The sequence below is a fragment of the Labilithrix sp. genome (genome assembly GCA_019637155.1).
GTDB lineage: Bacteria > Myxococcota_A > Polyangia > Polyangiales > Polyangiaceae > Labilithrix.
Map to the genome: position 1 here is coordinate 1 of JAHBWE010000035.1, position 53,541 is coordinate 53,541.

The 53,541-nt window shown below is 70.4% G+C and carries 48 protein-coding genes and 2 tRNA genes; 26 read left to right on the top strand and 24 right to left on the bottom strand.

Annotated features, from left to right (window positions below):
• Positions 1-920 precede the first annotated feature (920 nt).
• Genes KF837_43805 through KF837_43815 form a run of 3 tightly spaced genes read right to left on the bottom strand, consistent with a single transcriptional unit; the run spans position 921 to position 5,908 of the window.
• Positions 921-3,413, bottom strand: a complete 2,493-nt coding sequence (locus KF837_43805; GenBank protein ID MBX3234299.1) for a HEAT repeat domain-containing protein — start codon at positions 3,411-3,413, stop codon at positions 921-923.
• A 25-nt stretch (positions 3,414-3,438) separates the two neighbouring features.
• Positions 3,439-4,455 carry an alpha-E domain-containing protein gene (locus KF837_43810; GenBank protein ID MBX3234300.1) on the bottom strand — a complete coding sequence of 339 codons (1,017 nt, stop codon included), beginning with the start codon at positions 4,453-4,455 and terminating at the stop codon, positions 3,439-3,441.
• A gap of 1 nt (position 4,456) precedes the next feature.
• On the bottom strand, positions 4,457-5,908 hold the full coding sequence (locus KF837_43815) for a circularly permuted type 2 ATP-grasp protein (GenBank protein ID MBX3234301.1): 1,452 nt from the start codon (positions 5,906-5,908) through the stop codon (positions 4,457-4,459).
• A gap of 208 nt (positions 5,909-6,116) precedes the next feature.
• On the opposite strand from KF837_43815, the gene KF837_43820 reads away from it, so the two are divergent.
• Genes KF837_43820 through KF837_43830 form a run of 3 tightly spaced genes read left to right on the top strand, consistent with a single transcriptional unit; the run spans position 6,117 to position 10,427 of the window.
• Positions 6,117-7,796, top strand: coding sequence for a serine/threonine protein kinase (locus KF837_43820; GenBank protein MBX3234302.1), 1,680 nt, complete (start codon positions 6,117-6,119; stop codon positions 7,794-7,796).
• Positions 7,797-7,821: 25 nt separating this feature from the next.
• Positions 7,822-8,778 (top strand): hypothetical protein, encoded by a 957-nt coding sequence (locus KF837_43825; protein ID MBX3234303.1) that lies wholly within the window; start codon positions 7,822-7,824, stop codon positions 8,776-8,778.
• The gene (locus KF837_43830; GenBank protein ID MBX3234304.1) at positions 8,778-10,427 is read left to right on the top strand and encodes a hypothetical protein; all 1,650 of its coding nucleotides are present in this window, start codon (positions 8,778-8,780) and stop codon (positions 10,425-10,427) included. The genes KF837_43825 and KF837_43830 overlap by 1 nt, the downstream gene beginning before the upstream one ends.
• Before the next feature lie 7 nt (positions 10,428-10,434).
• Here KF837_43830 and KF837_43835 read toward each other — a convergent pair whose 3' ends face one another.
• Positions 10,435-12,690 carry a hypothetical protein gene (locus tag KF837_43835; protein MBX3234305.1) on the bottom strand — a complete coding sequence of 752 codons (2,256 nt, stop codon included), beginning with the start codon at positions 12,688-12,690 and terminating at the stop codon, positions 10,435-10,437.
• A gap of 12 nt (positions 12,691-12,702) precedes the next feature.
• Positions 12,703-13,497: a DUF4159 domain-containing protein gene (locus tag KF837_43840; protein ID MBX3234306.1), complete on the bottom strand. Its 795-nt coding sequence runs from the start codon at positions 13,495-13,497 to the stop codon at positions 12,703-12,705.
• A 116-nt stretch (positions 13,498-13,613) separates the two neighbouring features.
• On the opposite strand from KF837_43840, the gene KF837_43845 reads away from it, so the two are divergent.
• A complete protein-coding gene (locus KF837_43845) occupies positions 13,614-14,291 on the top strand; it encodes a hypothetical protein (GenBank protein ID MBX3234307.1) in 678 nt (225 codons plus the stop codon).
• Complete coding sequence (locus KF837_43850) at positions 14,288-15,466, top strand: hypothetical protein (GenBank protein ID MBX3234308.1); 1,179 nt, start codon at positions 14,288-14,290, stop codon at positions 15,464-15,466. Before KF837_43845 ends, KF837_43850 begins: the two co-directional genes overlap by 4 nt.
• Positions 15,467-15,483: 17 nt before the next feature.
• Here KF837_43850 and KF837_43855 read toward each other — a convergent pair whose 3' ends face one another.
• The 3 genes from KF837_43855 to KF837_43865 form a co-directional block, all read right to left on the bottom strand.
• On the bottom strand, positions 15,484-16,176 hold the full coding sequence (locus KF837_43855; protein MBX3234309.1) for a hypothetical protein: 693 nt from the start codon (positions 16,174-16,176) through the stop codon (positions 15,484-15,486).
• Between the two features lie 461 nt (positions 16,177-16,637).
• A complete protein-coding gene (locus tag KF837_43860) occupies positions 16,638-17,258 on the bottom strand; it encodes a hypothetical protein (protein MBX3234310.1) in 621 nt (206 codons plus the stop codon).
• Positions 17,259-17,277: 19 nt separating this feature from the next.
• Positions 17,278-18,918, bottom strand: coding sequence for a Ppx/GppA family phosphatase (locus KF837_43865; protein ID MBX3234311.1), 1,641 nt, complete (start codon positions 18,916-18,918; stop codon positions 17,278-17,280).
• Positions 18,919-18,981: 63 nt separating this feature from the next.
• On the opposite strand from KF837_43865, the gene KF837_43870 reads away from it, so the two are divergent.
• Complete coding sequence (locus tag KF837_43870; protein ID MBX3234312.1) at positions 18,982-19,278, top strand: hypothetical protein; 297 nt, start codon at positions 18,982-18,984, stop codon at positions 19,276-19,278.
• On the opposite strand, the gene KF837_43875 is transcribed toward KF837_43870, so the two are convergent.
• Both KF837_43875 and KF837_43880 read right to left on the bottom strand, forming a co-directional pair.
• Positions 19,234-20,106 (bottom strand): hypothetical protein, encoded by an 873-nt coding sequence (locus KF837_43875; protein ID MBX3234313.1) that lies wholly within the window; start codon positions 20,104-20,106, stop codon positions 19,234-19,236. The two genes, KF837_43870 and KF837_43875, sit on opposite strands and share 45 nt — an antisense overlap.
• Positions 20,107-20,148: 42 nt before the next feature.
• Entirely contained in the window at positions 20,149-20,961 is an 813-nt protein-coding gene (locus KF837_43880; GenBank protein MBX3234314.1) for a trypsin-like peptidase domain-containing protein, read from the bottom strand.
• Positions 20,962-21,217: 256 nt separating this feature from the next.
• Here KF837_43880 and KF837_43885 point away from each other — a divergent pair.
• Together KF837_43885 and KF837_43890 are read left to right on the top strand one after the other, a co-directional pair.
• Positions 21,218-21,298, top strand: a tRNA-Leu gene (locus KF837_43885).
• 23 nt (positions 21,299-21,321) lie between these two features.
• A complete protein-coding gene (locus KF837_43890; protein MBX3234315.1) occupies positions 21,322-21,672 on the top strand; it encodes a hypothetical protein in 351 nt (116 codons plus the stop codon).
• 658 nt (positions 21,673-22,330) lie between these two features.
• Here the strand turns inward: KF837_43890 and KF837_43895 are convergent.
• Positions 22,331-22,807 carry a hypothetical protein gene (locus KF837_43895; protein ID MBX3234316.1) on the bottom strand — a complete coding sequence of 159 codons (477 nt, stop codon included), beginning with the start codon at positions 22,805-22,807 and terminating at the stop codon, positions 22,331-22,333.
• A 137-nt stretch (positions 22,808-22,944) separates the two neighbouring features.
• Between KF837_43895 and KF837_43900 the strand changes: the two genes are divergently transcribed.
• Positions 22,945-23,526, top strand: coding sequence for a hypothetical protein (locus KF837_43900; GenBank protein MBX3234317.1), 582 nt, complete (start codon positions 22,945-22,947; stop codon positions 23,524-23,526).
• A 780-nt stretch (positions 23,527-24,306) separates the two neighbouring features.
• On the opposite strand, the gene KF837_43905 is transcribed toward KF837_43900, so the two are convergent.
• Positions 24,307-27,054 (bottom strand): protein kinase, encoded by a 2,748-nt coding sequence (locus KF837_43905; protein ID MBX3234318.1) that lies wholly within the window; start codon positions 27,052-27,054, stop codon positions 24,307-24,309.
• 104 nt (positions 27,055-27,158) lie between these two features.
• Here KF837_43905 and rpsU point away from each other — a divergent pair, with 104 nt between their 5' ends.
• Positions 27,159-27,392, top strand: a complete 234-nt coding sequence (gene rpsU / locus KF837_43910) for a 30S ribosomal protein S21 (protein MBX3234319.1) — start codon at positions 27,159-27,161, stop codon at positions 27,390-27,392.
• A 176-nt stretch (positions 27,393-27,568) separates the two neighbouring features.
• Here rpsU and KF837_43915 read toward each other — a convergent pair whose 3' ends face one another.
• Positions 27,569-27,850, bottom strand: a complete 282-nt coding sequence (locus KF837_43915; protein ID MBX3234320.1) for a hypothetical protein — start codon at positions 27,848-27,850, stop codon at positions 27,569-27,571.
• A 270-nt stretch (positions 27,851-28,120) separates the two neighbouring features.
• Complete coding sequence (locus KF837_43920) at positions 28,121-28,510, bottom strand: winged helix-turn-helix domain-containing protein (protein ID MBX3234321.1); 390 nt, start codon at positions 28,508-28,510, stop codon at positions 28,121-28,123.
• Between the two features lie 153 nt (positions 28,511-28,663).
• On the opposite strand from KF837_43920, the gene KF837_43925 reads away from it, so the two are divergent.
• The 5 genes from KF837_43925 to KF837_43945 all read left to right on the top strand — a co-directional run bounded on the left by KF837_43925 (position 28,664) and on the right by KF837_43945 (position 33,478).
• Entirely contained in the window at positions 28,664-29,194 is a 531-nt protein-coding gene (locus KF837_43925) for a thioredoxin family protein (GenBank protein MBX3234322.1), read from the top strand.
• A gap of 106 nt (positions 29,195-29,300) precedes the next feature.
• Positions 29,301-30,227 (top strand): deoxyribose-phosphate aldolase, encoded by a 927-nt coding sequence (gene deoC / locus KF837_43930; GenBank protein MBX3234323.1) that lies wholly within the window; start codon positions 29,301-29,303, stop codon positions 30,225-30,227.
• 50 nt (positions 30,228-30,277) lie between these two features.
• Positions 30,278-30,934 carry a hypothetical protein gene (locus KF837_43935; protein ID MBX3234324.1) on the top strand — a complete coding sequence of 219 codons (657 nt, stop codon included), beginning with the start codon at positions 30,278-30,280 and terminating at the stop codon, positions 30,932-30,934.
• 10 nt (positions 30,935-30,944) lie between these two features.
• The gene (locus KF837_43940) at positions 30,945-32,456 is read left to right on the top strand and encodes an aldehyde dehydrogenase family protein (protein ID MBX3234325.1); all 1,512 of its coding nucleotides are present in this window, start codon (positions 30,945-30,947) and stop codon (positions 32,454-32,456) included.
• A 125-nt stretch (positions 32,457-32,581) separates the two neighbouring features.
• Entirely contained in the window at positions 32,582-33,478 is an 897-nt protein-coding gene (locus tag KF837_43945; protein MBX3234326.1) for an aldehyde dehydrogenase family protein, read from the top strand.
• Here KF837_43945 and KF837_43950 read toward each other — a convergent pair whose 3' ends face one another.
• Entirely contained in the window at positions 33,479-34,846 is a 1,368-nt protein-coding gene (locus KF837_43950) for a hypothetical protein (GenBank protein ID MBX3234327.1), read from the bottom strand.
• 70 nt (positions 34,847-34,916) lie between these two features.
• Between KF837_43950 and KF837_43955 the strand changes: the two genes are divergently transcribed.
• A complete protein-coding gene (locus KF837_43955; GenBank protein ID MBX3234328.1) occupies positions 34,917-35,390 on the top strand; it encodes a glutathione peroxidase in 474 nt (157 codons plus the stop codon).
• Here KF837_43955 and KF837_43960 read toward each other — a convergent pair.
• Both KF837_43960 and hisH read right to left on the bottom strand, forming a co-directional pair.
• Complete coding sequence (locus tag KF837_43960) at positions 35,359-36,093, bottom strand: 1-(5-phosphoribosyl)-5-[(5-phosphoribosylamino)methylideneamino] imidazole-4-carboxamide isomerase (protein ID MBX3234329.1); 735 nt, start codon at positions 36,091-36,093, stop codon at positions 35,359-35,361. The genes KF837_43955 and KF837_43960 overlap by 32 nt on opposite strands.
• Positions 36,093-36,701, bottom strand: a complete 609-nt coding sequence (gene hisH, locus KF837_43965; GenBank protein MBX3234330.1) for an imidazole glycerol phosphate synthase subunit HisH — start codon at positions 36,699-36,701, stop codon at positions 36,093-36,095. Before hisH ends, KF837_43960 begins: the two co-directional genes overlap by 1 nt.
• 50 nt (positions 36,702-36,751) lie before the next feature.
• On the opposite strand from hisH, the gene KF837_43970 reads away from it, so the two are divergent.
• From KF837_43970 to KF837_43980, 3 genes are read left to right on the top strand one after another with little or no spacing between them, the layout of a single operon-like run.
• On the top strand, positions 36,752-38,008 hold the full coding sequence (locus KF837_43970) for a hypothetical protein (GenBank protein MBX3234331.1): 1,257 nt from the start codon (positions 36,752-36,754) through the stop codon (positions 38,006-38,008).
• 12 nt (positions 38,009-38,020) lie between these two features.
• Positions 38,021-38,995, top strand: coding sequence for a PD40 domain-containing protein (locus tag KF837_43975; protein ID MBX3234332.1), 975 nt, complete (start codon positions 38,021-38,023; stop codon positions 38,993-38,995).
• Between the two features lie 21 nt (positions 38,996-39,016).
• A complete protein-coding gene (locus KF837_43980) occupies positions 39,017-40,024 on the top strand; it encodes a PD40 domain-containing protein (protein ID MBX3234333.1) in 1,008 nt (335 codons plus the stop codon).
• Positions 40,025-40,036: 12 nt separating this feature from the next.
• Here KF837_43980 and argB read toward each other — a convergent pair whose 3' ends face one another.
• The 3 genes from argB to KF837_43995 form a co-directional block, all read right to left on the bottom strand.
• Complete coding sequence (gene argB, locus KF837_43985; GenBank protein MBX3234334.1) at positions 40,037-40,801, bottom strand: acetylglutamate kinase; 765 nt, start codon at positions 40,799-40,801, stop codon at positions 40,037-40,039.
• A gap of 62 nt (positions 40,802-40,863) precedes the next feature.
• A complete protein-coding gene (argC, locus tag KF837_43990; GenBank protein MBX3234335.1) occupies positions 40,864-41,901 on the bottom strand; it encodes an N-acetyl-gamma-glutamyl-phosphate reductase in 1,038 nt (345 codons plus the stop codon).
• 11 nt (positions 41,902-41,912) lie between these two features.
• On the bottom strand, positions 41,913-42,665 hold the full coding sequence (locus tag KF837_43995) for a sterol desaturase family protein (protein MBX3234336.1): 753 nt from the start codon (positions 42,663-42,665) through the stop codon (positions 41,913-41,915).
• Positions 42,666-42,761: 96 nt separating this feature from the next.
• Here KF837_43995 and KF837_44000 point away from each other — a divergent pair, with 96 nt between their 5' ends.
• Positions 42,762-43,922, top strand: coding sequence for a M20/M25/M40 family metallo-hydrolase (locus tag KF837_44000; GenBank protein MBX3234337.1), 1,161 nt, complete (start codon positions 42,762-42,764; stop codon positions 43,920-43,922).
• A 230-nt stretch (positions 43,923-44,152) separates the two neighbouring features.
• Here KF837_44000 and KF837_44005 read toward each other — a convergent pair whose 3' ends face one another.
• Positions 44,153-44,608, bottom strand: coding sequence for a response regulator (locus tag KF837_44005; protein MBX3234338.1), 456 nt, complete (start codon positions 44,606-44,608; stop codon positions 44,153-44,155).
• A 231-nt stretch (positions 44,609-44,839) separates the two neighbouring features.
• Here KF837_44005 and KF837_44010 point away from each other — a divergent pair, with 231 nt between their 5' ends.
• The gene (locus KF837_44010) at positions 44,840-45,043 is read left to right on the top strand and encodes a hypothetical protein (protein ID MBX3234339.1); all 204 of its coding nucleotides are present in this window, start codon (positions 44,840-44,842) and stop codon (positions 45,041-45,043) included.
• 7 nt (positions 45,044-45,050) lie between these two features.
• On the opposite strand, the gene KF837_44015 is transcribed toward KF837_44010, so the two are convergent.
• Together KF837_44015 and KF837_44020 are read right to left on the bottom strand one after the other, a co-directional pair.
• Complete coding sequence (locus KF837_44015; GenBank protein ID MBX3234340.1) at positions 45,051-46,883, bottom strand: outer membrane protein transport protein; 1,833 nt, start codon at positions 46,881-46,883, stop codon at positions 45,051-45,053.
• Positions 46,884-48,098 (bottom strand): hypothetical protein, encoded by a 1,215-nt coding sequence (locus KF837_44020; protein MBX3234341.1) that lies wholly within the window; start codon positions 48,096-48,098, stop codon positions 46,884-46,886.
• 283 nt (positions 48,099-48,381) lie between these two features.
• Between KF837_44020 and KF837_44025 the strand changes: the two genes are divergently transcribed.
• The 3 genes from KF837_44025 (at position 48,382) to KF837_44035 (ending at position 51,398) form a co-directional block, all read left to right on the top strand.
• A complete protein-coding gene (locus KF837_44025) occupies positions 48,382-49,053 on the top strand; it encodes a hypothetical protein (GenBank protein MBX3234342.1) in 672 nt (223 codons plus the stop codon).
• Entirely contained in the window at positions 49,046-49,429 is a 384-nt protein-coding gene (locus KF837_44030) for a hypothetical protein (GenBank protein MBX3234343.1), read from the top strand. The genes KF837_44025 and KF837_44030 overlap by 8 nt, the downstream gene beginning before the upstream one ends.
• Before the next feature lie 1,405 nt (positions 49,430-50,834).
• Positions 50,835-51,398, top strand: a complete 564-nt coding sequence (locus KF837_44035) for a GNAT family N-acetyltransferase (GenBank protein MBX3234344.1) — start codon at positions 50,835-50,837, stop codon at positions 51,396-51,398.
• A 390-nt stretch (positions 51,399-51,788) separates the two neighbouring features.
• Here the strand turns inward: KF837_44035 and KF837_44040 are convergent, their stop codons facing one another.
• Entirely contained in the window at positions 51,789-52,253 is a 465-nt protein-coding gene (locus KF837_44040) for a hypothetical protein (GenBank protein ID MBX3234345.1), read from the bottom strand.
• A gap of 94 nt (positions 52,254-52,347) precedes the next feature.
• On the opposite strand from KF837_44040, the gene KF837_44045 reads away from it, so the two are divergent.
• Positions 52,348-53,181, top strand: a complete 834-nt coding sequence (locus KF837_44045) for a hypothetical protein (protein ID MBX3234346.1) — start codon at positions 52,348-52,350, stop codon at positions 53,179-53,181.
• A 79-nt stretch (positions 53,182-53,260) separates the two neighbouring features.
• Positions 53,261-53,335: transfer RNA gene (locus KF837_44050), tRNA-Pro, on the top strand.
• The last annotated feature ends 206 nt before the right edge of the window (positions 53,336-53,541 follow it).

The window sequence follows — 53,541 nt, forward strand, 5'->3', positions numbered from 1 at the left end:
CATGCGCTCGCGCGCATGCCCCCGCGCGAGCTTGTTCCCGCCGCGCCCGCCCGCGGCCCCCATGCGCTCGCGCGCATGCTCCCGCGCGAGCTCGTCCCCGCCGCGCCTGCGCGTATGCTTCCGCGCCGGCGTCCCCGCCCGCGGCGCTCGCGCGCCCCAAGCACCACGTATGCTCACGCGCCGGCGTCCCGCCGCGCCCGCCCGCGCCCCAAAGCGCCGGCGCGTATGCTCGCGCGCCGGCGTTCCCGCGTGGTTCTTCGCGGCGCCTGCGCGCCGGAACCATGCGCGCGCGACTTCGCCGCGAAGGAGCGAGACGGGGCGTCAGAGCGCGCGGCGGAGGGTCAGGCGCGAGCTTGTTCCCGCCGCGCCCGCCCGTGCCCCAAGCGCCGGCGCGTATGCTCCCGCGCGAGCTTGTTCCCGCCGCGCGCCCGCCCGTGCCCCAAGCGCCGGCGCGTATGCTCCCGCGGCGGCGCTTTCGCCGCTCGCGCGTGTCCCAGCCGCGTACGCTCCCGCGCGGGGCGCGCGGTTCTTCGCGGCGCCTGCGCGCCGGAACCAAGCACGCGCGCGACTTCGCCGCGAAGGAGCGAGACGGGGCGTCAGAGCGCGAGCTTGTTCCCGCCGCGCCCGCCCGCGCCCCAAAGCGCCGGCGCGCATGCTCCCGCGCGAGCTTGTTCCCGCCGCGCCCGCCCGCGCCCCAAGCGCCGGCGCGCATGCTCCCGCGCGAGCTTGTTCCCGCCGCGCCCGCCCGCGCCCCAAAGCGCCGGCGCGTATGCTCGCGCGCCGGCGTTCTCGCCGCCCGCGCGTGTCCCAAGGCGCCGCGTATGCTCGCGCGCCCGCGTGGTTCTTCGCCGCGCTCGCGCGCGGCCCAAGCGCGCCGCGCGTGGCCCAAGCGCGCCAGCGCGCCCAGCGCCGCGAAGGAGTCAGAGCGCGCGGCGGAGGGTCAGGGTGCCCTCTGGGGCGGTGGGGTCGACTGTGGCGCCGCGGCGGTCGGCGGCGCCGGTGCGGAGCATGCCGTCCTCGTATTGCAGCACGTAGGGCGCGCGTGCGCGGATGCGGGATGCCTCTGCGTCGCGGCCCCGCTCCGCCTCGCCGACGACGAAGACCGTGACCGCGTGTGTCTTCGTCGACGCGGTCGCCGGCGTCGTGCGTGGGCGGCAGAGGCGCGCGACCTCGGCGCTGCGGTCGGCGACGGCGCAACGATCGACCACGGCGCGATCGTCCCCCACCGGCGCCGCGCCGAGCGCGCGCGCTGCGCCCGCGCGCACGAGCTCGTGTGGATCGTCCGCGAGGAGCTTCCGCTCCGCGCGGCCGTCGCCGCAGCGCCGCTTCAGCGCGGCGAGGCCCGAGAGCGCGTTCGCGCGCACCGCGGCGCGGCCGTCGGCGAGACCGTTGCAGAGTGCACGTGTCGCTTCGTCGGCGCCGGCGCGGCGGCCGACGCGGCCGATCGCGGCCGCGGCGTTGGCGGCGGTGTCGGCGTCGCCGGCGCGGAGCAGCGTGTCGAGGAAGCCGATCGTGCTCGCGTCTCCGATCGCGCCGAGCGCCCAGGCCGCGTTCGCGCGGACGCCGGGATCGGGATCGGACGCGAGCGCGCGCGCGGTCGCGATCGCGCCCGGGTGCGCGGCCAGCATCGTCGCGATCGCGCGGCGATCGTCGACGTCGGTCGTCTTCGCCGCCGTCGCGAGCGCGCCGGCCATGCTCGGCAGGCGCGCGCGGCCCGCGGCCTCGATCACCGCGTCGCGCTCCGGCCCCGCCGCGACCCCCAGCTCCCGGAGGACACGGCGCGCCGCGTTCTCCTCCGGCACACGCTCGAGCACGCCGCCGAGCGCGGTGAAGAGCGCGTAGCGATCGAGCTCCTCTCCGCCGTCGAGCTTCGCGAGGAGGAGCTTCCGCGCCTTCGCGCCGCCGCTCGCCGCGATCGCGACCGCGGCGTGGAGGCGGACCGCGGGCTCGGTGTCGGCGAGGAGCGGCACGAGCGCGTCGTCGGCCTGCTCCTGCACGCTCGCGGCGCCGCCGAGCGCGCCGAGCGCGTCGATCGCGGCGAGCCGCAGCGTCTCGTCCTTCGCGCTCACGAGGCCGACGAGCTCGGTCGCGGCGCGCGGCGCGCCCGTGCGGCCGAGCAACGTCGCGACCGCGGCGCGCTCGCGCGGCGACGTGCGCGGGTTGTTGAGCGTCGCCGCGAGCGGCTCGACCGCGCGCCCGTCCGGTTTCGCCGGATCGAGCAGCGCCGTCGCCGCCTTCAGCGCCTCTTCGCGCGCCTGCGGGCTCGGATCGGAGACGTACTCGAGCACGACCGGCACCTCGGCCGCGGACCCGCACCCCGTGAGCGCGCGGAGCGCGGCCGCCGGCGGCAAGGTGCCCTTGCGGAGCGCGGCGACGATCGCGGGCGCGCTCGCCGTCGAGCGGAGCTCGCCGAGGACCCAGGCCGCCGACGTCGCCACCGCGGGCGTGATCGGACGATCGAGGAGCGCGGTGAGCTCCACCGCCGCGGGCTGCCCCGCCGACACGAGCGCGTCGCGCACCGGCGTGCGCTCGAGCCCCGCCGTCGCGTCCTCCTGCGTGCCGAGCGCCTGGATCAGCGCCTTCACCGCGTTCGGCGTGCCGATGCGGCCGAGCGCGACGAGCGCGGACTGCCGGACGCCGAGGTTGCGATCGAGCGCGAGCGGCGCGATCGCGAGCGCCGCCTCCGGCGCCCGGAGGCGGCCGAGCGCCGCGAGCGCCTCGATCCGCACCTCCGCGACGTTGTCGCGCAGCGCGAGCAAGAGCGCCTGCGTCGCGCGCCCGTCGCCGAGATCGCCGAGCGCGCGCACCACCGCCTGCCGCACGTCCGGCACCGAGTCCTGCACCTTGCCGACGAGCGGCACCACCGCGCGCGCGTCGCCGAGCCGCGCGAGCGCGCGCGCGACCTGCACCCGCACGTTCGGCGTCGGATCGTCGAGCTTGGCCGCGAGCGGCGCGATCGCCTCCGCCGATCCCGACGAGCCGAGCGCGTCGGCGCAGGCGAAGCGCACCTGCTGATCGGAGTCGCCGAGCGCGCGCGCGACCGGCTGCACCGCGCGCGGGTTCGGCATCGCGTGCGCGACCTCGCACGCCGCGACGCGGAGGCGCGTCTCGCGCTCGCCGAGCCACGTGATCGCGATGTCGGTCGCGCCCTGGACGCGGAGGCGGATCGCCGACTGCGCCGCGGCGAGGCGCACGTCGACGTCGCCGTCGTTCATTGCCTTCAGCACGAGCGGCGTCGCGCGCGCGCCGCCGAGGCTCGCGAGATCGCGCGCCGCGATCCGGCGCGTCGCGGGATCCGGCGACGAGAGCCCGCGCTCGACCCGCTCCGGAACGTCGGGCCAGACGAGCGCCTCCGCCGAGGCCGGCGCGAGCGACAGCGCGAAGAGGAGACCGAGGCAGAGCCGCGAGCGCACGGCGTCAGCTTATCACGCGTGACCCTCAGGCGTCGCCGAGGCCGGTGCTGGAGAGCGGGGGCGGCGGGCGCGAGCGGGTCTCGTCGGGATCGACCTCCTTCATCGCGAAGAACGTCTCGAAGACCGACTGGCCGACGTAGTTCAGGCGCTGCTGGAGGTTGTCGATGTACTCGTGGAGGCCGCGCCCGAGGATCTCGCGCGTGTCGGCGTACGAGAGCTCCGAGTTGAGGCGGCCGAGCTCGCGCTCCGCGCCGTTCGTCCAGGTGCCCATCTGCGCGCCGGTGATCGCGTGGAGCGAGCGCTCCGCCTTGCTCAGGCAATAGAAGACGGAGCGCGGGAACTTGCGATCGAGGAGGAGGTACTCGACGACCTTGTTCGGCGTGATGGTGTGGAACTTCTTCCGGAACATCTCGAACGCCGACGCCGAGCGGAGGAGCGCGCTCCAGTGGAGCGCGTCGAGCGTCGTCCCCACGTCGGACGGCTGCGGCAGGAGCAGGAAGTACTTCACGTCGAGGATGCGCGACGTCTTGTCCGCGCGCTCGAGCAGCCGCCCGAGGCGCCCGAAGTGCCACGCCTCGGTGTGGCTCATCGTGAGGTAGGTCGTGCCGACGAACTGATGCGACGCCTGCTTCACCTCGGTGAAGAAGTCGTGCGGCGTGTCGAGCGCCGCCTTCGTGCGCGCCGCCTCCGTGACCATGAGGTAGGCGTGATTGACCTGCTCCCACATCTCCGAGGAGATGATCTCGCGCACCGAGCGCGCGTTCTCGCGCGCGAGCTGGAGGCAGGAGACGATCGAGTTCGGGCTCTCGCGATCGAACGTCAGGAAGTCGAGGACGTTGTCGCGCGTCGCGTGACCCTCGCCGTACTTCTTCCGAAAGAGCTCGTTGTCCCCCGTCGTCGCGACGAGCGGCTCCCACTGCTCCCCCGCCTCCGGGAAATCGAGCGCGAGGTGGAGGTTCACGTCGACGAAGCGCGCGACGTTCTCCGCCCGCTCGACGTAGCGGTTCATCCAGTAGATCGCGTCCGCGACACGGCTCAGCATCTCAAGACCCCTGCGACTGCGATTGGCCGTTCGTCGCGACCGGCCCCGGCGGCGGCGAGAGCGAGTCGCCCTCGGCGAGCACCCACGTGTCCTTGCTCCCGCCGCCCTGCGACGAGTTCACGACGCACGAGCCCTTGCGGAGCGCGACGCGGGTGAGGCCGCCCGGGAGGACGAAGATGTCGTCGCCGTAGAGCACGTACGGACGGAGGTCGACGTGACGGCCTTCGATCGCGTCGTCGACGATGGTCGGCACGCGCGAGAGGCCGAGCATCGGCTGCGCGATGTAGTTGCGCGGGTTCTTCTGCACCTTCAGCTTGAAGTCTTCCTGCTCCGCCTTCGAGGCCTGCGGGCCGACGAGCATGCCGTAGCCGCCGGACTCGTTCGCCGCCTTCACGACGAGGTCGCCGATGTTCGCGACGACGTGCGCGAGGTCCTTCGGGTCTTCGCACATGTACGTCGGCACGTTCGGCAGGATCGCCTTTTCGCCGAGGTAGTACTCGATCATCTTCGGCACGTAGGCGTAGACGACCTTGTCGTCGGCGACGCCGTTGCCCGGCGCGTTCGCGAGCGCGACCTTGCCCGCGCGGTACACGTCGACGAGACCCGGCACCCCGAGGAGCGAGTCCGGGCGGAACGCCTTCGGATCGAGGAAGACGTCGTCGATGCGGCGGTAGATGACGTCGACGCGCTGGAACCCGCGCGTCGTGCGCATGTAGACGCGGTCGTCGCGCACCACGAGGTCGCGGCCCTCCACGAGCTCGACGCCCATCTGCTGCGCGAGGAAGGAGTGCTCGAAGTAGGCCGAGTTGTAGACTCCCGGCGTGAGGACGACGACGGTGGGCGAGCCGTTCGCGCCGACGTGCTGCAGCGTCTCGAGGAGCTTGGTCGGGTAGAGGTCGACCGGGCGGACGCGGAGCTGATCGAAGATCTGCGGGAACGTGCGCTTCATCACCTGCCGGTTCTCGAGCACGTACGAGACGCCGGACGGGCAGCGCAGGTTGTCCTCCAGCACGTAGAACTGCCCGTCGCGATCGCGGACGAGATCGGTGCCGACGACGTGACAGAAGATGTCCTTCGGCGGGCGGATGCCGTTGCAGGCCGGGAGGTAGCTCGAGGCGGAGAGGACGAGCGACTCGGGGACGATCCCGTCCTTGATGATCTTCCGCGCGCCGTAGATGTCGCCGATGAAGAGGTTCAGCGCGCGCACGCGCTGCTTGAGGCCGCGCTCGATCGTGCGCCAGTCGCTCGCGCCGATGACGCGCGGGATGATGTCGAACGGGAAGATCTTCTCCGTTCCGGCAGCATCGCCATAAACGTTGAAAGTGATCCCGCGCATGAGGAGCGCCCGCTCTGCGGCGATCTGGCGCTGGCGGAGCTCGACGGGGTCGAGGGCGCCGAGGCGCTGGGCGAGGAGGCTCGCGGAGGGGCGGGGAGTCTTCGGATCTTCGAACATCTCATCGAAGAATCCGCCGGTGTCGTACGCGTCGAAATGCACGTGATCGGAGCCTAAAGGAGCGAGGGTTTCGGCGACGTTTCAGCCGCCAAGCGTCCTACCAGGTCGGCGCGTGTCCTGAAATACTCACCGGCTCGGGCCGACTATCTTCATTGAGATTGTTGTCGAGAGTAGCTCCTCGATACAATTGCCGGTTGGAGAGAGGAACGTGGCCCAACTCGGCAAGTACCAGCTCGTCGCGGAGATCGCGCGCGGAGGCATGGGCATCGTGTACCTCGCGGTCGCCCGCGGGCCCGCGCGCTTCAACAAGCTCCTCGTCGTGAAGCAGCTCAAGCCGGAGCTCGTCGAGGACACGACCTTCCTCGAGATGTTCCTCGAGGAGGCGCGGCTCGCGGCGCGGCTCAGCCACCCCAACATCGTCCAGACCTACGAGATCGGCAACGACGACAACCGTCACTACATGGTCATGGACTACCTCGAGGGCGTCACCCTCGCGCGGGTCCTCAAGAAGAAGAAGGAGTCGTTCACGCTCGCGATGCACCTGCGCATCCTCTGTGAGGCGCTGCAGGGGCTGCACCACGCGCACACGCTGACCGACTTCGACAACACGCCGCTCGGGATCGTCCATCGCGACGCGACCCCGCAGAACCTCTTCGTGACGTTCGACGGGCAGGTGAAGGTCGTCGACTTCGGCATCGCGAAGGCGCTCGACTCGAGCCTCGAGACCAAGACCGGCGTGCTCAAGGGCAAGCCTTCGTACATGGCGCCCGAGCAGATCGCGGGCGACGTCGATCCGCGCTCGGACGTGTTCACGGCCGGCGTGATGATCTGGGAGGCGGTCGCCGGCCGCCGGATGTGGGCGCGGCAGAGCGACGTCGAGATCCTCACCCACATCATCAAGGGTGAGGTCCCGTCGCTCGCGACGGAGGTGCCGGACGCGCCCGCCGAGCTCGTCCGCATCGTCGAGAAGGCGCTCAAGAAGTCGCGCGACGAGCGCTACGAGAGCGCGGCCTCGCTCCAGGAGGACCTCGAGAAGTACCTCACCGCCAGCGGCATGAACGTCTCGCTCCGCGAGATCGGGAAGGTCGTCGCCGAGATCTTCGCGGGCGAGCGCGAGCAGATCCGGGGGACGATCGAGAAGCACCTCGCCTCCATCGCGGCGGGCAAGGAGGCGGAGCAGACGCGCCTCCCCAGCATTCGCCCGCCGGTGTCCGGCGAAGGCAACACTCCCGCGGGCCAGCACACGAGCGAGCCGTCGATCCCGAGCTCGCCGACGGGCGGCAAGACGCCGGCCGGTACGGAGCTGCCGTCGACGCCGGTCGCGGCGAGCGCGGCGCCGGCCGCGCCGGGAGGGCGAATGCGGACCTTCGTCGTGGCCGCGATCGTCGCCGTCGTCGCGATCGGCGGGACCGCGGTCGCGATGCGCTCGAAGGACCCCGGCCCGGTCGCGTCGCCGACCCCGCCGCCTCCCGCGCCGACGGAGGCGCCGGTCGTCGAGCGGAAGACCGCGCCGCAGCCGGCGGGGCCGACGACGCACGAGGTCGCGGTGAAGGCGCTCCCGAAGACGTCGGTCCTCTCGATCGACGGCGTCGAGGTCTCGAACCCGGTGACGCGACGCTGCGAGCACGGGCGCTCGTTCACCGTTCACGTCTCCGCCGGCGGGCACGTGAGCCAGGACCGCACGCTCTCGTGCGACAAGGATCAATCGGTCGAAATCGCGCTGACGTCCGCGCCGATCGGCTATGTACCGCCGAAGCCGAAGCCGGCGACGCCCTCCGCGCCCGTCGCCTCCGTCCCGGCCGCTCCGGAGCCGAAGGCGACCGACGTAGGTCCGCAAGGCGGCGCCAAGCCCAATCGACCCATCGACACCGCGAGCCCATACAAATGAACCGAACTGGACGGAGCGAAGCAAAGTGAACCTTCGTGTCGGGGCGGCCCTCGTGCTGGCCCTCTCTCTCGCGACGAGCGCCGCCGGCGCTCAGTCGGCAGCCGCTCCTACCGAAGAAGCGCAGAAGGAAGCGAACACCCACTTCCAGCGCGCGGTCACGCTCTACTCGGAGGCCGACTACCGCGGCGCGCTCGTGGAGTTCAAGCGCGCGTACGAGATCGCGCCGCACGTGCAGGTCCTCTACAACATCGGTCAGGCCTACTACCAGAACCAGAGCTACGCCGAGGCGCTCACGACGTTCGAGCGCTTCCTCGCGGAGGGCGGGCAGGGCCACAAAGAGGAGGTCGAGCGCGCGATCGTCGTGCTCAAGACGCGCGTCGGGAAGATCGACGTGTCGACGCCGACGCCCGGCTGGGACCTCACGCTCGACGACGAGCCGGTCGGCAAGACGCCGCTCGCGAAGCCGCTCGCGGTGAGCATCGGCAGGCGCAAGCTCGTCGCGACGAAGGCAGGGGAGGCTCCGCAGACGAAGTTCGTCGAGGTCTCGGCCGGCGAGACGAAGGCGGTGACGTTCGACGCAGGCCACGTCGCTCCGCCGCCCCCGCCGCCTCGCGCGAGCGCGCCGGAGCAGGAGGGGCCCGTCGTCCCGCACAAGCGGAGCCCGCTCTACACGGTGGGCTGGGTCACCGCCGGCGCGCTCGCGGCGGGCGCGGTCGTGACGGGCATCCTCGCCGTGTCGAGCGCGGACGACCTCGACCAGGCGCGCAACACGTTCCCCGGCAACGCGCGGGACATCGACTCGAAGGCGTCCACGACGACCGCGCTCTCGGTCACGACCGACGCCCTCGCCGCCTCGGCGATCATCGTCGGCGGCGTCACGCTCTACTTCACGCTCACGCGTCCGAAGAGCCCCAAGGCCGCCGGCACGACGGTCCGGGTCGGCGGTGGGCCCGGCAGCCTCATCCTCGGTGGTACGTTCTGATGCTCGTTCGGCGACTCCGTCTCGGCCTTGCCTTCCTCTTCTTCGGCACCGCGGCGTGCACCCTCATCCTCGATCGGAGCAGCGAGCAGTGCTCGAACAGCGGTGACTGCGCGACCTTCGGCCCGCGCGCGATGTGCGTGTCGAACGTGTGCGTCGCGCCGCCGGAGACCGACTCGGGCATCGATCGAGACGTGCCCGACACGAGCGAGCCGGAGGTCCCCGACGCGGGCGACGAGGACGCGGACGCGGACGCGGGCGAGACGTTCGGTCACCCCGGCTGCTTCCGCGGCACGCCGACGACGAACGAGGAGCTCCTCAACGCGTGCACGCGCGCGGCCTGCGTGCCGTTCGACAACTGCGCGCGGCTCGGCCTCTGCGACGGCGGGCTCCTCGGCGCGATCCCGCCGACCGGCACGCCGCCGCCCGCCGCCGTCACCCCCGACAGCGGGGCGACCCAGCTCTGCACCGATCTCGCGGCCGCGGCCGGCCTCCAGATCGTCTACGTGACGGGCTCCTCGAACTTCCCGCCCTTCCTCGCCATCTTCACGCCGGTGCTCGCGAAGTCCGGCTTCACCGTCGTCTGGCAGACGTCGAACTCGTGCGCCGGCGTCGACTCGCAGTTCAACACCTACGCGCCGGCGGCGCTCCAGACCACGAACAAGCAGAAGATGTTCGAGCGTCCGGGCCGCACGACGCTCTTCTACAACGCGAACGGCACCACCACGCCGTGCCTCATCGCGGACGAGGTCGTCCCGGATATCGGCGAATCCGATATTTACGCTCAAACGTGCACGGCGAACATCGGCTACGACGCGATCGCGGCGGGCGGGAGCAACGTCGGCGAGTACCTCGGCCCGACGCTCCCGATGTACTTCATCACGCCGAAGCGTTCGACGCAGACGGTGTTCAGCGCGGAGGCGGGGCAGGCGGTCTTCGGCCGCGGCGGCACGCCGGGCGCCGAGGCGGGTGTGGCCGAGCCGATGCCCTACGACGACCCGGCCCAGTTCTTCATCCGCGCCTCGAGCACGGCGACGAACCAGATCATCTCGCGAGGGATCCTCGTCGAGCCGACGCAGTGGTGGGGCGTCGACAAGAACACCGCCCAGACGATGGCGGCGCAGATGCTCCAGGTCCCGCAGAACCTGGCCGAGAAGACGATCGGGATCATCTCCGCCGACTTCGCCGACAGCGAGCGCGACAACATCAAGACGCTCGCCTTCCAGGCGCGGGGGCAGTCCTGCGGCTTCTGGCCGGACTCCACCGAGCGCACGTTCGACAAGCAGAACGTGCGCGACGGGCACTATCCGATGTGGGGGCCGCTCCACTTCTTCGCCAAGGTCCCGACCAACGCCGCCGCCGGCGCGTTCGTCTCCAAGTTCTCGGTGCCGCGCCTCGACGAGGAGCTCGTCGTCGGCATGGCGAACGGCCACGTCATCCCCGCCTGCGCGATGAAGGTCGCGCGCGACACCGAGATGGGACCGATCCGCGCGGCCGGCATCGCCGACCGGCCCTACAGCTGCGACTGCTTCTTCGACAAGACCGCGAACGGCGTCGTCGACGAGGCGGTCTGCAAGACGTGCACGACCGCGCTCGACTGCAAGGACCCCGCGCGGCCCGCGTGCAACTACGGGTACTGCGAAGAGCGCTGACCCGTCGTCACGAGAGGCCGCTGCGGCGGCGCGTGAACCAGTGGACGCCGAGGAGCGCGGCGGCGGCGAGCGTCCACGTCCACGGCGGCGCGAGCGGCACGACGTGGCGCTCCGCGCTGATGACGGCGGGCTTCGGGAGCGGGAGCGCGAGGTCCTCGTCCGCCCAGCGGAACGTGCCGCCGGAGGCGTTCGCGATCGCGCGGAGGCGATCGCCGTCGGGGCGCGAGTCGGCCCACTCGTCGCCGCCGGTCTCGCACGCGAAGTCGCGGCGGGTGGTCGGACCGGGGCCGAGCTTGAGGCGCGCGGTGTAGCCGCCGGCGGGGAGGGGCGGCAGCGTCGCGTCGATCGTCGCGCCGCTCGTGCTCTTCGGGACCTCGACCTTCGTCGTCGCGACGTCCTGCTGATCGAGGCGGCGGATCTCGATCGTCATCGGCTTGTCCTTCGCGCTGTCCGGCGCGCGCACGCGGAGCTTCGCCGGCTCGCCCGCGACGCAGGGCGAGGCGAGATCGAGCTGCCCCGGCTCGAACCGCGGGTCGCGCATGAGCCAGCCGAGCAAGCCGTCCCACATCGCGCCGTAGCCGCGGCCCGACGTGCGCGCCCCGAGCTGGGAGAACTCGAGCTGCCACGCGCCGTCGATGCCGAGCGCGATCGAGCGCCCGTCGCCCTGGTCGCCGATCGCGAGGATCGGCATCGGTTGTCCCGATTTTGTCGTTCGTCCCGGATGCGACCACAGCACGAGGCCGCCGGGCCGCACGTCGCCGAGGATGTTCGCGCCCGGCATCATCGGGAGCTCGTCGTCCACGACGTCGCGGAGCGGCGCGAGGAGGGGCGCGGTCTTGCCGTCCTCCGTCCACGCCGGCGTGACGTTCGCGACGTCGGCCGCGGTCGCGCCGCGATCGCTGTCGAGCGAGACGGGGAGCACCTCCGCGAGCGGCGTGCCGGCGTAGCCGCCCGCGACGAACGAGTTCTGCCCGCCGACCATGATGAGGCCGCCGCCCGTCTTCACGTAGCGCGCGAGCTGGGGGAGGTGCTTCTCGAGGCCGTACGGCTGCGCGTCGAAGTCCTGGAGCACGACCGCGTCGAAGGACGGGAGGTGCTCGGTGAAGAGCTCGTCGACGGGGAAGGGGATGAGGGAGAGGTCCTCCTGCCGCGCGTTCGGTGCGTCGCTCCCCGTGCGCAAGATGAAGAACGCGACGACGTCGACGGAGGCGTCGCTCTTCAGCCACTGCCGGAGCGCGCGCACGTCGTTGGTGGGGCGCCCCGCGACGTGGAGCACGCGCACCCGCTCGCGCGCGACGACGAAGGTGAGGAGGCGGCGATCGTTCTCCGGGATCGTGTCGCCCGACGGCGGCGTGATCGCGACCTCGATGATGCGCGCGCCGGCGCGCTCGAGCGTGACGGAGAGATCGACCGTGCCCTTGCCGTCCTTGAGGTGCGAGAGGCCGGTCGCGAGGAGCGCGGGCGGACCGTCCTCTCGCAGCTCACGCGCGGTGACGGTGAGCTCGTCGCAGGAGAGCCCTCCCGCGCAGCCGACCTCGACGCGGAGCGGGAGCGGCACGTGCGCGACGGCGGCGCCCGCGGCCGAGACGCGGCGCACGCTCGCGTCGGGCGGCGCGCTCCGCGTCGTGCCGACGGTGTGGATCGGGACCTTGAGCTCGCGGCCGAGCGCGGTGAGCGTCTCCTTCGACGCGTCCTCGCCCGGATCGTCGAGACGCCCGTCGGACACGACGATCACGGCCTGCGGTCGCTCCTCCGCCGACGCTCCGAGCGCGCGGAGCGCGGAGGTGAGGTCGCTCCGCGGGAGGGCCGCCGGCGGCGAGGCGCCCGAGAAACGCAAGGCGCCGTCCGCGGTGGCCGGCGCGATCGGCGCGGGCGCGCCGTCGCCGAAGCCGAGGGTGAGGAGGCGCGCGCTCTTCGACTCTTTCGCGAGCCGCTCGAGCACGCGCGCCTCGACGTCGCGGCGCGGGTCCTTTCCGTTCTGCGGGAGCGCCATCGATCGCGACTGATCGGCGAGGACGACGACCTTCGCGCCGATCACGCTCTCGCGCGCGGCGATGCGGACGGGGCGGAGCACCGCGAGGAGCAGCGCGGCGACGGCGAGCACGCCGGTCGCGACGATCGCGAGGCCGCCGCGCTCACGGCGCCGCAGCTCGTGCGCGACGAGCACGACGAGGCTCAGCACGACGAGCACGCACGCGGCGATCGCCGCCCACGGAGGGAGGTCGCCGTTGACCGCGAGGCGGGAGCTCAGCGCCGTGTCCACGCGCGTCCAGCGTCAGGGGATCAGCGCACCGGCGCGGCGGCGCATGAGGAAGGGGGCGTGGACCTGATCGTCTTTGTAGTTCGAGCAGAGCACGTACATCGCGACGTTCACGGCGAGGCGGATCGCGCGCTCGCGCTGGAGGTCGCCGCCGGGGACGACGGGGTTCTCCCACGCCCCGGTCGCGCCGCGCGCGAGCGCGCCGCCGAGATCGTGGGCCGAGAACACGACCTGGGTCTGACCGCCGCGGACGATCGCGTCGAGCGTCTTCGGCCCCGCGACGCGGCCCTCCGCGCGCTTGAGCAGGTAGTACGACTTGAAGAGGACGTGGTCGGCCGCGAGCGGGATCGGGCTCGTGTCGGGGAGGACGCGCGCGATCTCGGTGCGCGCGGTGCGCCCGAACGCGCTGGGCTTGGGCGACTCCGAGCTCGAGTCGTCCGCCACGCCGGCGTCGTCGACGAGGAGGACGCCGCCGAGCGCGAAGAACTTCCGGAGGCCCGCGATCTCGCCCGGGGTGAGGGGAGAGAGCGCCGTGTCGCCGCTCCACCAGAGGAAGGGAGCGTCGACGACGGCCGGATCGTCCGCGCGCACGTTGGTGGGCTTCAGACGCGCGGGCGCGCTCGTCCTTTGCACGAGCTCCCACGACCAGCGGGCGCCGGCCGAGGCGCGGGCCGGCCCCGTCGTCCCGCCGGCGAGGAGCCCGCGCGGATCGAACGCCCCCACGTCGCCGAAGGCCTTGGCCGGCCGCGGGAGGGCGGCGACGAGCACGACGACGGCGAGCGCAAAGGACAGGAGGGCCGCGCGTTTCATACGCCCGACACGTTACTCGCTCGGGCGAAGGACAGGTAGCCGGTGTCGGGACGAAATAGCTCGTCACAGTCGGCGCGTTCCCTTCGACGGAGCCCGTACAGAAGGAGCCCGCCCCCATGCCGTCACGTCGCCTCACGTCGATCTTCCTCCGCACCGCCGGCACCGCCCTCGTCGCCGGCATCCTCCTCCTCCCGCGCGCGCTCCAGGCCGAGGAGGTCTCCGACGAGGAGCGCCTCGGTGAATACGACGAGGACGGCGAGCGTTTCGGCTCGATCGTGGTGAAGGGGGAGCTCGTCGCGTCGTCGTCCGCGCCCGGCGGGTGGACCCTCCTCCGCACGTACGAGAACAAGGGCGAAGAGAAGGCCCGCGTCGTCGTCGAGGAGCGCGTGACCCGCACCGTGTCGGAGATGGGGACGCGCGTCTCGCCCGCGCCCGAGGCGGTGCTCGTCCGCACGCAGGTCCTCGAGCTCGCCGCGCACGAGAAGAAGTCGATCGGCACCTACCTCCCTGCCGGCCTCGCCGAGCAAGTCGGGGCGGGGCGCCGGCGCGAGGCCCTCCTCATCGCGCGGCTGGAGAACGGCGGGATGTGGACGCCGGGCGAGATCACGACCTCGTTCGCGGTCGACTATCTCCGTCCCCTCGCGAAGGGCGAGGTCGCCGCGCGTGCCCAGCGGCGCTTCAACGGGCCGGTCGCGCCGCCGGACGTGGGAGGCGGCGACGTCCCGCTCGACGACATCGCCGCGCGGCCGACCCCGCGCAAGCCCACCGTCCGCACCGTCTACGACACGCCGTGATCCAGAAGCTCGCCGGTCCCGTCCTCGGCTTCGCGCTCGTCCTCGGCGCGCTCGTCGGTCACGCGCACTTCGCGGCCGCGAACGTGGAGGCGCCGAAGCCGGTCGTGTCCGCAATCGTGAGCGACGACGCGAGCGCGCTGCGCGAGGTGCTCGTCCACTACGTGCCGGAGGAAGAGGACAGGGTCCGCGAGACGTATCGCGATTTCCTCGGCACGTTGCCTCCGTCGACGCGCGTCGTCGCGGTGCACTCGAAGGGCGCGCGCCCGCGCCTCGACGCGTTCCTCGCTTCGATCCGGCCCGACCTCGCCGCGCGCACGCGCGCGATCGAGGTGCCGGTGCGGCTCGGGATCTGGTCGAAGGATCGCGCGCTCGTGCTCGCGGACGAGGGGGCGACGACGACGACGTTCCTCGTTCCGCCGCGGCCGCGGGCGGGGGAGTCGGGGCGTCCGTTCGATTGGGACATCGTGCCTGCCGTCGCGGCGGCGGCGCCGGATCGCTTCGCGGTGCGAGAGCTCCCGATCGCGTTCGACGCCGGCGACTTCGCGATCGCGGGCAAGCGCATCCTCTACGACGCGAACCTCTACCATCGGAACCGCGGTCGCGGGTACCCGACACCGGTCGCGTTTCGCGAGACGATGAAGCGGCTCGTCGGCCGCGACGTCGTGATGCTCGGCACCGAGGACGGCGACGTCCCGCGGCACCACATGTCGATGTACATGGCGCCGCTCGACGGCGACGTCGTGCTCGTCGGCGATCCCGCGGCGGGCCGCGCGATCGTGGGGGCGGGCTTCATGCCCGGCGAGAAGAGCCTCGAGACGCACGAGCTCCTCCGCGCCGACGACTCCGCCGCGACGCAGGCGCGCTTCGATCGCGCGGCGTCCGACCTCGGGCGCGCGGGCTTCAAGGTCGTGCGCATCCCCACGGTCGCGTACGACGATCGGACGTACTTCGCGTACACGAACGGCGTCTACGAGACGCGCGACGGAAAGAAGACGGCGTGGGTCCCGCAGTTCGCGTCCGAGGCCGGCGACGACACGCTCACCGCCGATCTCGACGCGGCCGCGCGCGCCGTCTACGCCTCGCTCGGCTGGGAGGTGCGGCCCGTCGCGGTCCGGAAGCTGTACCCGAGCCACGGCACGATCGGGTGCGTGGTGAACGTCCTCGCGCGCGAGTGACGGCGTCGGCGTGTCGTCTAAGACTCCCCTTGAATGAGGCGTTCGAGTCTTGCCGCGCTACGAATCGTCTCTTCTGCACGGTCGCCGCGGAACACCGTCACCGATCTCCTGTTCGCTGCGGAGCACACCGAGCGCTGGGTCCGAAGGCCCGCTCGTCGGGCGACGGCGATGATCGCCGTGCTCTTCTGCTCCATCGTCTCGGTGTCGTTGAACGTGAACGTGTGATTCGGGCTTGGTTGACCGTTCGAGCGAATGTACGCCGTGATCGTCGTCTTGGCTCCGGCGGCGATGGCCCTCAGCTCCGCGCGCGTGAAGGACACCCGATGACAGTGAAACTGCCTGTTCACTTCGGCGTTCCTGAAGAAGTAGTCATCGATCCCGAGGGTCTCGATCATCATGCTGGACAGCGTGGACCACCCTTGCTCCGGGGGCTTCGCGAGGACCTCGGCTGGAACGCTGAGGAAGTGATAGTGGTGGAACCGACCTCGGCTCGACACGGCGCTCACGGCGTCCTCGGGCAGCGCGCCTCGGAGGAGGTCGTTGATGAAACAGTCGTTCGCCGAGAGGTCGTCCGTGCTCGACGGCATCTCGTCATCGGATTCGGATTCGCTCGCGCATCCCGTCGTCGTCAGCAGGTGAGGCGCCACGACTCCGGCCGTGATGAGCCAGAAGGTGCGTTTGAGGACGTCTCTCCGATGGATCGTGCGCATGCTCCATGTCTGGAGCACATTGTGTACCAGTGTGGGTGATCCGATTTGAGCCCTGCGCCGCCGCGCAATCTACGCACGTTCGCCCTCTCGAGCGCTCGAAGTCGGGAGCACGCCGATCCAGGCACCTTGCACCGCCCTGCCGTGTCTCTTCGGCCGGACACCGGTCTGTTGATCGGTGGAGCCGTCGAGCAGCTTCGTCATGCGGCTACGATGCTGACCATGACCGCCGCGCAGAGTCCGCGCCGTATCCCATACGACGAAGTTCGAGGCGTACAAGCAGCTCTCCTCGTTCGACGAATACGTCCTCGTCTCCCAGGAGGAGCACCGGATCGAGGTTCGGACACGCCTCGACGGCGTCTGGCGAACGCAGTCCGGCGGACCGGGCGAGACCGTGACCGTCCACGGCCATCCTATCCACGTCGACGCCGTGTACCGGTGACGGCGGACGGCGAAGCGCATTCTCAGTCGAAGTCGTCGACGCGCCAGACGCCGCCTTCGCGTTTCAGCTTCACGCTGTGGCCGCCGGGGACGGTGACGACGGCGCCGTCGCCGGCGATCTCGACGTGGAGCGTGTCCGGGCGCTCGAGGCCCTCCACGAGCGAGCGCAGGTCCTGCTCGATCGCGGCGCGCGTCGACGGCGTGAGGACGCGCATCAGGCCCGCGTAGCTGCGGCGCGCGAGGACGCGGCGGAGCTGATCGAGGGCCTGCTCCGGCGTGCGCGATCCGCCCGGGAGCGCGCCCGACGACGTGATCCAGAAGCGGCCCTCCTTCAGCTCGAGCTGCGCCTCCTCGCCGTCCTCGTAGCGGAGGCGGGCGATCGCCTCGACGCGCGCGTCCTTCGCCGTGATGCTCTTCGCCTGCTCCGCGAGCTCGCCGCGCTGCTCGGCGACGAGGCGCTTCACGTCGGCGCGCGATCGCGATTTCTGCGCGGACGTCGTCATCATCTCGTAGATCGCGTCGCCGTCGCCGCGCGCGGCCGCCTGGGCGTAGTCGTCGGCCGCGCTCTTCGGGTCGGGCACCGCGCTCCGCGAGCAGCCCGCGGCGAGGCACGCGAGAGCGAGGGCAGGGGCGAGCGAGCGCATGAGCGGCCCGGAGCCTACGTTATTTGGAACGTGCCGTCACCGGCGCTGCGACGGGCTCGCGGCTGTTCGACGGGCGGTTCGACGAGGGCGACGACGCGAGGACGACCTCGAGGTCGAAGACGTCGCGCAGGAGCTCGGACTTCGCGCGCACCGTCCACTCCTCCAGCTCGCGGTCCTCCTGGCCGGTGACGAACAGATTGAGCTTCCGCGCCTTCGCGTCGATGTCGGTCCGCACGCTCGCGACCTTGCCGAGGTGCTCGCGATCGAGCGCGTCGGCGATGCGCAGGATCGCGGCGAGCCCGCGCACCTTCGCGCGCGCGTCCTTGTCGAGATCGCGGAAGTTGGGGTGTGAGGGATCGGGCGGGCTCTTGCGGTGGTAGCGCGCGACGTTCGCGACGATCGCGCGCTCGTCGGGGGTGAGCCCCATGATGTCGGAGTGCTGGATCAGGTAGTAGCTGTGCTTGTGGTGGCCGTCGTAGCGGACGTAGTCGCCGACGTCGTGCAGCAGCGCGGCGGCGCGGAGGAGCAGCTTCTCGCGATCGCTGAAGCCGTGGTAAGCGGACATTTCGTCGAAGAGGGTCATCGCGAGCTGCGCGACGAGCTCGCCGTGGGCCTGGTCGAACCCGTAGCGCTTGCCGAGGCGGATGCAGCCGTCCACCACCGTGCGCGCCTCGGACTCCTTGTCCCAGCGGTTGAAGTACTTGTCGACGAGCTCCTCGAGGATGCCCTCCTTGAGGCCGACCCCGGGCGCGACGATCGCGGACGCGGAGAACACCTCGGCGACGCGGAGGAAGATCGAGGTCGCGGTGACGATCGTGTCGGCGCGGTCGGGCCGCAGGTTGAAGGTGTCCTTGCGCTGGTCCGGCGTCATCCCGAACAGCTTGCCGAGGAGCGTCTTCATCAGCCCGACGTCGACCGCGCGCGGGAAGCCCTCGTAGCCCGACTTCATCCCGCAGAGCTCGGCGAGCGTGTCGACGCTGCCGCCGGTGCCGACCACGATCTCGAACGGCATCTTCTTGAGGACGGGGATCGCCTCCGCGAGCGCGCGATCGACGCCCTCGAAGAGGAGGCGCTGGCGGTGCTTCTCGACGGTCCCGGTCTTCGAGCTCCGCAGGAACATCTCGAGGAGCCGCACGGTGCCGATCGGCAGCGACGTCGCCCAGCGGGTCGTGCCTTTGTCGAGGTACGTGAGCTCGGTCGACCCGCCGCCGACGTCGACGAGGAGCGCGCGGCGATCGGAGAGCCCCCCGCGCCGCGTGACGGCGAGCTGGATGAGGCGCGCCTCTTCGATCCCCTCGATGACCTCGAGCTCGATCCCGGCCTCGCGGCGCGCCCGCTCGACGAGCGTGCTCCCGTTCGAGGCCTCCCGTACCGCGCTCGTCGCGGTGGCGCGGTAGGCGTCGACCTTCGCGTCGTCCATCGATTGGCGGAACTCGCGGAGCGCCGAGCAGGCCTGGCCGATCGACGACATCGCGAGCTTGCCGGTGAGGAAGACCTCGCTCCCGAGCCGCACCGGCGCGCGGAGGCTCACGACCTCGCGCCACGCCATCCCGCTGTCGGGGAGGAGCGAGAGCTGCTCGCGTCCGGGCGCCCCCTGCGCCTCGACGATGCGTAGACGCAGGGCATTCGAGCCGAGGTCGAGCGCAGCAAAGCGCGGCATGGGCCACCTTTTAGCACTCGTCTGCAACCGGTCGCCGCGCTTTTCTTCTGCTACCAATGGAGCATGGCGCGGGCCGAGACCTACGACGGCGCGAAGCTCCGGTTCGTCGGGGCGTGCGCGGCGATCGCGGGCGGGCTCGCGATCGCCGGCTCGCTCGATCGCACGACCGGCGGCGTCATCGTGCTCTGCGGCTGGATCGCGGGCGTCGCGACGCTGCATCGGCTCGGCCGCGCCGGCTCCGACCGCACCTCCGATCGCGCGAAAAAGTCGGTCGCGCCGGCTCCCGAGGCCGAGGCCGAGCCCGAGCCGCCGCGGTCAGACGTTCGAGCGAAGGACGACGACGCCGACGTCGGCGCCTAGGCGCGGCGTGCGGGCGGCGGCCCAGCCGAAGTCGCGCTCTTCGATCTTGATGGCCTTCGACGCCGGGCTCTCCGCGGTGGCGGCGTGGAGGCCGGCCTCGGTCAGCGTCTTCTCGTTCACCGGCGGCACCTTCGGCGCGCCGGGCGCGGTCGCGCAGTAGACGCCGTCCTTGTCGAACATGCAGACGTAGAGGACGGGCATCTTCCCCTTGTCGCCGTTGCGCATGAGCTGGTCCTGGACCTCGCGCTGCGCCGTGACCTGCAGGTGGTACGCGAAGCGGCGGTAGGTCCAGCCCGTGACGAGGAGGCCGTACTTCGAGCCGTCCGCCTTCTTCACCGGCACGGCCGCGACCCAGTCTTTGTCGGGGCCGGCGGGGTGAGGTGTCGTGTCGGGGGGCGGGCCGTTCGTCGCCGCGAAGGCCGCGCTCTCCGTCGCCGGCTTGAGCCCCGGCCACGCGGCGACGAGGTCCTTGCCGTTCATCGTGTCGTGCTCGAAGTCGTTCCGGTACGCGACGCCTTTGTCGTCCGCGTAGGCGAAGAACGTGGACTTCGCGATGCCGAGGTCCGGCACCTGCTGGCGCATCTTGAGGAGCGCGCTCCGCACGGCGGGCAGGTTCGACTTCGGATCGCCCTCCTTGCCGAGCTCCTTCTCGAGGAGGGGGACGATCTTCTTCGCCCCCTCCGGCAGGCCGCGCTCGATCTCGGCGACGTCTTTGTCCGTCATCTCGACGAGCTTTTGGACGTCTTTCGCCGCGTCTTCGGCGCTCTTCTCACCCTGGGACTTGCAGGAGAAGAGCGCCAGCGCGATCGCGACCGTCCGAAGCTTCATCGAGACGGAGGATAGGACAGAACGCGGCGGCGTGGGTTCCCCTCACTCGTCGATGGTGGTCTCGAGCTCGCCCTCTTCGTCGCCGCCGCTCGCGGCGGGCGGGGGCGCGGCGAGGGACGCGAGGATCTCGGCGAGCGGGGTGTCCGAGACGTACGACGCGTAGTTCCAGGGGACGAGGCCGCCGTCGTGGATGCCGACGACCTTGAGCGTGACGTCGTCGATGACGGTCGCGCCGCTCGAGCCCGGGTCGGTGTCGCACTGATGGGAGAGCATGTTCGAGCCCCAGCCGCCGGTCGCGCCGGTCTTCACCACGCAGGTCTGCGACCACTCGAGCGGACGCGAGCGCGGGTGCGAGAAGATCGTGATCGCGGAGTCGAGCGCGGGGCGCGCGGCGTAGTCGACCTCGACCTGGACCGGCGGCGCGACGTCCACCTGGAAGATCGCGTAGTCGATGTCGCGGCTCTGCTGCGCGGCGTAGACGATGGTGCAGTTCGTCGTGAGGTACGCGGGCGAGTCGACGCGGTAGCCCCACGCGACGGTCTTGCCGGCGCAGGAGAAGTTGTTCTTGCGCGTCGACGGCGCGTTGAAGCAGTGACCGGCGCTGAGCACGACGCCGTTGCCGATGTGCGTCGCGGTGCAGCCCATCGAGATGCGCCCGAACGCGTCGATGAGGGGACGGTACTTCGCCGGGATGTTGGCGCCGTTCTCCTTGACGGGGACGAGGTCGTTGGTGCCGATGATCTTCGCCGACTCGACGACCTGCGTGGGCTCCTCGGTGACCTCCGCGCTGCAGCCCGCGACGGCGGTGAGGGAGAGGGCGAAGAGGGCGCTCAGCGACTTGGTCATCGTGTGCATGGCGCTGGACCTTACGGTGGTGGATCATCGCTTCACCCATCACGGAGCCGTCTCAAGACGTGCGCGATGCAGTTTGGTCGGTGATGTGCGCATGCGTGCCCACTCGCCCTCCAAAAACACGGCCAAAACACCGATAAAACGCGTGTAAGTGCAGGTTGCACAGCTGCGCTCGAACGCCTTCACATGCCCACGAAGTCGCGTGCGAAATGTTGGTGGAGCGTGATAGGAATGGTGTCGCGCGTGAAGCTCGACGCGAGCCGAAGTGGCGGAATGGTAGACGCAGCGGATTCAAAATCCGCCGCCGCAAGGCGTGAGGGTTCGAGTCCCTCCTTCGGTACGAAAAACGAGTAGCGTGAAGACGTGGCGATCACGCACCAGGTCTTCGTCGAGCCGAGCGCGATCGCGGTGGGGCTCCCCGAAGAGCAGCTCGTGCTCTGCATCGAGGTCTTCGGTCGCGCGGGCCTACGCGTGCATCGCGCCGATCCCGACGCCGCGTGCGAGCGCCTCACGAAGCTGCTCCCGCAGATCGTCGTCGTCGCGACGGAGCTCGACTTCAGCCTCCGCGAGATGATCGACGACCGCGCGGTCGCGGTCGGCGCCGTCACCGTCGCGCTCCCGGCAAGCGCGGACTTCGCGACGATCGAGGAGATGCTCGACACCGCCGTCGCCACGTCGCGCGAGCTACGCGGAAAGAAGCCACGCTCGGCATAGCAACGCCCCGGCGTCACCACGCGCGTCGTCGTCCCGCGCGCGGCGTCGTCACGCTGCGCTTGATGTCGCCCGCGCGGCGTCGTCCCGCTTCGCTTGATGTCGCCCGCGCGGCGTCCCACGCTCCCCCCTTTGGCATCGCCCCGCTTCGCTTGATGTCGCCCGCCTGGCGTCGCCACGCGCCGCTTATCAACGTCGCCACGCTTGGCGTCGCCTCGTCCGGCGGTGTCAGCCCGGCGTTGCCACGCTTGATGTCGTCCCGCTTCGCTTTATGGCGACGCGGACGTGCACCTCCGTCGCGGACTTCCCGTTGCCACGTTTGATGTCGTCACGCTTCGCTTCATGTCGCCACGCTTACGTCGTTTCGCGTCCACACGCGGTGTCGTCCCGCTCGGTGTCTCACGCGTGGAGTACCTGGCGCGACACGCGACTATATTCGAGGCCAAGCTTCGCGATGGCGTGGAACCGCATCGCGGTGTGCGGGTCGTCGCTTGGCGGCCGATCTTGCTCAGCTGCCGTCGCACGGGACGGCTCATTCGCGGTATCTTCTCCACGCGCGGAGCTCCTCGCTGGGTTTGCTTGGTCGCTACCCAAACCGAGGCTCCGCCCCACGTATTTCCATTCCGCCTACGACTCGTGATCGAGGATCACGCGCGGTGATCTAGAATGCGTCGCCGAAGTCGAGGCCGCCGTCTTTCGCGCCGGACGTGTCGGGGCATTCGTCGTTGCACTGGTTGCCGACGCAGATGCCGAACGTCTGCGCTGTGTCGGCGCCGGGCGAGTTCGCGCAGATGAGCAAGCAGCCGATGTCACCGCTCTCGCAGTCCTCGACGCACTTCTTGTTCGCCTTGCAGGCGGTCTCCTTCTCGCACGCGGCGTATTCTTCGCAGCACTTCGCCTTCACGCATTCATCGCATGCGGGTCTCGGATCGGAGGCGGGGAGGCTCGAGCATTCGACGCTCGCGCCGCTCGAGCTCGACGAGCTGGTCTTCGGCTTCCCGTTGTCGTCGTCGTCATCGTCGCCGCTGCTGCGGTTTCGCTTCGTGCTGCCGTTGCTCTCGTTCGACGAGCTGCAGCCCGCGACGATCGCGAAGAGGACGGACGCGGCGGTGAAGGCGGCGAAGAACGGCTTGAACAAGGGAGAACCTCCGACGTTCAGCGTGCCAGAACGGCGGGGGCGGTGCCAGCGCCCCGACATTCCCCGGCACGACCGAATTCCCCTCCAACGCGATTTCTTTTGCGGGTCGATCTTGAATTGCTCTATTGCTGCGTGAAATGAGCTCTCTCAAAAGCACCATCGAAGGCCTCGCCTCGCAGTTCGCAATGAGCGTCATCGGCGCTCTTCGCAGCGCCTCGCTCGCCGAGGTCATGGAGGTGACGAGCGGTGGCGCGCGTGCGGTCGCTCCGACGAGCTCGCGTGGTGCGAGCGCGCCGGCCCCCGCCGCCGCGCCCGCTCCCGCGCGACGAGGTCCGGGGCGTCCGAAGAAGGTCGCCGCCGCTGCCCCTGCCGCGTCGGCCCCGGCGGCTGCGCCGGCGAAGCGTCGCGGCGTCGTGGGTCGTCCTGGCCGTCTCGGTCGCCGGTCGATGGCGGACATCAGCAAGGTCATCGACGACATCGCGGCGCTCCTCCAGAAGCACCCGGGCGGTCTCCGCGCGGAGGAGATCCGCCGCGAGCTCGGCGTTCAGTCGAAGGAGCTCCCGCGTCCGCTCGCCGACGGCCTCGCCGCCGGTCGCTTCTCGAAGCAGGGCCAGAAGCGCGCGACGACGTACTTCCCGGGCGGCGCAAAGTCGGCCGGTGCCACCAAGCCCTCCGCGAAGCCGTCCGGCCGCGGCCTCCCGAAGAAGCGCGGCAAGTAACGCCCGCCCGCAATCCGCATCAGCAGAAAATAGGTCGCGCCGGCCTCCCGACGATGATCGGGTATCGAAGCCGCTGCGAGGAAGTGCAGCGTACTCGCGCGCCACCCATTGGCGAGCCCAGAGACTCCGCGCATCAGCGAGCCGCGCAATCCGCGCCGAGAAGGACCGTTCCTCGGCTGTGCGGCCGAGGGCCATCCCGTAATCCGCATCAGCGAGCTCCTCGGCTGTGCGGCCGAGGACCATCCGTAATCCCGATCAGCAACCATCGCGTGCCGCACCCCGCCGACCCGGTCCTCAACCCGCATGACGAGCCTTCGCTGCGCTCGAGTGGGCGAGGTCGTGCTCGCCCACGCAATCCGCATCAGCAAGCAACTCGCAATCCGAAATTGGGCAAGCAGGGCGGATGCTCATTGGCGAGCAGCAGAGATGCCCCATAACGCATTTGCGAGCGGAGGTGCAGAGAGTGCTCAACCGCCGAACCGATGCGCGCGCAAGCATCAGATTGCTCGTGGGTGCTCTCGCCCGCGCGCGACCTGGCAGGGAGGGGATGGTGCGCGGCGTCATGCAAGTCCGCATCAGCAGCCGTCCTCGCGCGCCACACGCTCCCGCCGCCCCACCCGCTTCCGCGACCGGCGAGCCGTGGAGGATGCGTGCTCTTCACGCGCCGTCACGGCATGACTGCGGACGGTGATGGCGTCGGCGGGTCGTGGAGGACGCGTGCGTCGTCGCGGTGTTGCCGTGGCGTCGGCGAGCCGTGGAGGATGCGTGCGTCTTCGCGTCCTACGGCTGCGGGCGGGGTGCAGGTCCCTGCGTCGAAGGAAGGCTTGCCAGCTTCTCCGCGGCGCGCTTGGCCGTGCGAGATCCGGTCGTTTTGGGCCAGGTGTCGACGATCTTCTGGTACGTCGTGCGGGCCGATGCGAGGTCGCCTTTTCCTTCTTGGGACTGAGCGAGGTACAGGCGGGCGCGCTGAATGACGAGCAGCGACTCGAAGGTGTTGCAGGTGGTCACGACGCGCGTGAGGGGAGGGATGGCCTCGTCCCAGCGGCCGGCGAGGGCGTAGGCCTTGCCGAGGGCGAAGTCGGCGCCGAGGCCCGCGCTCGTGGAGCCGGCCTCCGGGAGCTCCGCGAGCGCCTCGAGCGCCTCCTCGCGCGTCTCGGCGAACGCGCCGGTGACGCTCAGCCACGTGGTCCACGGCGCGCGCGCGGAGTGGCCTTCGACGACGCGCCGGTCTTCGGCCGCGAGCCACTCGGCGCGCTTGGCGTCGAGCTCCGTCTTCGTCATCTCGCCCGCACGATAGAGAGGCTCGAAGAAATCGATGCTCGGGTCCGGCGCGAACGGGAACGACGGCCACGCCGCCATGCGATCGAGGTAGTCGCGCGCGACCTTGGCCGCCTCCTTCGACTTCTCCGTCTCGCGGAGGACGTTGATGCGAAGGCGCGCCGGGCCGGCGTGATCGATCGAGTCCGCGTCGAACGGCAGCGTCGCCTCGTAGTCGCGCGCGAGCTCCTCCGTCTTCGCGAAGTCGCCGTCGAGCACGGCGAGGAAGGCGCGGTCCCAGAGCTCGTGCCGCTTCTGATCGGCGGCCGGGAGCAGCGCCCAGCGGCGCGAGAGCGTCTCGAGGACGGAGGGGCGCGGCGCGTTGTCGGCGAGGAGCGCGCGCGCGAGCATCGCCGCGGGCTTCGGCGACTTCGGCTCGAGCGTCGCCCAGCGCGCCGCCTCCTCGCGGGCGCGGCTGCACTCGCCGGCGCCGAACAGCAGATCGACGCGCGTCTCGACGCAGATCGACGCGAACGGAGACGTCTTGAGGCAGCGCTCCGTCGCCGCGAGGCCGTCGCCGACGTTGCCGAGGCTCTTCTCCGTGCGCGCGAGCGCGGCGAGCGCGGGAGCGTAGGAGCTGTCGAGCTTCAGCGCCGCCTCGAACTTGCTCTTCGCGCTCTCGTGCTCGCCTCGCTGCTGCAGCGCGCGACCGAGCCAATACTGGAACGCCGGGTCGCGCGGGAACTGGAAGACCGCGGACGTGAGGCGCGTCTCCCACTCCTCGAGATCGGGGAGGCGGCCCTCGGGATGAAGGAAGGGGTGGCTCGCCTCGAGGAGCTTGTTGTCGCGCTCGAGGAGGAGCTGCCGGTGCGCGAACGCGAGCTGGAACGCGGCCTGCGCCCCCGCGCGGTCGTTCACCGACGCTCGCTGGAGCGCGAGCTCGAGGTGCGCGGCGGCGAAGTCGGGATCGAGCTCGATCGCCTTCTCGAGCGTCGCGCGCGCCTTCGTCGCGTCGCCGTCGTGCCAGGCGCGCATCGCGTCCTTGTACGCCGCCTCCGCTTGCGGGTTGTCGGTCAGCGGTCGCGGCGTGACGGTGGGCATCGCCTGGACGCGCGTCGTCTGCACGGGGTCCTTCGGGCGCGTCGCGAGGAACACCGTCGCTCCGAGCGCGCCGAGGAGCATGAGCGGGATCGCGAGCTGCTTCGCGCCGCGCTTCGCCGGCGCCGCGGGGGGCTGTTCGGTGCGTTGCGTGTCGCCCGACGCGGGGTGGACCGACACGGTCGTGGGCACCTTCGTCGTCGCGGCGTACTGCGCCTCGTCGTCGTGCGATTTCGACGGCGCGACGCGGACGCGATCGTTGCCGGTGTTGAGCGTCGCGAACGGCTCGAGCGCGTCGGCCACGTCCGCCATCGACGCGAAGCGGGTGGTGGGATCCTTCGCCAGCGCGCGATGGATCGTCTCCTCGACGAGCGCGGGCACCTCCTTCACCCGCGATTTGATCGGGGGCGCCGGCTCGGTCACGATGTTGGCGACGATGCTGAGCACGTCGCCGCTCTCGTTCCAGGGCCGGGCCCCGGTGACGAGCTCGTAGGCCATCACCCCCCACGCGAACTGATCGCAGCGCGCGTCGACCTCGCCGCCCTTGATCATCTCGGGCGCCATGTAGACGGGCGTGCCGCTGATCGAGCCGCCGCCGGTGACGGTGTCGACCTTGTGCTGCTCCTCCGGCGTCCTGCTCGCCGTGCGCCGCGCGATGCCGAAGTCGAGGACCTTCACGCCGCCGTCCTCGCGCACCATCACGTTCTCGGGCTTGATGTCGCGATGGATGATGCCGCTCCGATGCGCGGCCTCGAGCGCGCGCGCGACGTCGACGAGGAACCGAACGCGTCGCGCGAGGGACAGCTCGTCGTTGCCGACCAGCTGCCGCAGCGACGACCCGACGACGTACTCCATCGCGAGCCAGAGGCGGCCGTCCGACTCGCCGACGTCGTAGATGGCGACGACGTTGGGGTGGCTCAGCGACGCGACCGCGCGCGCCTCGCGCAGCCACCGCGCGGAGAGCTGCGCCTGCTCCTCCGGGCCGCGGTCGGAGTCTCGCTTCAGCGGGCCCTTCGTGCGCGCGGCGTCGGGCGAGACGACGATGATCTTCAGGGCGACGGTGCGCTCGAGCCGAGGATCGAAGGCGCGGTAGACCTGCCCCATCCCTCCTTGCCCCACGAATCCTTTGATTTCGTAGGGCCCGACGCTGTCGCCCGGCTTGAGCAAAGCCAAGACAGAGTACCGGACCCCACGGGCCTATTCCCACCTGCAAAATCGCTGGCATGGCGCGGACGAGCCGTGCTATCCACCTCGGCTCTTTCCCGGAGATTCATCGAATGCCGAGTGATGCCGTTCAGTGCAAGCCGCTCGAGGTCGTCGTCAGCGACCGCGGAATCGAGCGCGCCATCAAGATGCTCAAGCGCAAGCTCGCCTCCGAGGGCGTCCTTCGCGAGCTCAAGATGCGCCGCCACTACATGAAGCCGAGCGTCAAGCGCCGGAAGAAGCAGGCCGAAGCCGCCCGCCGCCGCCGCAAGCGCGCGAAGCTCGACGCCGCGCCCCCGAAGAGCTGAGGGCTTGCTGGTTCGAGAGGGCTCTGCCCTCTCGAGCTCTCCCGCCGGGGCCTCTCCGCGCGCGCGGGGCGCGCTCCGCCGCCCCGGGCCCCGAGAGGGTTGCCCGAGCGGCATGACAACGTCAGGCGAGCGACCCATGCGGTCGTCTCGCCTTTCGTGTTTTGTCGCGCCACGAGCTACGGCTTCTTGAGGCGTTCGGCGGCGACGAAGTCCGGCGCGGCGAAGAGGGCGCAGTCGCAGTAGCCCTGCCGCGCGATGTCGGCGTGATGGGGCTTGCACGGGCAGACCATGTCGGAGCCCTTCGTCTTCGAGTCCTCGACGTCGGCGCAGGGGCAATACATACGACCGTGCGCGACGAGGTTGTCCGTGAGCCCCTGGACGACGTTCTCAACCACCTCGCCCTCCGGATAAAGCTCATACGTCCCCTTCGCGACATACGTCGCCACAAACTTCCGCACCCGCCTCAGCGCCAGCTCCCGCGCATCCGAGTCACCCACGCCCACAGTCTAGCCCGGCCCCCAGAAGCGGCCGCTCCAGCGGTTGCGAAGCAACCCGAGCGCTCCGCGCGAGTGCCGTGTCAGCGTGTCAGGGGTGGGGTCGGGCCCAACCGAGCCCGGGGCCCCAGAAGCGGCCGCTCAGCGGTTGCGAAGCAACCCGAGCGCGCAGCGCGAGGGCCGTGTCTGGGGTGGGGGTGTCGGGGGCAAAGCCCCCGACGTTGAGAGAGCCCCTCAGGACGCCATCGCGAGGCGGCGTTTCGGTTTCGCCGCGGCGCTGAGGCGCTTGCGCGAGGGCGGGGCCTTCTTCTCCGCGCGCGGCGGCTCCGGGCCGAGGAGCGCGACGATGCTCGCGATCTTCCGGTGGTGCACCGGGCCGTGCTCGAGCGGCGACTTCTCTTCGATCGCGTAGCGGTTGCGGCGGCCGATGCGTGCACGACGCACGTATCCCGCGGCGACGAGGTCCGCGACGATCTGGTGCGCGCCGCGCTCGCTGATGCCGACCGACTCCGCGATCTCCCAGATGCGTGAGTCCGGATCCTTCGCGATGCAGAGAAGGACGTGAGCGTGAGGGGTGAGCAGCGACCACGGATGGCCCGCTTCAGGCTTGGGGTAACGTCGCATTTTCCAACGACCTCGTTTCCGCGACGCATTATGCTTCGCGACAGCCTCCTTGTAAACAGTCGAAATGAGTCAATGAATTCATCGTGATGCAAAACACTACGGCACGCTGGCGCGGGAAAAGGCTGATGACGTGTGTGCTAGGGTCGCGACGCGATGGCCCTCGCGCTCTCCGAACCCTGTCCCGAGTTCGCCCTTCCGGGCACCGACGATCGAACGCACGACCTCGGATCGTTCGGCGCGCACGACCTCCTCGTCGTCGCCGTGTCGTGCAACCACTGCCCGTACGTCGTCGCGTACGAGGAGCGGATGATCGCGCTCGCGAAGGAGTACGGCGCGAAGAACGTCGGCTGGCTCGCGGTGAACGCCAACGACGCCACGCGCTACCCGGACGACGGCATGCAGCCGATGAAGATCCGCGCGCGCGAGCGCGGCTTCCCGTTCCCCTACGTCCGCGACGACTCGCAGGCGTTCGTCCGCGCCCTCGGCGCCCGCTTCACGCCCGAGATGTTCGTCTTCGATCGCGAGCGCAAGCTCCGCTACCACGGCCGCATCGACGACAACCACCGCGACCCGAGCCAGGTCACGAGCCAGGACCTCCGGAACGCCCTCGACGCCCTCCTCGCCGGCAACGATCCCCCCGCCCCCGAGACCACCGCCTTCGGCTGCTCCGTGAAGTGGAAGTGAAGTGGAAGCGAAGTGGAAGTAGCGTCCGCCCCGGACAAGCTCTGATAGCCTCGGCTCCGTGAGCGGCGAGAACGGGAACGGGACGATCAACGGCAACGGCAAGTCGATGTTCCGCGCGGGCGGGCAGGCGAAGGGCGGGCGCTTCGCGCTGTTCGAGCCGCCGCCGGTCGACGCGGTCGCGGTCGAGGAGCGCGCGGCGCAGCTCGCGAAGCGATCGATCAAGAAAGCGGCGAAGGTCGCCGGCCTCAAGCTCGCGGTCTCGATGATCGACCTCACCACGCTCGAGGGCAAAGACACCGCGGGCAAGGTGAAGCAGATGTGCCAGAAGGCGCTCCGCCCGCTCGACAGCGACGGGACGGTCGGGCCCGTCGCGGCCGTCTGCGTGTATCCGAACTTCGTCGCCGTCGCGAAGGAAGCGCTCGCGGGCTCGCCGGTGAAGGTCGCGAGCGTCGCGACCGCGTTCCCGAGCGGACAGTCGCCGCTGCCGATCAAGCTCGAGGACGTGCGGCGCGCGGTGGACTTCGGCGCCGACGAGATCGACATGGTCATCGATCGCGGCGCGATGCTCGTCGGCGACTACGGGAAGGTCTTCGACGAGATCGCGGCGACGAAGGAGGCGTGCGGCGCCGCGCGCCTGAAGGTGATCCTCGAGACCGGCGAGCTCGGCTCGTACGACGTCGTCCGCAAGGCGAGCGAGCTCGGCATCGCGGCGGGCGGCGACTTCATCAAGACGTCCACCGGCAAGGTGCAGCCCGCGGCGACGATGCCGGTGACGCTCATCATGCTCGAGACGATCCGCGACCACTTCTACGCGACCGGTCGCAAGGTCGGCATGAAGCCGGCCGGCGGCGTGCGCACGGCGAAGAACGCGCTCCAGTACCTCGTCATGGTGAAGGAGACGCTCGGCGACGCGTGGCTGAACAACGAGCTCTTTCGGTTCGGCGCGAGCGCGCTCCTCAACGACCTGTTGATGCAGCTCGAGAAGGAGCGCACGGGCAACTACCAGGCGGGCGACGACTTCTCGAAGGATTGAGCGAGCTTTCCTCGCCCCACCAGGCGTGATTCCATGGTGGTCACGGCCGGATGAAGCTGCAAAAACCACCGAGCCCGCCCGTGCCGCCGAGCCCGGAGCCGACGTCGGGCCGCGCGCGCAAGGACGTGAACTACGTCCCGCTGAAGCCGCCGCCCGCGCTGCCGTCGGCGCACACGCCGCCCGCCGACGAGTACGACCTCGTCGAGGACCTCGCGACGCCGATCAAAGCCGCCTCGCCGATCGCCGACCCGACGACGGGCCCGTCGCCGCCCTCCGTTCGCGACCTGATCCCGCCGGTGCGCCCGGAGGCTCCGACCGCGCACTGGGAGCCGAACGACAACGGACCGTTCCAGACCGGGCCGATGCAGCCGCTCCCGCCGCCGTCGAGCCGCAACCCGGCGTTCGGTCCGCCCTCGCAGCAGCCGATGCACGCCGCGTCGTCGGGGCGGCTCCAGCACGTCGCGCCGTCGGGGCAAGGGCCGATCTCGGGCCCGATCACGGGGCCGCACATCCCCGTCATGCAGCGACCGCCGTCCGGGAGCACGGGCCCGTTCCCGACGGTGGGGCAGAGCGCGGTCCCGCCGTCGCAGGTGGCGCCGCCGGACGACGGCGTACCGCTCGGCTACGTCGTCGCGTCCGCGTTCTTCCTCGCGATCGCGCTCGTGGGGTTCGGTCTCTACCTCGCGTTCGAGGTGATCTCCCTATAGGATCGCGGCCATGTCGCAATCGTTGACGACGAAGGGATCGAGCTCGGAGATCGAGAAGAAGAGCGAGCACGCGCTCGACTTCGGCAAGGCGTGGGACTACGCGCCCGCGCCGGAGGCGAACGATCACGTCAAGATCGACCCGAAGTACGGCCTCTTCATCGGCGGCCGCTGGGTGTCGCCGCGGAGCGGGAAGTACTTCCCGACGATCAGCCCCAGCACCGAGCAGGTGCTCGCCGAGGTCGCGGAGGCGAACGCGGCCGACGTCGACGACGCGGTGAAGGCCGCGCGCGAGGCCTACGACAAGTACTGGTCGAAGATGCGCCCCGCCGATCGCGCGAAGTACGTCTTCCGCATCGGCCGCGCGATCCAGGAGAAGGCCCGCGAGCTCGCGATCGTCGAGTCGATGGACGGCGGCAAGCCGATCAAGGAGTCGCGCGACTTCGACGTCCCGATGGCGTCGGCGCACTTCTTCTATCACGGCGGCTGGGCCGACAAGCTCGACTACGCCTTCCAGGGCCGCAAGACGCGTCCGCTCGGCGTCGCGGGGCAGATCATCCCGTGGAACTTCCCGCTCCTCATGGCGGCGTGGAAGCTCGCGCCCGCGCTCGCGTGCGGCAACACCGTCGTCCTCAAGCCGGCCGAGACGACGCCGCTCACCGCGCTCCTCCTCGCGCAGATCATCGAAGAGGCGGAGCTCCCGCCCGGCGTCGTCAACATCGTCACCGGCGCGGGCGAGACCGGCGCCGCGATCGTCAACCACCCCGACGTGAACAAGATCGCGTTCACCGGATCGACCGACGTCGGCAAGCGCATCCAGCGCGCGATCGCGGGCTCGACGAAGCGCCTCACGCTCGAGCTCGGCGGCAAGGCGGCGAACATCGTGTTCGGAGACGCGCCGCTCGATCAGGCGGTCGACGGCATCGTCAACGGCATCTACTTCAACCAGGGCCACGTCTGCTGCGCCGGCTCGCGCCTCCTCGTCGAGGAGAGCGTGCACGACGTCATCGTGCGGAAGCTCCGCGATCGCATGCAGAGTCTCCGCATCGGCGATCCGCTCGACAAGAACACCGACGTCGGCGCGATCAACTCGAAGATGCAGCTCGAGCGGATCAAGGAGCTCGTCGCCTCGGGCGAAGAAGAGGGCGCCGAGCGCTTCAGCGTGAGCCAGAAGCTCCCGGAGAAGGGCTTCTGGTTCGCGCCCACGTTCTTCACGAACGCGAGCCAGTCGTGCCGCATCGCGCGGGAGGAGATCTTCGGTCCCGTCCTCACGGTGATGACGTTCCGCACGCCGGACGAGGCGGTCGAGAAGGCGAACAACACGATGTATGGGCTCTCGGCCGGCATCTGGACCGACAAGGGCGCGAAGATCTTCAAGCTCGCGACGCAGCTCAAGGCGGGCGTCATCTGGGGCAACACGTTCAACAAGTTCGATCCGAGCTCTCCGTTCGGCGGCTACAAGGAGAGCGGCTTCGGTCGCGAAGGCGGGCGCCAGGGCCTCGCCGCGTACCTGGAGGTGGAGTGATGGCGAAGGAGAAGAAGACGGAGGTCGCGGCCGAGCGCATGCCCGAGCCGCGCACCGGCGACGCGCCGCTCGTGAAGCCGTTCACGAAGGAGAAGCCGCGCGTCTCCGTCGCGAAGGCGTACAAGATGTACGTCGGCGGCCAGTTCGTCCGCTCCGAGTCGGGCCGCTACTTCCAGGTCGCCGGCAAAGGCCCGGAGGACGAGGGCGTCGTCGACGTCGACACCGATCCCGAGACGGTCAACATCCCTCGCGGCTCGCGGAAGGACGTGCGTGACGCCGTCACCGCCGCGAAGAACGCGCTCGGCGGCTGGAACGCGCGCTCGGCGTTCAACCGCGGTCAGATCCTCTACCGCCTCGCGGAGGTGATGGAGTCGCGGCGCGCCGAGCTCACGCAGTCGCTCGTGCGCGGCGGGGCGCCCGAGGTCGCCGCCACCTCCGAGGTCGACGCCGCGATCGATCGCGCGATCTTCTACGCCGGCTTCGCCGACAAGTACTTCGCGCTCCTCGCGTCGTACAACCCGGTCGCGGGCCCGCACTTCAACTTCAGCGTCCCCGAGTCGATGGGCGTGATCGGCGTCGTCGCGCCGGAGCGACCCGCGCTCCTCGGCCTCGTCTCGACCGTGCTCCCCGTCATCACCGGCGGCAACACCGTGGTCACGCTCGCGAGCGCGGCGGACCCGCGCACCGCGATCGTCTGGAGCGAGTGCCTCGCGACGAGCGATCTCCCCGGCGGCGTCGTGAACGTCCTCACCGGCCACGCGAAGGAGCTCTCGCCGCACCTCGCGAAGCACCGCGAGGTCATCGGCGTCGACGCGTGGATCGTCGACGCCGACCTCAGGAAGACGGTCGAGGCCGAGGGCGCCGACAACGTGAAGCGCGTGAAGACGCACGTCCCGCTCGATCCCGAGACCTGGCTCGACGATCGCCGCGGCCAGGGCCTCACCTGGATCGAGCGCTTCCTCGAGACGAAGACGGTCTGGCACCCCGTCGGCGTCGGCGGCGGCTCGAGCGCGGGGTACTGATTACTCGCACCAGTCGGACGTGATGAACGTCGGGTCGAGCGCAGCGAGGCGCTCGAGGTGGTGGCTCGCCGCCGCGACGTCCGCGCGCGCCGGCGCGCCGGCCGCGTGACGGAAGGCGTCGATCCGTTCGAGCGCTTCCTCTCGTGACATCTCCGCGAACGACTTCGGCAGCGGGACGCCGACCGCGTGGAACGCGTCGGCGATCTCGGCCCCGTGCTCCTTCTCGAAGGCGTGGCGTACGCCCTGCTCGTAGAAGCGCACGCGGAACATCACCGCCGCGCGGTGTTCGGCCTCGGCGCGCTCCGCCGGCGAGATGTCCTTCCTCATCGCGAGCTGGTGGTACGCGCGGTAGTCGTTCCTCGCCGCGTTGTCGCTGCCGTGGTGGACCGCGCGCGCTCCCGAGAGATACGCATCGAAGCGGGTGTCCGCGCTCTCGGCGGCGGCGCGCGTCGCGGAGAGGTCGAGCTGGACGTGATCGACGACGTCGCTCGTGCGAGACCACGCGAGCACCGCCTTGTACGGCGCGATCTGCCGCGCGGTGATGTCGCTGTTTCGGCCCTGCGTCATCCGCACCCACGGCGCGAAGTGGTTGATCTGGTCGCCAGGCGTGTAGTCCGAGTAGCCCCACAGCGTCTTGAGGTTCGGGAAGGTCTTCTGCCACTCGTCGCCGTCGACTTGCCGGTACGTGAAACAGCCGGAGAAGTGGACGTCCTCGACCTGCGCCGCCGCCTTCGGGAAGATCTCTCCGAGGCGGCGGACGAGCGCCAGGTCGAAGCCGCCGACCTGTTGGCTCCCGGCCGGATCGCCCCACATCATGCCGGAGCTCGAGTGGCCGGAGAGGACGAGGCGCGACGGCAGATCGCCGTTGCCGGACTCCGCGCGCGCGAAGTAGAGCGCGAGGCGCGCGAGCTCGTCGCGGCCGGAGCCGCCGCGTTCCTTGACCCTGTCGAGCATGGCGAAGACGGCGTCTCCCTGCTCCTTCGAGAGACCGTAGTGGTCGATGAGGCCGTCACGGAACGCGGAGAGCTCTTCCGCTTTGGTGAGATCGAAGCTCCCGAACTTCGTGTCGACCTTCGCCCCGGCGGTGCCCATCACGGTCGTGACCTGACCGCCCGTCGCGGCCTGGAGGACGGCGACCTCGTCGGCCCGCCGGTTCATGCCGAGGTAGAGGACCCCGTCGCCGTGCGGCTTCGTCGCCGGCTGGCGCGCGTTCCGGACCGCGTCGGCGAGCCCGCGGTCGTGCTGCGCCTGGGCGCCGCTCGTCGGCGGCGCGTCGTCGATGCGGCGCAGGTAGCCGTTCGGCGTGAAGTCGGGATCGTTCGGGGTGGAGAGCGGCTCTCGGCGGCGGGTGGATTCGATCGCGGTCATGGCGCGCTCGTTCGGCTCCGCGCCGGCGATGGTTGCGTCCTTTTCGCGAGAGCGCGTAAAAAGACGACCCATGACGACCGCGCATGACTTCTCCGCGAAGACGATCACGGGCCAGGACAAGAAGCTGGCCGACTACAAGGGCAACGTCCTCCTCGTCGTGAACGTGGCCTCCGAGTGCGGGCTGACCCCGCAGTACACCGGCCTCGAGAAGCTGCAGCAGAAGTACGGACCGAAGGGGCTCAAGGTCCTCGGCTTCCCCGCGAACGAGTTCGGCGCGCAGGAGCCGGGCACGAACGAGCAGATCGCTCAGTTCTGCAAGACGCAGTACGACGTCTCGTTCGACATGTTCGGCAAGGTGAAGGTGAAGGGTGAGGGGATCGATCCGCTCTTCGCGTGGCTGACGAAGGAGACCGGCGGCGACATCCAGTGGAACTTCGGCAAGTTCCTCGTCGGCAAGGACGGCGCGATCCTCGCGCGCTTCGAGCCGAAGGTGGAGCCGGAGGACCCGGCGATCACGTCGGCGATCGAGAAGGCCCTCGGCTGACGGCGAGCGCGTCCTCGATCGCGAGCGAGCCGTCGTAGAGCGCGCGCCCCACGATCGCCGACTCGACGTTGGCGATCGCGGTGAGCGCGCGGATCTGCTCGAGCGTCGCGACGCCGCCCGACGCGATGACGGGGAAGGGGGAGCGCGCCGCGAGCGCGGCGGTCGCGGCGACGTTGGGGCCCGCGTTCATGCCGTCGCGCGCGACGTCGGTGTAGAGCACGGCCGCGATCGGCGCGCCGTCGAGGGCGAGGACCACGTCGACCGCGCTCATGCTCGAGACCTCGGTCCAGCCCTCGGTCGCGACGAAGCCGTCCTTCGCGTCGACCGCGATCACGATGACGCCCGGGTGCGCGGTCGCGAGCGCGCGCACGAGCGCGGGATCTTTCACCGCCGCGGTGCCGAGCACGACGCGCGACGCCCCGAGCGCGAGGTACCCCTCGAGCGCCTCGCGCGTGCGGACGCCGCCGCCGATCTGCAGGAGGCCGCCGTGCGCGGCGGAGACCGCGCGGATCGTCTCGCGCTGCACCGGCGCGCCCGCCTTCGCGCCTTCGAGATCGACGACGTGGAGCCGATCGGTGTGCGCGCGGAAGCGCCGCGCCACCGCCGGCGGATCGTCGGAGTAGACGGTGGGGTCCTCGTAGCGCCCTTGCTTGAGGCGGACGGCCTTGCCGCCGAGCAGATCGATCGCGGGGAAGAGATGCATCAGAGCGTCCGGAAGAACCGTTCGACGAGATCGAGCCCGGCGCGCTGGCTCTTCTCGGGGTGGAACTGTACGCCGACGATCGCGCCGTCTTCGATCGCGCTCGCGAACGTCTCACCGCCGTACGTCGTCGTCGCGAGGACGATCGACGCGTCCGCCGGCGCCGCCGCGTACGTGTGCGCGAAGTAGTAGTGCGCGCTCTCGAGCACCGCGCTCGGCTTCGCGCGCTCGGCGCGGTTCCAGCCCATGTGCGGGAGCGGCGCGTCGGCGCCGGGCGCGAGCCGCCGGACGCGTCCGCGGAAGACGCCGAGCCCGCGCGCGCCGGGCGCCTCGTCGCTCTCGTCGAAGAGCACCTGGAGCCCGAGGCAGATCCCGAGGTAGGGCGCGCCGGATCGGACCTTGTCGCCGATCGCCTCGCGCAAGCCGGCGGCGTCGAGCGCGGCCGCGAACGCGCCGAACGAGCCTTGCCCCGGGACGACGAGCACGTCGGCGCGACGCACCTCGTCGGGATCGGCGGTCACGATGGTTCGTCCGACCGGAACAGAGCGCGCGAGCGCGCGCACGACGCTGCGGACGTTGCCGACCCCGGTGGCGAGCGCCGCGATCCGCATCGCCGGAAGGCCATAGCACGCTACCCACCGGCCGTGTATGGTGCGCCGCGATGGCGTCGCTTGGTAAGCGCCTGCTCCTCGGCTCGTTCGGCGCGGGCGTCGTGCTCGTCCTCTCCTGCGGCTCTCCACCTGCGAAGCCGCCGGTCGTGCCGGTCTCGGATCGTTGCCCCGACATCACGAAGGCCGACGACGTGGCCGCGTTCGACTTCGTCCAGGAGCACGCGCTCTCGCGCGCCGCGGCCGATCGGATGAAGGCCGCGATCCTCGCCGGGCTCGAGGTCGAGGCCCTCGCGGAGAAGCTCGACGCCGACCTCGGCATCGCGTGCGCGCAGATCGTCCACGACCTCGGCAAGGGCGGCGACTACCACTCCGGCCTCGAGGCCTGCACCGCCGCGGTCAAGGCGGTGCAAGAGGCGCGCGCGAAGCTCGGTCCGAAGACGCAGACGCAGCTCGTCGTGCGGAAGCCGATGTGCCTCGTCGACGCCTCGCTCGTGACGAAGTGCGCGAGCCTCTGCGACTCCTCCGTTCCGTCCGAGAAGGCCAAGAGCGAGTGCGCCGAGAGCGCGGGCCGCTGCGACGGCGACTGCGAGGGCGGCTGCGAGCCGAAGGGACCGGCGAGCTGCGGCGGGACGTGCGAGGGGACGTGCGAGGGCACGATCAAGGGCACCTGCGGCGGTCGCTGCACCGGCACCTGCGACGGCAAGAAGGTCAACGGGCCCTGCCTCGGCGTCTGCGCCGGCACGTGCGCGAGCGCGGTCGAGGCGGAGTGCAAAGGGCTCTGCAACGGGACGTGCCGCCTCACGAAGGCGGGCATCTGCGGCGACGGCGTCTGCGCCGGAAAATGCACGGTCGAGCTCGCGGACCCGAAGTGCGCGGGCGAGTTCAGCCCGCCCGCGGTCAGCGCCGAGTGCCGCGCGCGCTGCGACCTCGCGGTGATGAACAAGACCGAGTGCGGCCTCCCGCAGGTCGGCTACCTCGTCGTGAGCCCGTCGGCGAAGGACGCCGAGGCGATGAAGGCCGCGATCGACAAAGCGTTCCCCGCGCTCCTGAAGATCCTCGCCGAGCTCGGGCCCCAGGGCGCGGCGCGCGTGCAGAAGGCGCAGCAGCTCATCGACGCGGCGCGCGCGAGCTTCAAGGAAATCGCTAGATCCGGCGGAAACGCACCGGCGGCGGAGGCGCAGCTCCGGAAGTGCTTCGAGGAGCCGTTCAAGAAGGCGGTCGCCGCGGCCGCGGCCGCGAAATCGAGCATCGATCAAGCGACCGGCGTCCGCGACGAGGCGACGAAGGCACCCGCGCCGGCGCCCTGATACGATCGCGCGGTGCGCTGGGCGCTCCTCGCCGTCGTCCTCGGGACCGTCGCGTGCAACGCGCTCGTCGGCTTCGACGACTTCGAGCGCGCGCCGGCCGCGCCGCCGCCCGCGGACGACGACGACGACGACGACCTCGCGCCGGACGCCTCCGCCGACGCGACGGCGCGCGGCTGCGACCCGACGAAGCCCTTCGCCGAGCCGGTCAAGCTCGGCGGGCCCGTCAACACGGTGAGCTCCTACCAGAACGCCCCGACCCTCACCGACGACGAGCTCACGATCGTGTTCAGCCGCGCCATCGGTCAGCTCCAGGGCAAGCTCCTCACCGCGACGCGCGCGTCGATCGACCAGGACTTCGGCGCGCCGAAGGAGATCGACGTCGGCGGCTCGGCGCACAGCTTCTCCCCGACGATGACGGGCGACGGGCTCGCGCTGTTCTGGAGCGAATACGAGGACGTGCAGGGCGACACGATCCGGCGCGCGCGCATCCTCACCGCGCGGCGCGCGAGCGTCGACGCGGCGTTCGGGCCGCCGGAGGCGTATCGCGAGGACGCCGAGCCCCTCGCGTTCTCTCCTCACGTGTCGCGTGACGGCACCGAGCTCTTCCTCTCGCTTCCCGAGGCCGACACGATCCACCTCCACCGCGCGCGGCGCGGCTTCCTCGGCGCGTACGAGGCGCCGACCAAGCTCACCGAGCTCGCGCTGGACGGCGTGGCCGACGGCGGCGTGGCGCTCACGAGCGATCGCCTCACCCTGTTCTTCTCCTCGAACCGCCCCGGCAGCGCGGGCGTCAACGACATCTGGGTGACGAAGCGCGCGGCGGTCGAGTCGCCGTTCGGCGCCGCGAAGCGCGTGACGGAGCTCGCCTCGCCGGACGCCGATCGGCCGGGTTGGGTGTCGGTCGACGGCTGTCGCCTGTACATGGCGCGCGGGAGCGAGGTCACCACCATCGGCGCGATCTACGTCGCGACCCGCCCGCCGCGGTGAGGGGCTGCTAGTCTCGTCATCGTGCGCTGGCCGGCGGCCTTGTTCGTTTTGTCGACCGTCGCGTGCAACGCGATCGTGAACTTCGGCGAGCTCCAGCGCGTCCCGGCGACCCTCGACGAGCCGCCGGCGGAAGAAGAAGAGCCCATCGTCGAGGGCGGCGCGCCGAAGCCGCCGAAGGAGGGCGGCGGCGCGAAGCCGCCCGGCTGCGATCCGACGAAGCCCTTCGGCACGCCGGTCTTGCTGCCGGGGCCGATCAACGCGGTGAGCGCGCTCGAGTCGTCGCCGACGCTCACCGACGACGAGCTCGTGATCGTCTTCGGGCGCATCGTCGGCTCCGCCGACACGAGCCTCGTGATGGCGACGCGGAGCTCGTTCGACGTCGAGTTCGGCGAGCCGCGCGCGGTCCCGGGCCTCGCCGCGACGCGGACGAGCCACGCCCCGACGATGACGGGCGACGGCCTCGTCCTCTTCTGGAGCGAGCAGGTGATCGACACCGGCGGGCGCGAGCCTGCGATCCTGAGCGCGAAGATCTTGAGCGCGCGGCGCAGCACGCGGTCGGCCGACTTCGGCGCCCCCGCGCCCTACCGGCAGAACGAGGACAACGGGCTCAAGACCTCGCCGTTCGTCACGCGCGACGGGAGCGAGCTCTACTTCTCGCAGTTCGAGTCGCCGGAGGTCATCCACGTCTATCGATCGGTGCGCGGCGAGTTCAACGTCTACCAGCCACCCGAGCGCGTGAACGAGCTCGCGTCGGACGACGGGAGCGAGGGCGGCATCGCGATGACGGACGACGGGCTGAGGATCTACTTCGCGTCGAGCCGCGCCGGCGCGGAGGGCGCGAACGACGTGTACACCGCGACGCGCAAGGACCGCGCGTCGCCGTGGACGAACATCGAGCGTGTCCCCGAGCTGAGCTCGCCGTCGTCCGACCGACCGGGTTGGCTCTCGCCCGACGGCTGTCGTCTCTACATGGGGAGCGAGCGCGAGTCGGGCGGCGGCCTCTTCGTCGCGACGAAGCCGCCGAAGTAGGGCGCTCGCTCGCTACGCGACGAGGACGGTGCCGACCGATCCCGGCTCACGCACCGCGCGCGCGAGGTCGCCGCGCTCGAGGCGGCCCATGATGTAGACCGCGCGGACGCCCTTCTCGATCGCGGCGAAGGACTCCTCGAGCTTCGGGACCATGCCCTTCGTCACGACGCCGTCTTCGATCGCCTTCTTGCCCTCCGCGAAGGTCATCTTGCCGATGCGGGACGAAGGATCGGCGATGTCCTTCAAGACGCCGGGCACGTCGGTGACGAGCACGAGCGCCCGCGCGTCGAGGCGGATCGCGACCTGGTTCGCGACCGCGTCCGCGTTGATGTTGTAAACTACACCTTTCTCGTCGCAGCCGAGGCACGCGAGGACGGGGACGTAGCCGGCGCCGCCGAGGAGGGAGAGGAGCTCGCCGTTGACGCCGGCGACGTCGCCGACGAGCCCGAAGTCGACGGGATCGGGGCCCGCGCTCGGGACGACCATCGGCGGGCGGCGGTTCGCGCGCACGGTGAGCGAGCTCGCGCCGTGGAGGCCGACCGGCTTCGCGCCCGCGGCGACGAGCGCGGAGCACAGGTCGATGTTGACCTTGCCGCCGACCGTCATCTTCATCACGTCGAGCGTCGCCGCGTCGGTCACGCGGCGGCCGCCGACGATGGTGGGCGTCTGGCCGAGCGTCTTCTGGAGCGCGGTCGCCTGCGGTCCGCCGCCGTGGACCATGAGGACGGGCACGCCGCTCGCGACGAGCTCCGCGACGTCGGCCGCGATCGCGGCCATGTGCGCGCTCTGCACGACCTCGCCGCCGACCTTGATGACGACGGGGCCCGACACGGGGCTCGTCACGGCCAGCCGCCGGGGTCTTCGAGCGACGTCCTCTCGTCGACGCCGAGCATGATGTTCATCGACTGGATCGCCTGGCCCGCGCCGCCCTTGATCAGGTTGTCGGTCGCGGAGAAACACGCGACGACGCCCTCGCCGACCTGGACGCCGACCTCGGCGTAGTTGGTGTTCGAGACCGCGGCGACCTCGGGGAGGCGCTTCGCGGGGACGCGCACGAACGGCTCCTTGGCGTAGGCGTCCTTGTAGAGTGCATTGATCTTGTCGGCGGGCTGATCGAGGCGCACGAAGCACGTCGCGAAGATGCCGCGCGAGAGCGGCGCGCTGACGGGGACGAAGCGGATCGCGAGCTCCTTCGCGCCCGCGTCGACGAGGGTCTGCTCGATCTCGGGGATGTGCTGGTGATCGAGCGGCTTGTAGGTGCGGAGGTTCACCGCGCGGGTCGGGTGGTGCGTGCCCGCGCTCGGGACGACGCCGCTGCCGGAGGAGCCGGTGATGCCCACGACCTCGACCGCGCCGGTGAGGAGGCCCGCGCGCGCGAGGGGCATGAGCGCGAGCTCGATCGTCGTCGCGAAGCAGCCCGGCGACGCGACGTACTTCGCGCCCTTGATCTTCTCGCGGTTCAGCTCGGGGAGGCCGTAGACGAACGAGCCGTCGGTGAGGCGATCGGCGCACGGATGATCGGCGTGGTAGTAGCGCTTGTAGAGCGCGGCGTCGCGGAGGCGGAAGTCGCCGGAGAGGTCGACGACGCGCGCGCCGGACGCGATGAGCTCCGGCATCTTCGTCGCGCTGACCTTGTGCGGGAGCCCGAGGAGGACGACGTCCATGCCCGCGGCGGCCTCGGCCGGGGTGATGCCCTCGAACTTCAGGTCGGTCTGCCCCTCGAGGTGGGGGTGCGCGGCGGAGAGCGGCTCGCCGACGAAGTCGACGGACGCGACGCGCGCGAGCTCGACGTGGGGGTGGAGGAGGAGGCGCCGGATCAGCTCACCGCCGCCGTAACCGCTGCCGCCGATGACCGCGGCTTTGAAGCGCTTCGTCATGGCGAGGCACCCTAGTCGGCTTGTCGCTTCGGCGCCATCGTCCCCATGATCCAGTCGAAGAGCGGCACGGTGACGTTGAAGTTGTAGCGCTGCATGACGCGCGGATCGTGGTGCCGCGCGTGGTGGGCGCGGAGGCGCGCGATGAGGCGGAGGCGGCCGATGAAGCTGTCCTTCGGCGCGTGGTAGCAGAGGTGGAGCACCTCGTAGCTGACCATGAAGAGGCTCGCGCTGAGGAGGAACAGCCAGCCCGCCGCGGCGGACCAGAAGTGCGCGACGACGAACGCGGCGGGCGCGGCCGCGGCGACGATGCCCGCGACGCCGGCGGCGGGGATGAGGACGAGGCGGAACTCCCTCACGCTCCGGAGCGCCATGTCCTCTTCGACGTAGACCATGTGATGCATCGGCGTGTGGCGGTCGTAGATGACCTCGACCGGCCAGCGGCGCTTGTGGAGGACGTCGCGATGGACCGCCCACTCGAAGAAGTTCGCGAAGAGCACGACGATCGGGATCACGAGGAGGTCGGTCCACGCGAACGTCGCGCGCGCGACGCCGGCGAGGCTCACGACGAGGACCGCGAGGCCGATGCCGGTCGTCGCGGCGAGGTGCGCGTACGGGCTGTACCACCACGGGATCTCGGCGAGCGCCGCGGCGCGGACCTTGTTCCGCCGCTCCTCGGTCAGGCCTCGCTTCGTCGCTTCCCGCAGCAGCTCTGCCGTGGGGTCGGCGTTGGGGATGCGTTCCGGGACGACGGGGAGGGTGGCCATGGTGCTGCTCGTTTCGTTGGGTCCTAGGAATACTGTACATTCTGTAAAAACAGAATGCACGTCTCAAATGCGAGTTTTCTCGTAAGATCGGGGCCCATGAGCGACCTGAGCGACCCGAGCGACCCGGCGAAGTGGCTCCGCGAGCAGGCAGGCGCGATGGAGCGCGCCCTGGCGGAGCTCGTCGCCGTCAACTCCTTCACCGAGAACAAGGACGGCGGGAACGAGGTCGGCCGTCGTCTGGAGGAGCTCTTCGCGATCCCGGGGCTCTCCGCGCGTCGCGTCGCGAGCACGAAGTTCGCGGACCACCTCGTCTTCTCGGCGGGCTCATCCACGCCGAAGGTCGCGCTCGTCGGGCACCTCGACACGGTCTTCCCGCCCGGCACGTTCGAGGGGTTCCGCCGCGACGGCGATCTCGCGCGCGGTCCCGGCGTCCTCGACATGAAGGGAGGCCTCGTCGTGGTGGCGTGGGCGCTGAAGGCGCTCGCCGAGACGGGCACGTTGCCGTCGCTCCGTCTCGTCATCGTGGCGGACGAGGAGGTCGGCTCGCCGGAGGGGCAGGCGGTCATCCGCGAAGCGACGGCGGGGGCGGAGAGCGCGCTCGTCTTCGAGGCGGGCCGCAAGGGCGACCTCGTCATCACGCGGCGGAAGGGGACCGGCTCGGTCACGCTCACGGCGCACGGCAAGGCCGCGCACGCGGGCAACGCGCACAAGGAGGGGGTCAACGCGGTGTGGGCGCTCGCGAAGCTCGTCGATCGCGTGCAGCTCCTCACCGACTACGCGCGCGGCGTCACCGTGAACGTCGGCAAGTTCACGGGCGGCACGAGCAAGAACACGGTGCCCGATCGCGCGGAGGCGCTGGTCGACTTCCGCTTCGAGACGCGCGCCGACGGCGAGGCGCTCGTCGCCGCGATGCGCGCGGCGGCGGACGAGTGCGCGGCGGCGGTGCCGGGCGCCCGGATCGAGATCGGGGGCGGCATCGCGCGCCCGCCGCTCGAGCGCACCGCCGCGAGCGCGGCGCTGATGGAGGCGTACGGCGCGGCGGCGCGCGCGTCGGGCCTCGCCTCGGGCGAGGCGGCGCTCATCGGCGGCGGCTCCGACGCGAGCACGACCTCGGCGATGGGGATCGCCTCGATCGACGGCCTCGGCCCCCGCGGCATCGGCTTCCACACCCACGACGAGCAGATCGAGATCGCGAGCCTCCTCATGAAGGCGGAGGCGCTCGCCCGCTTCCTCGCCACACTGCGCGCTGAGGCTTGATGCGCTCCCGACGTCACCGCGCGCTCGGGCCCGGCGCGCCGACGGCGCCGGCCGCTCGTCGTCGCGGTGGCGCGCTGAGGCTTGGCGGGACGACGGCGCTGGCGGCTCGTCGTCGCGGTGGCGGGCTCAGGCCTGGCGGGACGACGGCGCCGGCCGCTCGTCGTTGCGGTGGTGCACTGAGGCTTGGGCGCGACCGACGGCGCTGGGCGCTCGTCGGCGCGGTGGCGCGCTCAAGCCTGGCGGGACGATGGCGTCATTTCGTCGTCGACGTGGCTCGTGAGGCGGGTTGCGGACGTGCGCGCGAGGTCGCGGCCGCGTGCGGAGTCGATCGCGCGCTCGGCCGTCGCCTCGATCACGGAGAGCGCGGTCGGCTTGTGGAGCACGCGCACGACGCGCGGCACGTTCGGATCGTCGTCGGCGGTGTACATGACCGCGGCGACACGACGGAGGAGCCCCTCCGCGTAGGCGCGACGGAGCATCCACGAGCCGGTGTGGCCACCGTCGAGCTGGTTGTCGCTCAGCACCACGTCGGTCCCGTTGCCCTTCAGCTCCGCGAGGCCCGCCTCGGCGGTGGCGACCGTCTTCACGTCGTAGCCGTGAGAGGCGAAGAAGTCAGCGAGGATCTCTCGTGTGTCCGGATCGTCCTCGACGACCAAGATCTTCGAACAAAGACGTCCACTCGCCACGCGCTCCTCCCGCCTCCCGCCTTCTTCGGCCATCAATCTCGACCGAGACAGTCGAAGCACGTGGCGCGCCAACGGTGTGGCGGGTTCCTCTTCCCCGAATGTCCCTGCGTGCCGCGCAGATCGTGGCGAGCTGTCCGATCCATCGCGCCACGACGGCGCATCTCTTCGCGGTCGCGCTGGCACGGACTGGTCGAGCTACGTCCCGGGATGACACGCGCCCTCGGATCGCTGGTGCTTCTCGTGGTCGTGGTCGCGTGTGGCGGCTCCACCGCCGACGTCCCGTCGCCGAGCGATCGCCATCGCTTGATGAAGAACCCCGACGCGGGAACGATCGACTGCATGCCCGCCGTCCCGCCGGATCGCGCAGCGCTGTGCTCGGGCCCGCACCACCAGTGGATCCGGAAGAACTGCCCCGACGTGCGGTTCACGTACTGAGGAGCGCTCAGCTCGTCGCCTCGCCCCCGCGGCGCTTCGCCTTCTTCGAGCGGCGCTTCACGGGCGGCGGAGGGGCCGCTTCCTCGTTGGAGCGATAGTCTTGGAGCTCGCTGTCAGGGACACGAGGCTGCCACCACGTGCCCGGTGGCTCCTCCTGCATCGCCGCGGGGTCTCCCGACACGGCCCTCGAAGACTCGGGGCGCTTCGCGGCCGCTTCTGGGGCCCCGACCCCGACCCCGACCCCGACCCCGATGGTCTTCTTCTTTGCGCTGGATTCCTCTGTTTGATCGTCTTCGTCTTCTTGAACGACGTCCTCGTAGGTCGAGTCGCCGTATTCGACCTTGCGGTCGCGGAAGAGGGCCTCGAAATCGACCTCGATGCCGACGGAGAGGACGTGCGAGAAGGCCGAGTAGACGCCGTTGTTGTACGCCGGCAGCAGGTTGCCCTTGCCGTCGGTGGGCGCGCCGCTCATCGCGCCGTTGCTCGGGCGCGCGTCGCCGTCGGTCACCGTCCGCGAGATCGAGAACACCGCGCCGTACGCGACGTTGACGCTCACGGCGCCGTGTTTGATGCCCGCTCCGAACGTCGCGGCGACCTTCGGGAGCGTGTTGAAGTTGAGTCGCGTGTCCTTGGGCTCGGTGCCCGGGCTCTCGTAGAAGGCGCCGGCGCGCGCGATGAAGACGGTTTCACCTTTTTCATCGAACGCGTGGTTGTAGGCGCCGCCCCCGCGGAGCGAGAACGTGTTCTTGAACGTCTGGCCGCTCTTGATCGTGGCCTCTTTGCCGTCGACCGGGCTCACCGTCTTGACGATGCCTTCGTCGAGCGTGCCCCACATTTCGTAGACGACGTCGAGCTCCGCGTCCCAGAGCTCGCGCTTCTTCTCCATCGCGATGTAGCGACCGCCGACGCGAAGGACGGGCGGGAACTGGACGTTCGCGGTCGTGGCGCCGGGCTCTCCGAACTCCTTGGCGAGGAGGCCGACTTTCGCGACGGTCGTGCCTTCGATGTCGACCTTGAGCGGGCCGCGGAGCTGCGCGCCGAGCTGGAAGCTCTCGCTCGGGCGATACATCGCGCCGACCGAGAAGCCGGCGCCGCCGCCTTTGCCGGTGAAGCGTCCCTCCGCGTCGCAGGGACGGTACTCGGGGTTCTTGCAGCTCCCGTCGCCGACGTCGGCGTACGCGATCGAGCCCATGCTCGCGTTCGCGACGATGAGGTGCGCGGCGATGCCGATGTCGAGCTGCTCGGTCACGCGGAACGCGCCGCCGAGGGTAGGGAACGCGATGACCGACTCGCCGCGATAGCCGGCGGCGGCGTCGTAGCGCGAGCCCGAAGGCGTGCCGTTGATGCCGAGCTGGAAGGTCCGCCCCGTCGCCGCGGGCGTGATGAGACCGACGCCGAGCGTGAAGCGCTCGAAGTATCCGAAGTCCGTCGTCGCGAGGATCATCGGCAGGGTGAAGGCCTTGTTCTTGTCCTCGACGAGCGGATACGGGCGCCCGCCCCATGGCGTGAGCGGATCGTTCGGATCGTCGGGGTAGTTGCCGGCGCGCTGGAAGGTCAGCGTGTTGAAGTGCGTGTTCGCCGAGATCTGGAGCTTCGTCCCGCGCTGCCGCGCGAGGCCCGCGACGTTGTAGTGGAGCGCGCTCGCGTCGTCGGCCTTCGCGGTGAACGCCGCGCCGCGTCCCATCGCCTGCGCGCCGTGATCGGGCATCTCGTCGATGCCGCCCGCCCGCGCCGTGCGCGTGAACGTCAGGATCACGAGCGCGACGACGAACGCGACGTGCCTCTTCGTGTTTGCGGGCCGCTCCCGGCCTCCTCGCGCGCTCCGCTCGCTCGTGCGCACTTACTGGCAGCCCTCGGTGCCGGGCGGGAGCTGCTTGCACGGGGCGCAGAGCTCCTCGTCCTCGCAGCTCCCCTGAATGAGGCCCGCGAAGATGCCGCCCTTGGTGATGATGCAGCGGGAGAGGCACACGCCGTTGCCGGAGAGTCGCGCCTTGCACGCGCGCGGCTTCGAGATCCCCACGAACTCGTTCGGCGCGCAGAGCGGCGTCTCGCCGGAGCACGTGGCGGGGCCGAGCGACGAGGCCGCGCTGCCCGCCGCGGCGGTCGGCACGCAGCGCCCCTTGCCTTCGCAGCACGGCGCGAAGAGCTTCGCCGGCTCCTTCGGCTTGTCGCACGGCACCTGCGAGCACGAGCCGGTATCGACGCCGGTGCGCGGGTCGAAGCAGGGCGCGCAGCGCTCGTCGGCGTCGCAGTCGGCGACGGGGAGCAGGTCCTTCTGCGCCCCGATCTCGGGGACGCCCGCGTTCACGCAGCGTCCTTCCGCGCCGCCCAGCGACTTGCACGTCTTCGGCACGTAGCCGCCGGCGCGAAGGACGGACTTCTTCGGAGCGCAGAGGCCCGTCTTGCACTTCGCGAGCTTCGCCGCCTGCGGTCCTTCGACGAGGGCGGCGTCGACGCAGAGCATGTTCGACGAGCACTCTTCCTGTTTGAAGCCGCTCTCCTCGAGGATGGGCTCGTCCTGCGGGCACTTGCCCGTGCGCGCCGCGGGCTTCTTCGGTCCCTTGCACTCGTGCGCGGCGCCGAGGAGGCAGATGCCGGTCGCCTTTCCCGTGACGGGGTGACCGCACGGCGCGCAGACCTGCTCGCCCTCGCATTGATCCTTGGTCGCGGCCTTCAGCTGGTCGTAGTTGCCGAGGATCTCCTTCGCGAGCGGCCAGAAGCAGCGACCTTCGACGCCGAGGACCGACTCGCACTTCTTCAGCTCGATCTTGGATCCCTTCGCGACGACCTCTTCGGGTACGCACGACATCTCCTTCGGGCAGTCCGCCGCCTCGAACTTCCCCGCGTTGTCGCCGGTGAGGAACAGGTCGGGAACGCAGCGGCCTTTCGAGCCCTTCGTTCCGGTGCAGACCTTGAGGATCTTCGGGTCCTGCCCGTCGTTCGGCTCGGTGCAGGTCGCCCCGTCGTTCGTGTTGGCGACAGCGGCGATCTGCTCACTGAGATCGCCCTCGGGATCGACCTCCCCGCACGCGCCGACCCCGAGAACGACTCCCACCGCCGCGAGCAGAATTTTCCGCACGCCCCCACCACAGCAACCGTCGCGCCACCCGCCGAAGCCCTGAGATCAGGCAGATCTCATCGAGCCACCGCCCGCGGATGTTTCACCAGCTTTACGATTGTCACGCCCCGCTTACGGCTCCGCGCTCCGCAGCAAGCGGAGCGGGGCTCCGGCCGCTGCGCTCCTCCGGCCGCCGCCACGCCGGTCGACCCTCGCGCTCCGCTCCGGTTATCGTAGGGAGGTGCTCTTCCGCGATCGCCTGCTCGCGACGCTTCGGGCCATGCGACCGGTCCTGGAGGTCCCCGGCGTCATCGTCGCGGGCTCGGAGATCCCGAACCTCCTCGAGGTCGACGCGGCGTCCACGCTGGTCGTCTCGGAGGACGTCGACATCGCGGTCCCGGTGTCGGCGGTCGATCGCGTGCGACGTGCGCTCGCCCTGGTCGAGGGATTCTCGCGCTCGTCCGAGGAGCCCTCTGTCTACCTGCCGAGCGACGAAGTGCGCCTCGAGGTCAACTTCATCGGCGTCGACGAAGCGATGACCAGCCTCGACGCGTCCTACGTCCATTCGGATCCGGAGCTCCCCCTCCTGGTCTTCGGCGCACTCGCCTTGCTCCTCCCGCCGCGCTTCATCGAGCTCGGCGATCTCCGCGTCCCCGTCGCGTCGACCTCGGGGCTCATCCTAGAGAAGCTGATGACCGAGCGCTCCGGGCGGAAGGGCGATCGCGACCTCCTCGTCGTCGCCGGGCTCCTCCAAGTCGCGACGGACCGAGACCTCGCCGAGCTCGTCGAGCGCGCGAAGCAGCTGCGCCAGGACCTCCGCGACACCGTCAAGTCGAACCTCGCCATCCTCTCCCTCATCGACGCAGCCACGTCGATGCCTGATCCGCGCGCTTCGCGCGAGAAGGTCGCGGCGCTGCTGGCCGCGCTGGAGAAGGGAGAGCGCGATGGATGAGTCGAAGCTCCACGAGCGCGCGAGGGCCTATCGAGAGCGTGTCGCCGTGCGAGCGTGGCAGCAGCGCCAGAAGCGTCACGCCCACGGGGTGTGGGATCGCCTGCGGCGCGCGCTGGCTTACTCGGAGCGAGTCTACGGCGTGAGCGACGAAGAGCTGTCGCGGCTGCTCATCGCCGGCGCAGAACCGCTCGCCGTCGGAGGCGCCATTCACCCACCCAAGCAGATCCTCTTCGTGGACGAACGGCTCGCGTCCACCGTCGTCGGGACCCTGCTGCCCGCTTCGCTCTCGGCGCAGACGCTCGAGGCGAGCAACTGGGTGCTGGTGCCCTTCGCAGGGATCGAGCCGCTGGCGATCTGCCCCGCCGACCGCTGGTAGCCCCTCCATCACGCACAGGTGACACGTCCTCTCCGGAGCGACGCAACATCCGCGAGGTCGCGAGGCGGTCAAGACGAACCCGGGCTTCATCGCGGCTGAGCTCAGGCTCATGGGCCAGCGCATGGAACGTCATCCACGAGCGCCAAGCTGGTGCTGCTGCCCTCGACATCCAGCCGAACGGCATCGTCGTCCTCGCGATGCGGGACGATCCGCCGCCTCCTGGAGAGACCTCATGCACTGTGATCGTACATGCCAGTGTACCCGTACGCCTTTCCACCGAGTCTCGCGACGCTCCAGAAGGCATCGACCTTGGCTTTGAGCTTCACGAGGCGCTCTTCTTCGTCACTCGATGCTCATGCGGCCCCTGCTACTTGCAGTTCGCGGCTTCCCCGTCCGTGCTCAGGCTGCATGTCCGCCGCGCGGGACACACTCGCTGCATCTTCCACTCGTAGTCTTCCGACCAGGAGACGCTCTCCGAGCGCGAGAGAATGGGAACGAGCGATAGGAGCCAGGCAGACGAGCTTTCCCATGGTGAGCTTTTCTTGGGAAAGCTTCACCTCTGTCACATGCGGACGCGAAAGACTGCGCAATCGGTGCTCCCGAGATCCCAGGATGCGCGAGCCGGCAGCCAGTACTTGGGGGCGAGCTCGAGGTACTTGCCAGTACGGCATGACGCGGATGACGTCGGCGAGGTAGCTCTCTCGACGTCGAGGCGCCGTGGAGCCGGCACGAGGCCCATGTCCGTGAAGCCGCATAGTTTGGGTGGCGTCTGACCGGGGAGACCCATCAGGCGAAGCTCCCCGACGAAGCTCCCGAGTTGCGGGAGCGCGAGTGCGCGGGCCGTAACGACGAGATGAACGACCGGTTGAGGCCCGAGCGCCGAGTTTGCACAATACTGGGAAGGCGGCAGGCGATCCCGGTCATCGAGCGTGGGGAGCGCCGCTTGGCGGGGTAAAGGCGACGGGTACGCGCACAAGGCCATGGGTTGAAGCAGGGAAGGGCTCTTCGTCCCGTCGAGAAATCCGGCGGAAGCAAGGTAGTCACGCGTATCGGCGGAGAGACCGCGCATCGCCGAGGCGAACGCGGCGACGATTCGGCCTCAATCGAGCCGCCGACAGGTATCCGTGGAGAAGGCGTGGCGCGCGCCCCTTCCCGGGAACGCCGCCCGGGGCACTTCAGTGGGGTCGACGATAGGTATTGGCGAAGCGATCTTCTCGGCGTCGACCCAGCCGATAAAGCAGTTGCGTCGGGAGCTTCAATGAAGACGCCCGATCTCATCGGCGGGGAGTAGGGACGTTGGCGTGAGGAGGATTGTAGCCAGCGATTGCTGGTTTGCTGGTGACGGCGTTGTAATCTGGAGGCTGTGAGTGGCGTTCGCGCGATTGAGAGAGGGGAGCGGGCGGGCGTGGTCGCGATGCTGGTGGCGGCGTTCTTCGAGGATCCGCTGTTTTGCTGGTTCCTTCCGGAAGAGGGAGAACGCCGGAAGTGGCTCGGCTGGTTCCATCACCGCGTCCTCAACGAGACGGAGCCGCTCGGCGGTGCGTACACGCTCGAGAGTGCGCCGTCCGATGGGGCGGTGCTCGTCTATCCGCCGCGCGCGTGGCCGCCGCCTGCGCTCCGCGTCCTCGCTGCGTGGCCGCTGCCGCCGGCGATCCCGTCGTGGCGCTTCTTCCGCCGAGGGCTCCACGTCGACCGCCGCATTCATGCCTCACATCCCTCCGAGCCGCATCTCTATGTCTACGCGCTCGGCGTCCACCCGAAGCAGAAAGGCAAAGGGCTCGGCGGCGCCCTCCTCCGGCATGCGCTGGCGATTGCCGACAAGGCGGGAACCGCGAGCTACCTCGAGACGGCAAACCCCGTCAACCTGCCGCTCTATCGCAAGTTCGGATTCGAGACGACGAGCGAGATCGCGACACACGGCGGCCCGCCCGTGTGGACGATGGTTCGAGGCCCATCACGAGTGGCGTGAGGCCGGAGCCCGACCCAACGACGAGACGGACACAACCGCCCGGTCCGTCTCGCCCTGCGGCCGGCGAGACGAGATGACGATGCACGCAAGTACACAGTCTCGAAAAGGACGGGCCTCCGGCGCTCGTATCGCCCGATTGATAACGAACCTCGCCGGCGCGCAGGACTCGCGGCTCGCGGTCACCGGCGCGAGGCACGCCGTGACTCGCGCTTCACCGAATCGTGGCTGGCGAGGACCACGATTCGCGGTCGCCGGAATCGCGACCGACCTTGAGGCAAGCTCACCGGTTCGCCGGAATCGTGAACGCGAGATGCAACGATTCGCGGCTCGCCTGTCGTTTGACGTCGTGTCGGCGCGACTCGCGGTTTCGCGAATCGCCAGCGGTTGGGCCTACTTCTTCTTTTCGGCGTAGTACGTCGTGCCGCGGCGCTCGCCGGCTTTGCTGAGGGAGCCGCGCTTCAGGCCCTCGAGGATCGGACGCGGGACTTCTTTCTTGTCGAGGCCGAGCTCGGCCCCGATCTGCTCGGCGCGGAGGCCGGGCTTCTTCTTGAGGAGCGCGACGATCTGGTCGAGCGTTGCGTCGATGTCGGCCAGCGAACGGCGCGCGAGACGCCCCGATGACGTCTTCTTCGTACGCAGCGCGGGCGCGCCATTGCTCTTCACCGCAACGGGCACCTTCGCCGGGGTCGCCCTTGCGGGCGCTCCGCCGCCCTGGCTGAGGCGGACCAAGTCGTCAATCGAGAGGTCTTTGAGGGAGGCGATGATTGCCTGCGCGAACTCGGTGGCATGAGACTCGATGATCGTCTTGAGGTCACTCATGGGCTTGCATGATACACTCTTTCGCGAATTGGGCACTAAGAAAAGCCACTACCTGCTCCTTTTGACGATCAGCGCCTGCGGCGGTGAGCCCGCCGCAGCTCCGGTGGCGCCGAGCCATCCAGCCGCAACCGTGCCGATCGCCCATGTCCCGGCCGCGGGGGCGGCCGAAGCCGGCGCGCCGGTCGAGACGACCGAGCTCGCCGTCGGCGAGGCGATCGTCGTCGAAGGCGGGCCTCTCGTGGAGAACGGGAATCCGACGAGCGAGGCGATCGATTGTCGAATGACGCTCCCTGGCCTCGTGGTCGTCGTCGGACGCGAGCCGGGCGACGCCGCGCTGCGACTCATCGGTGGCGGGACCCGGAGCTTCCACGTCGTCGCCGAGATCTGCCGCGAGCGTCCGCTCCACCCCGTCGTCCTCCTCGACGTGGAGGACCACGCGGAGATCGCGCTCGACGGCGTGCGGGCGGTGGAAGCGCTGCGACGCGATCCGTTCCCGGGTCCCGCGAGCGCGGCGACTCGGACCGGCGGCTTCACGATCGAAGGCCGCGCGCGAGGACGGTCGACGGTCCTCGTCACGAAGGCGACGGGCGACTACGAGCTCTACGACGTGCTCGTCGGCGGCCTCTGCGCCGATCGCCGCTACCCTGCTCTGGCACCAGCGATCCCGCCGGGCGAGCTCGGACCGAAAGGCGACGGCACCTGCGTCCGCCGTTCGCCGAAGAAGACCACGCCGGCGCCATGCCCCGATCGCAAGAACCTCGACGCGCTCCCCGACAGCGCCCTCTCCCGCCTCGCGTGCGACTGGGCCGCCAGCTGCGACCGCAGAGGCGAAGAGGGCTGCTGCGTCGGCTGCACGAACCCGTTCGCGGTGAAGCTCGCGCGTGCCTGCGCGATCCGCGCCCTCCGCGCGAACACCTGCCCACAGGTGCAGAAGATCTTCGATACCCCTGGCTGCGCCCAATGAGGCGCCGCTTCCTTCTGACGTCGGTTGACAATCAGGAGCGCCGACGACTAGGGTGCCCGCACTGCCGAGAGCAGTGGCCCGGGGCGTAGCGCAGCCTGGTTAGCGCACTAGACTGGGGGTCTAGGGGTCGGAGGTTCGAATCCTCTCGCCCCGACTGGTTCCGGAAGGCAGAAGGCCTCCGGGACCTTTCGGTTTTCTGGGCTCATGCTCGCCAGCAAAGGCAGCGCCGTGAAGCCCCGTTTCCAGCCGTTTCTGCGCATCGATGGTCGTTGATCGCGATCGCTCGCGTCCTCGCACCCCTCCGTGCGCCAGCGCGGGTTCGAACGCTGCTCGAGTCCATCGTCCCCTGCGAGGCGCTCG

Excerpts from the sequence above, each read along its gene's own strand:
- KF837_43900 (MBX3234317.1), top strand. The coding sequence starts at position 22,945 with ATGAGCTCTCTCAAAAGCACCATCGAAGGCCTCGCCTCGCAGTTCGCA.
- rpsU (MBX3234319.1), top strand. The coding sequence starts at position 27,159 with ATGCCGAGTGATGCCGTTCAGTGCAAGCCGCTCGAGGTCGTCGTCAGC.
- KF837_43845 (MBX3234307.1), top strand. The coding sequence starts at position 13,614 with ATGCCGTCACGTCGCCTCACGTCGATCTTCCTCCGCACCGCCGGCACC.
- KF837_43810 (MBX3234300.1), bottom strand. The coding sequence starts at position 4,455 with ATGCTGAGCCGTGTCGCGGACGCGATCTACTGGATGAACCGCTACGTC.
- KF837_44000 (MBX3234337.1), top strand. The coding sequence starts at position 42,762 with ATGAGCGACCTGAGCGACCCGAGCGACCCGGCGAAGTGGCTCCGCGAG.
- KF837_43920 (MBX3234321.1), bottom strand. The coding sequence starts at position 28,510 with ATGCGACGTTACCCCAAGCCTGAAGCGGGCCATCCGTGGTCGCTGCTC.
- KF837_43860 (MBX3234310.1), bottom strand. The coding sequence starts at position 17,258 with ATGCGCTCGCTCGCCCCTGCCCTCGCTCTCGCGTGCCTCGCCGCGGGC.
- KF837_44030 (MBX3234343.1), top strand. The coding sequence starts at position 49,046 with ATGGATGAGTCGAAGCTCCACGAGCGCGCGAGGGCCTATCGAGAGCGT.
- KF837_43880 (MBX3234314.1), bottom strand. The coding sequence starts at position 20,961 with ATGCACACGATGACCAAGTCGCTGAGCGCCCTCTTCGCCCTCTCCCTC.
- KF837_43875 (MBX3234313.1), bottom strand. The coding sequence starts at position 20,106 with ATGAAGCTTCGGACGGTCGCGATCGCGCTGGCGCTCTTCTCCTGCAAG.
- argB (MBX3234334.1), bottom strand. The coding sequence starts at position 40,801 with ATGGCCGCGATCGCGGCCGACGTCGCGGAGCTCGTCGCGAGCGGCGTG.
- KF837_43840 (MBX3234306.1), bottom strand. The coding sequence starts at position 13,497 with ATGAAACGCGCGGCCCTCCTGTCCTTTGCGCTCGCCGTCGTCGTGCTC.
- hisH (MBX3234330.1), bottom strand. The coding sequence starts at position 36,701 with ATGCGGATCGCGGCGCTCGCCACCGGGGTCGGCAACGTCCGCAGCGTC.
- KF837_43950 (MBX3234327.1), bottom strand. The coding sequence starts at position 34,846 with ATGACCGCGATCGAATCCACCCGCCGCCGAGAGCCGCTCTCCACCCCG.
- KF837_44025 (MBX3234342.1), top strand. The coding sequence starts at position 48,382 with ATGCGACCGGTCCTGGAGGTCCCCGGCGTCATCGTCGCGGGCTCGGAG.
- KF837_43855 (MBX3234309.1), bottom strand. The coding sequence starts at position 16,176 with ATGCGCACGATCCATCGGAGAGACGTCCTCAAACGCACCTTCTGGCTC.
- KF837_43935 (MBX3234324.1), top strand. The coding sequence starts at position 30,278 with ATGAAGCTGCAAAAACCACCGAGCCCGCCCGTGCCGCCGAGCCCGGAG.
- KF837_43960 (MBX3234329.1), bottom strand. The coding sequence starts at position 36,093 with ATGCATCTCTTCCCCGCGATCGATCTGCTCGGCGGCAAGGCCGTCCGC.
- KF837_43830 (MBX3234304.1), top strand. The coding sequence starts at position 8,778 with ATGCTCGTTCGGCGACTCCGTCTCGGCCTTGCCTTCCTCTTCTTCGGC.
- KF837_43925 (MBX3234322.1), top strand. The coding sequence starts at position 28,664 with ATGGCCCTCGCGCTCTCCGAACCCTGTCCCGAGTTCGCCCTTCCGGGC.
- KF837_43970 (MBX3234331.1), top strand. The coding sequence starts at position 36,752 with ATGGCGTCGCTTGGTAAGCGCCTGCTCCTCGGCTCGTTCGGCGCGGGC.
- KF837_43995 (MBX3234336.1), bottom strand. The coding sequence starts at position 42,665 with ATGGCCACCCTCCCCGTCGTCCCGGAACGCATCCCCAACGCCGACCCC.
- KF837_43865 (MBX3234311.1), bottom strand. The coding sequence starts at position 18,918 with ATGCCGCGCTTTGCTGCGCTCGACCTCGGCTCGAATGCCCTGCGTCTA.
- KF837_43870 (MBX3234312.1), top strand. The coding sequence starts at position 18,982 with ATGGCGCGGGCCGAGACCTACGACGGCGCGAAGCTCCGGTTCGTCGGG.
- KF837_43945 (MBX3234326.1), top strand. The coding sequence starts at position 32,582 with ATGTACGTCGGCGGCCAGTTCGTCCGCTCCGAGTCGGGCCGCTACTTC.
- argC (MBX3234335.1), bottom strand. The coding sequence starts at position 41,901 with ATGACGAAGCGCTTCAAAGCCGCGGTCATCGGCGGCAGCGGTTACGGC.
- KF837_43940 (MBX3234325.1), top strand. The coding sequence starts at position 30,945 with ATGTCGCAATCGTTGACGACGAAGGGATCGAGCTCGGAGATCGAGAAG.
- deoC (MBX3234323.1), top strand. The coding sequence starts at position 29,301 with ATGTTCCGCGCGGGCGGGCAGGCGAAGGGCGGGCGCTTCGCGCTGTTC.
- KF837_43815 (MBX3234301.1), bottom strand. The coding sequence starts at position 5,908 with ATGTTCGAAGATCCGAAGACTCCCCGCCCCTCCGCGAGCCTCCTCGCC.
- KF837_43955 (MBX3234328.1), top strand. The coding sequence starts at position 34,917 with ATGACGACCGCGCATGACTTCTCCGCGAAGACGATCACGGGCCAGGAC.